The sequence below is a fragment of the Huaxiibacter chinensis genome (genome assembly GCF_022171985.1).
Lineage (GTDB): Bacteria > Pseudomonadota > Gammaproteobacteria > Enterobacterales > Enterobacteriaceae > Enterobacter > Enterobacter chinensis_A.
This window is the reverse complement of the sequence record NZ_JAJVHF010000003.1, coordinates 224160-281418: the sequence shown is the minus strand read 5'-3', so window position 1 is coordinate 281418 and position 57259 is coordinate 224160. Positions and strand designations below refer to the sequence as shown.

Genomic DNA, 57259 nt, shown 5'->3' with positions numbered 1-57259 from the left:
CAAAGCGCACGTCACCCTCGTTCAGATGCGGATCGTGCTCATCAATATAGGGAGGATTACTGACAATCATTCCGAAGGACTGTCCGGCAACGCCGGTAAACCAGCTGCTCTGCAACACCTGGACGTTGTGAAGACCAAGACGTTCGACGTTACGTTTTGCCAGGGCGACAGCATCAGGCATCACATCGAGCGCGGTAACCTGACAGTCGGGCCGTTCGCTCGCCAGCGCCAGCGCGATGGCTCCGGTCCCCGTCCCGAGATCGAGAATGCGGCACGGCCCGGCGGGCAAACGCGCCAGCGCCTGCTCAACCAGGCATTCGGTATCCGGACGCGGGATCAGCGTAGCCGCCGAGACATACAGCGGTAAGGACCAGAATTCACGTTCACCCGTGAGGTGCGCCACGGGCTCGCCGCGTTTGCGCCGGGCAAGCAGCTCAGTCAACTGCGTTTCCTGCGCCGCGCTCAGCGCCGTTTCGCCAAAAGCCAGGATAAAGCTACGTGCCTTACCCGTGACATGTTCAAGCAGAATTTCGGCATCGCGCTTTGGGCTTTCGCTTTCAGCCAGTGCAGCGACGGCCATGCGCAGCCAGTGCTGAAAATCCATTAGTCCTGATCTGCCAGCGCCGCCAGCTGATCGGCCTGGAACTCCTGCACAATCGGCTCAATCAGCAAATCGAGTTTGCCTTCCATCGTTTCATCCAGACGGTAAACGGTGAGGTTGATGCGATGGTCGGTCACGCGCCCCTGCGGGAAGTTATAGGTGCGGTTACGATCGCTGCGATCGCCGCTGCCCAGCAGGTTACGCCGCGTGGACGCTTCTGCCTGCTGACGTTTTGCGACTTCAGCGGCGCGAATACGCGACCCCAGCACAGACAGCGCTTTCGCTTTGTTCTTGTGCTGCGAACGTTCGTCCTGACACTCCACCACAATACCGGTTGGCAGGTGGGTAATACGAATCGCCGAGTCGGTGGTGTTAACGTGCTGTCCCCCCGCGCCGGACGATCGGAAAGTATCAATACGCAGATCGGCGGGATTAATATCAGGCAGCTCGGCTTCAGGCAGTTCCGGCATCACCGCAACGGTGCAGGCCGAGGTGTGAATACGCCCCTGGGATTCCGTCGCCGGCACACGCTGCACGCGATGACCGCCGGATTCAAACTTGAGTCGGCCATAGACGCCTTCCCCGCTGATCTTGGCAATCACCTCTTTATAGCCACCGTGTTCACCCTCGTTGGCACTGAGAATTTCGACACGCCAGCGACGTGATTCAGCGTAACGGCTGTACATGCGGAACAGATCGCCGGCAAAAAGCGCGGCTTCATCACCACCGGTGCCTGCGCGGACTTCAACGAACGCATTGCGTTCATCGTCAGGATCTTTAGGCAGGAGCAGAACCTGGAGCTGCTGCTCCATCTGTTCGGCGCGTGCTTTGGCGTCCTGTAACTCTTCCTGCGCCATCTCGCGCATTTCAGGATCGTCCAGCATCATCTGAGCCGTTTCGATATCTTCCTGAACCTGCCGCCAGTCGGTAAAGCAACGCGAAACATCGCTTAACTGCGCATACTCGCGCGACAGCGCGCGAAAACGATCCTGATCGGCAATAGTCGCGGCATCGCCGAGCAGGGCCTGAACTTCTTCATGGCGCTCGTGCAGAGCTTCCAGTTTAGCGACGATAGAAGGCTTCATAGGCGTAAAGTGCACCTTGTCATAAAAAATGGGTATGTGGCGCTATTCCAGCCCGAGGCTGTTTCGCAGAAGAGTCAGGCGTTCGTCATCCCCGTCACGGGCGGCCTGTTGAAGTGATTTGGTTGGCGCGTGGATCAGCCGGTTGGTCAGCTTCCAGGCCAGCTCCTGCATGATCGCCTGCGGATCGCCGCCCTGTTCCAGCGCGGCCATCGCTTTGGCTGTCAGTTCATTACGCACCTGTTCAGCCTGACCACGGTATTCGCGAATGGTCTCGCTCGCGCTTTGCGCACGCAGCCAGGCCATAAATTCGCTGGATTCCTGCTCAACGATCGTTTCAGCCTGCACGGCCGCGGCTTTCCGCTGCGCCAGGTTATGCGAAATAATGCTTTGCAGATCGTCAACGCTGTACAAATAGGCGTTTGCCAGTTTGCTGACTTCCGGTTCGACATCCCGGGGGACCGCGATATCCACCAGCAACATAGGCTGATTTCGCCGCGATTTCAGGGCGCGTTCCACCATGCCTTTGCCAATAATTGGCAGCGGGCTGGCGGTAGAGCTGATAATAATATCGGCTTCCTGCAGTCGTTCGTCGATGTCGCTCAGCGCGATGACTTCAGCCCCCACTTCATCCGCCAGCGCCTGAGCGCGTTCACGGGTGCGGTTCGCGATAATCATCTTTTTAACGTTATGCTCGCGCAAATGACGAGCGACCAGTTCGATGGTTTCGCCCGCGCCGACCAGCAGCACGGTGACCGTTGAGAGGGATTCAAATATCTGACGCGCCAGCGTACAGGCGGCAAAAGCAACGGAAACCGCACTGGCACCAATGTCAGTTTCCGTTCGCACTCGCTTGGCAACAGAGAAAGATTTCTGGAACATCCGTTCCAGCTCACTCGCCTTCAGGTGCCCTTTCTGGGAATCTGCAAACGCTTTTTTAACCTGACCCAGGATCTGGGGTTCACCCAGCACGAGAGAGTCCAGGCCGCTGGCCACGCGCATAAGATGGCTTACCGCATCGTTATCCTGATGCCAGTAAAGACTCTTACGCAGCTCCTCTTCGTTCAGGTTGTGATACTCACACAGCCAGCGAATCAGGGCTTCATGCAGGTTATCCTGTTCTTCAACGCTCAGGTAGAGTTCGGTACGGTTGCACGTAGAGAGCACCACGCCGCCTTGCACCATGGGTTGGGCAAGTAAGCTATCCAGCGCCTGGTCGAGCGTATCCGGCGAAAACGTAACACGTTCTCGCAGCGAAACCGGGGCTGTTTTATGGTTAATACCGAGTGCTAAAAGGGTCATATGAGCGGGAGTAGTACCAGCGTTAATAAGGTTAGCAGGTCGCATCATACAGGATGCGCGAGATCAATAAAAGAGACTGCCCCCTTTCGGAGTAATAGGCCTTCCACGCTAATTTGATGATTTAAGACAATATGAACGTAGACGCTGCCCTCACCCGGCGCTAGCATTAAGGGTTATAACTGCAACGTATCTCAAGGATTTGTCATCATTATGACCCGAATGATTCGCCTGCTGCCTCTGGCCGCCCTGGTTCTCACCGCCTGCTCGATCACGCCACCGAAAGGACCCGGTAAAAGCCCTGACTCGCCACAATGGCGTCAACACCAGCAGGACGTGCGCAGTTTAAGCCAATATCAGACGCGCGGCGCCTTTGCTTATCTCTCTGATGACCAAAAAGTGTATGCCCGTTTCTTCTGGCAGCAAACCGGACAGGATCGCTATCGCCTGCTTCTGCTGAACCCGCTGGGAAGCACGGAGCTTGAGCTGAATGCCCAGCCGGGTCAGGCGCAGATAACCGACAATAAAGGTCAGCGTTATACCGGAACGGATGCGGAAGAGATGGTCGGCAAACTGACCGGAATGCCTATTCCGCTGAACAGTTTGCGCCAGTGGATCCTTGGTCTGCCGGGAGACGCAACGGATTATAGCCTCGACGACCAGTACCGTCTGAGGGAGATGAACTACACGCAAAACGGTAAAAGCTGGAAAGTGGTGTACGGCGGTTACGACAGCAAAACCCAGCCTGCTCTGCCCTCCAATATGGAGCTGACCCAGGGCAGCCAGCGTATCAAACTGAAAATGGATAACTGGATCGTTAAATGATGACCCTCTGGCCCTCTCCGGCAAAACTGAATCTGTTTTTGTATATCACCGGACAACGCCCCGATGGTTATCACACTCTGCAGACGCTTTTTCAGTTTGTGGATTTTGGCGATACCCTGTCAATTGAACCCCGTCAGGATGGGCAGATTCACCTGTTAACGCCGGTTGAAGGTGTTTCTCACGACGACAATCTCATCGTCCGTGCCGCACGATTACTGATGAAACGCGCGGCGGAGTCCGGGCGTCTGCCCGCCGGCAGCGGTGCCGATATTCGTATCGACAAGCGTTTACCTATGGGCGGCGGCCTGGGTGGCGGCTCGTCGAACGCGGCGACGGTGCTGGTTGTTTTAAACCACCTCTGGGGCTGCGGGTTGTCGGAGGATGAACTGGCGGAGCTCGGCTTGACGCTGGGCGCTGACGTGCCGTTGTTCGTGCGCGGCCACGCGGCCTTTGCCGAAGGGGTAGGCGAAATCCTTACCCCCGTTGATCCTGAAGAGAAATGGTATCTGGTGGCCCACCCTGGCGTGAGCATTCCGACCCCGCTTATCTTTAGCGATCCGGACCTGCCGAGAGACACGCCCGTTCGGTCAATAGAGACGTTACTAAAATGTGAATTCAGCAACGATTGCGAGGTTATCGCAAGAAAACGTTTTCGTAAGGTTGATGCGGCGCTTTCCTGGCTGTTAGAATACGCGCCGTCGCGCCTGACTGGCACCGGTGCCTGTGTCTTTGCTGAATTTGACACCGAAGCTGCCGCCCGTCAGGTGCTTGAGCAAGCCCCGGAATGGTTGCAAGGTTTTGTAGCGCGTGGGATGAACATCTCTCCCCTACAGCAAGCCATTCTGGCGCAGACTGAGTTTCGGTGACAACGTCACCCCTGTTCCAGACGTTGCATCGCGCTCTTTAATACACGCCTGGATAGTTTTCGCCTGGCCCGCACAGTTTGTGGCGAAAGTTATCCACCATTGGACGCATGCCTGAGGTTCTTCTCGTGCCTGATATGAAGCTTTTTGCTGGTAACGCCACCCCGGAACTAGCACAACGTATTGCCAACCGCCTGTACACTTCCCTCGGCGACGCCGCTGTAGGTCGCTTTAGCGACGGCGAAGTCAGCGTACAAATTAACGAAAATGTACGCGGTGGTGATATTTTCATCATCCAGTCCACCTGTGCTCCAACTAACGACAACCTGATGGAACTGGTTGTCATGGTCGATGCCCTGCGCCGTGCTTCCGCAGGCCGTATTACGGCAGTTATTCCTTACTTCGGTTATGCCCGCCAGGACCGCCGCGTCCGTTCCGCGCGTGTTCCCATCACCGCTAAAGTTGTTGCCGATTTCCTGTCAAGCGTAGGCGTAGACCGCGTTCTGACCGTTGACCTGCACGCTGAGCAGATCCAGGGCTTCTTCGACGTTCCGGTTGATAACGTATTCGGCAGCCCAATCCTGCTGGAAGATATGCTGCAACTGAATCTCGATAACCCTATCGTGGTGTCTCCGGACATCGGCGGCGTGGTTCGTGCTCGTGCGATTGCCAAACTGCTCAACGATACCGACATGGCTATCATCGACAAACGTCGCCCGCGCGCTAACGTTTCTCAGGTTATGCACATCATTGGTGACGTTGCAGGTCGTGACTGCGTGCTGGTTGATGACATGATCGATACCGGCGGCACGCTGTGCAAAGCTGCAGAAGCGCTGAAAGAGCGTGGAGCCAAACGCGTCTTCGCCTATGCCACTCACCCTATCTTCTCAGGCAACGCGGTGAATAATCTCCGCAACTCCGTTATTGATGAAGTGGTGGTTTGCGATACTATCCCGTTAAGCGAAGAGATCAAGGCGCTGCCAAACGTACGTACCTTGACGCTCTCCGGGATGTTGGCCGAAGCGATTCGTCGTATCAGCAACGAAGAATCTATCTCTGCGATGTTCGAACACTGATCGAACACGGCCCAAAAACCCGCTGCGGCGGGTTTTTTTGTTTTTAATGTTTATTGATACCCTGAATAATTCGGGTGGCAGGACGGCCGCAAAGGAATGATTCACTCAGGCGCTGAATTCACTGAGATGAGTCAACGCAGCCAGCGAGTCTGCACCGGGAATCAGGCGGGGTAATGATTAATGCCTCCTTCACCTGCCATTCATATGACAGATGATGCGCTCACGGATGAAGACAATTGTGAAAAATATAGCCTCCTCACAAATTTTGCCCTTTCGCGCCCTCATCGACGCCTGCTGGAAAGAAAAGTACACCTCAACGCGCTTTATGCGCGATCTTATTGCCGGGATCACCGTCGGGATCATTGCCATTCCGCTGGCGATGGCGCTGGCTATTGGCAGCGGCGTCGCCCCGCAGTACGGGCTTTATACCTCGGCGGTAGCGGGTATCGTTATTGCCCTGACGGGGGGTTCACGCTTTAGCGTTTCCGGCCCTACCGCGGCCTTTGTGGTGATCCTCTATCCCGTTTCGCAACAGTTTGGTCTGGCAGGACTGCTGGTCGCAACGCTGATGTCGGGGGTGTTTTTGATTCTTTTTGGTCTGGCGCGCTTTGGCAGGCTGATTGAATACATTCCTCTCTCCGTGACGCTTGGCTTTACCTCCGGGATTGGCATCACCATCGGTACCATGCAGATAAAAGATTTCCTCGGTTTGCAGCTGGCACATGTGCCTGAGCATTATCTGCAAAAAGTTGGCGCACTGGTGGCAGCCCTCCCAACGGCTAATCCGGGCGATGCCGCCATTGGTATCGTGACGCTGGGCACGCTGATTGCCTGGCCCCGCCTGGGGATACGTCTTCCGGGGCATTTGCCGGCACTGCTGCTGGGTTGCGCGGTGATGGCCGTAGTGAACTTACTGGGCGGACAGGTCGCCACGATTGGCTCGCAGTTCCATTATGTTCTGGCAGATGGCTCTCAGGGCAATGGTATTCCGCAGCTTTTACCGCAGCTGGTTATGCCGTGGAATATGCCCGGCTCGAGTTTTACCCTGAGCTGGGACGCGCTGCGCGCCCTGCTGCCGGCAGCTTTTTCCATGGCGATGCTGGGGGCCATTGAATCCCTGCTGTGCGCCGTGGTGCTTGATGGCATGACCGGCACAAAACACAAAGCCAACGGCGAGCTCATCGGCCAGGGGCTGGGAAACCTGATTGCGCCGTTCTTCGGCGGCATCACCGCTACGGCGGCGATTGCCCGCTCTGCCGCAAACGTGCGAGCCGGTGCCACCTCTCCGGTTTCTGCGGTTATCCACTCGTTGCTGGTGATCCTCGCCCTGCTGGCGCTGGCGCCGCTTCTCTCCTGGCTCCCGCTTTCCGCTATGGCTGCCCTGCTGCTGATGGTGGCGTGGAACATGAGTGAGGCGCATAAGGTTGTTCATCTTCTGCGTCGTGCGCCTAAAGACGACATAATCGTGATGCTGATCTGTATGTCACTCACGGTGCTGTTCGATATGGTCATCGCCATTAGCGTCGGCATTGTGCTGGCCTCGCTGCTCTTTATGCGTCGTATCGCTCAGATGACCCGTCTCGCCCCCGTCAACGTCGAGGTGCCTGACGATGTGCTGGTCTTACGGGTGATTGGCCCGCTATTCTTTGCCGCTGCCGAAGGATTATTCAACGATCTGGCGTCCCGTATCGACGGAAAACGGATCGTGGTGCTGAAATGGGATGCGGTACCGGTGCTGGACGCGGGCGGCCTTGATGCTTTCCAGCGGTTTGTGGATCGCCTGCCGGAAGGCTGTGAGCTGCGGGTGAGCAATCTCGAATTCCAGCCTCTGCGCACCATGGCCCGGGCGGGTATCCAGCCGGTGACCGGACGGCTGGCCTTCTACCCCAATCGCGAAGCAGCATTAGCCGACATTATCTGACCTGCAAGGCAAAAAAAACGACTCCGCAAGGAGTCGTTCAGGAAGACGTCATAGGTGTATCAACCAGGTTTATGCTGGTCACGGCGGCAGCGTTTATCATAATGACGCACCCACCAGTACCGATCGCTCACCTGTTCGTGGCCGCTGATACGCGCACCTGCCAGCCAGAGTACGGCACCCAGGAAAATGCTCAGTATTGCGCCATGCGCAAAATACTGTGGCAAATCAAGCTGAGGAAGCTGGTTTAAAACGGAGTATCCCACACCTGCTACCATCACAAACAGGCCCAATCCCATGAGTACGTTACCGAGTCTTGAAGCGTTTTTGCGTTTCATCTGTCACCTCCGGAACCTGGGTTGCAGGGAAAATGTCCCTAATCCTTGTGTGTAAAGTATAGACACCAGGTCTTTTATGAGTTGCGTGAATGATCACATTAATGGCTCTCTCTCAGACAAAAGTTTACAAATAAGCGCCTGAACTGCTTGAAATTCTAATTGTTCAGAGGGGTAATTATATGAATATCGCTTTTCGTCGCGCAGAATTTTGTCAAGCGACGCCGCAGACAGTAAACTACGCGCCAGACTTAAGCCTTCAGGAATAAAAACGTGACGATAAAACTGATTGTCGGCCTTGCTAACCCAGGGGCGGAGTATGCCGCCACACGCCATAACGCCGGTGCCTGGTATGTAGATTTGCTTGCCGAGCGGTTGCGTACGCCATTGCGTGAAGAGCCGAAGTTCTTCGGTTATACCTCGCGCATCAATCTGGCCGGGGCAGATGTGCGCCTGCTGGTCCCCACCACGTTTATGAATTTAAGCGGCAAAGCCGTTGCCGCCATGGCCACCTTTTATCGTATCAACCCTGACGAAATTCTGGTGGCGCATGATGAGCTTGACCTGCCGCCGGGCGTGGCAAAGTTCAAACTGGGCGGCGGCCACGGGGGACATAATGGCCTGAAAGACATCATCAGCAAGCTGGGCAATAACCCCAACTTTCACCGTTTACGCCTTGGAATTGGCCATCCGGGCGATAAAAACAAAGTTGTGGGCTTTGTGCTGGGCAAGCCCCCGGCCTCAGAACAAAAATTGATAGACGATGCGGTAGACGAAGCGGCGCGGTGTACGGAAGTGTGGCTGAAGGATGGCCTGACAAAAGCCACAAATCGTTTGCACGCTTTTAAAGCGCAGTAAGGACCGAATCGCCCATTTTTACCCCGCGTGACGCGGGTTACGTGTATAATAGGCGTAGTTATTTACTTTTCATCAATCGGTTAATGCTAACGGATTGAATATCAAGATATTAAGGTGATTTAAAGATGGGATTTAAATGCGGTATCGTTGGTCTGCCAAACGTTGGCAAATCCACCCTGTTCAATGCGCTGACCAAAGCGGGCATCGAGGCAGCTAACTTCCCGTTCTGTACCATTGAACCAAACACCGGCGTTGTCCCGATGCCCGATCCGCGTCTGGATCAGCTGGCTGAGATCGTGAAGCCTCAGCGTATTCTGCCAACCACCATGGAATTCGTTGATATTGCGGGCCTGGTAAAAGGCGCCTCCAAAGGTGAAGGCCTGGGTAACCAGTTCCTGACCAACATTCGCGAGACCGAAGCCATTGGTCACGTGGTGCGTTGTTTCGAAAACGACAACATCATCCACGTAAATAACAAAGTCGACCCGGCTGACGATATCGAAGTGATTAATACCGAGCTGGCGCTGTCAGATTTAGATACCTGCGAACGCGCCCTTCACCGCGTGCAGAAAAGAGCCAAAGGCGGCGACAAAGACGCCAAAGCGGAACAAGCTGCGCTGGAAAAATGCCTGCCTCAGCTTGAAAACGCGGGCATGCTGCGCGCGCTGAAAAACCTGACGGAAGAAGATAAAGCCGCCATCAAATACCTGAGTTTCCTGACCCTGAAGCCGACCATGTACATCGCAAACGTCAACGAAGACGGTTTCGAAAACAACCCTTATCTGGACAAAGTGCGTGAGATCGCTGCGGCTGAAGGTTCTGTTGTTGTCGCCGTGTGCGCCGCCGTGGAATCCGATATTGCCGAACTGGATGACGCTGACCGTGAAGAGTTTATGGCTGAGCTGGGTATTGAAGAGCCAGGCCTGAACCGCGTGATCCGCGCGGGCTACGAACTGCTGAATCTGCAAACTTACTTCACCGCCGGCGTAAAAGAAGTGCGTGCATGGACCATCCCGGTGGGTGCAACCGCACCGCAGGCGGCAGGTAAAATCCATACCGACTTCGAAAAAGGCTTTATCCGTGCGCAAACTATCGCGTTCGAAGACTTCATCACCTATAAAGGTGAGCAAGGTGCCAAAGAAGCCGGCAAGATGCGTGCGGAAGGTAAAGATTACATTGTTAAAGATGGCGACGTCATGAACTTCCTGTTCAACGTCTAACCTCATCGCCCCCCCGATGAGTCGGCTCTCTGGCTCATTCTGCCTGAAAAAACCACGCTATTGCGTGGTTTTTTTATGGCCCTGCCCCGGGATAAACGCATTTCCTGTGATGTGCGGTTTACACTGTGGATGATAATTTATTGTTATTAACTCGTTAGATTATCATTAAGTCATAGCGCGATGATGCTCGACTCAGAGCCGCACAGCAGGAGATCCCATGGCCAGCAAAAGACGTTCAGTTCCCGGAATCCGACATTATGATGGGCCGGCCGGAGGCTGGGGCGCACTGAAAGCCACGGCTATTGCCGTTCGCACGCAGATGGATACCTTTGATGCACCCGCCACGCTGCTGCGCACCAATCAGCCGGACGGCTTTGACTGCCCGGGCTGCGCATGGCCGGATAAAGAACATAAATCCACCTTCCAGTTTTGCGAAAACGGGGCCAAAGCCGTCACGTGGGAAGCCACCAGCAAACGCGTCACGCCAGAATTTTTAGCGGCAAACACCGTCACCGCTTTACGCGCTAAGAGCGATTTTGAGCTGGAAGGCTATGGTCGACTCACCCACCCGCTGGTTTATCACCGGGAAACGGACACCCTCCGTCCGGTTTCGTGGGAGCAAGCCTTTAGCCGTATCGGAGAGGTTTTACGCGATTTACCCCCGGATGCCGTGGAGTTTTACACGTCTGGCAGAGCCTCGAATGAAGCGGCGTATCTTTTCCAGCTTTTTGCCCGGGAGCTTGGGACGAATAACTTCCCGGACTGTTCCAATATGTGCCACGAAGCCACCAGTACGGGCCTGCCTCGTTCTATCGGTATCGGAAAAGGCACCGTGTCGCTGGATGATTTCGATAAAACCGAACTGGTGATTTCTATCGGGCATAATCCCGGCACCAACCACCCGCGCATGATGGGCACCCTGCATGAACTTGCTCGCCGGGGCGTGCCAATTATTGTCTTCAATCCACTGCGTGAAAGAGCGCTGGAACGGTTTGCCGATCCGCAGAGCGTGGTGGAGATGGCGACCCTGGGCTCAACGGATATCGCTTCAACCTATTTTCAGGTGAAGGCTGGCGGCGATGCGGCTGCGCTCAAAGGCATTGCAAAGCACTTGCTGGAGCGTGAAGACGCCGTCGGCAATACGCTGGATCGCGAGTTTATCGCTCAGCATACGCTGAATTTTGAGGATTTTGCTGACGATATTCGCGCCACATCCTGGACATCTATAGAGCAGGAGTCCGGATTGCCCCGCGCCAGCCTGGAACAGGTGGCGCAGGCGTACGCAAAATCCCGCGCGACGATCATCACGTACGGGATGGGGATCACGCAGCACAACAAGGGCACGGCGAACGTCCGGCTGATTGCCGATCTGTTGCTTCTGCGCGGTAATATCGGCAAGCCCGGCGCGGGTATCTGTCCGCTTCGCGGCCATTCCAACGTGCAGGGCAACCGCACGGTTGGGATCACAGAGAAACCCTCTCCGGCTTTTCTCTCGCGCCTTGAAGAGGTCTTTGGTTTTACGCCTCCGTCACGTCATGGCCACGACGCGGTGATGGCAACGCAGGCGATGATCGCCGGCGAGTCGAGGGCACTGATTTGTCTGGGCGGTAACTTTGCCGTTGCCATGCCGGACCATCAGCAGGCCTTCCCGGCGATGGAAAAGCTCGATCTGAGCGTGCACGTCGCGACCAAGCTTAACCGCACGCACCTGCTGGTGGGGAATGAGACGTACATTTTCCCCTGCCTGGGACGAACGGAACTGGATATGCAGCGCACGGGACGCCAGTCAATTACGGTTGAAGATTCCATGTCGATGGTCCATGCCTCTTCGGGTAAGTTAAAGCCCGCGTCCCCTGGCCTGCTCTCTGAGCCGGCGATTGTGGCAGGGATGGCGCTCGCCACCCTGCCCGACACGAAGATAGCCTGGGCGGATCTGGTTGATGATTACGATCGAATCCGCGATCTGATTGAAAAAACCATCCCGGGGTTTACCGATTACAACGCCAGAATACGCATTCCCGGAGGGTTCAGGATGCCTTTGCCCCCCACGGAACGCATCTGGCCGACGCCTGAAGGAAAAGCCGTATTTTCTGTTTTTCCCGGCGTGGATGAAAATATCAAAGGTGAAGGGGACGATATCCTGCGCCTGGTGACGCTGCGCAGCCACGACCAGTACAACACGACGATTTACGCCCTGGATGACCGCTATCGGGGTGTCTTTGGCCGTCGCGATATTCTTTTCATGAATGAAGATGATATGGCGCAACGAGGACTGGCGCATGGCGATCGCGTGGATATCACCACGGCCTTGCCGGAAAGCACGCTTCGTCTGGAGGATATAACCCTGGTGGCCTATAACATTGCGCCCGGCACCGTCGGCGCCTATTACCCCGAGGCAAACGTGCTGGTTCCCCTGACCTACCTGGATAAAGAGAGCGGCACGCCATCGTATAAATCGGTACCGGTACAGATTACGCTGCGGTCAACAGAAATACGGCGGTAATCCGGTCAGGCTTCTGCCGAAGCCTGACCGTTCTTTCATCAGAAGTAATACTTGAAGCGCACACGACCCCCGTAGCGATCGTCGTTGTAGGACTCACCCTCTTTTGGATTGGATTCAACCCAGGAGGCATAGGCCCCGAGATAGATATTGAAGTTTTTCATTTTCATCACGTTCGGGAAAAGGTAGGACGTGTGAATGGTGTGAATATCGTAATCACCCGGATCGGTGACCCAGCAGTCGTTATCGCAATCGGCATCAAAATTTGTGGTATTGAATTCATCGATTTCGTTATGGGTGTAGATATAACCCAGTTCGAAATTACGCCATAAGGCGTTAATACCCGTCGTAAAGTTGGTTTCATCTGTGGCGTCGAGGTAGGCGGAACTTGCATTCACCACCACGCCGTTGTCAGGGTCATTTTTCTGCCCGTTCCAGGTCATGGTCAGGCCATAACCGGTACGATCGGACTGATCGACCCATTGACCCGAGTTATCATAATAACCATAGGCATTATTGACGAGGTTCGTCTCCATCCCCACCGCGGCGGAGAAGGTATCTCCCTGCCAGGCAATAATCGGACGCACGTACGCCACGTTCTTATCGTTTTCCAGATCGACGCCATGGTATTTCTGATCGACGAACAGCTTGCTGCCGTCTTCAAGCAGGGTATTCACCTCAAAATACCAGTTATCGATGGTTTTACTCATCATGAAATTGCCGCCGTTGTCGCTACGCCCGCGCCCCTCTTTCATCATATAGATATAACCGTATCCGTCGCTGTACAGATCGTCAGCCGTATTACCGGAATACTCAATAAAGGTATCCTGATTGAGCGGGAACATATCATAGGCTTCGAAGCGACCGACCTTAATTTGCCAGTTATTTTCGTTGCCAAAGAAGAATGTCGCGTCATCGAGGAACATGGTTCCGGTCAAATCCCCTAAAGGTTGAACAGAGAACCCGGCGTAATTTCCATCTTCCATTCGGCGATAGCCATCAAAGCCTAATAAAATACGCCCGTTAAGATCCCAGCGTTCATGTCCACCTGATGCCCAGTCATCATTTGCCGTCGTTTTTATCGACGTTAATGCGCCCGTTTTACTGGCCGCATCCATATTAATTTCGACATCCCCATAAAATTTAATATCACCATAACCTGACAGCGACAGTTTCGGCACTGCCGGGGGGGTGACCGGCTCAATGGACTCCACCGCCACGGTAGGTGCGCTTTGCGCCTGCGTGGTTTGCTGATGCTGTATCGCCTGTATCTGCGCTTCGGCATTCGCGGCGCGGCTTTCGGCACTTTCCAGACGCGCTTCCAGCTGTGCAAGTTTTTCTTCAAGGCTCACCGTACTTTTTGCCGCCATCACCCCAGTGGCAAAAAAAGAACTCATAAGCAGAGCAAGGTATTTTACTCTCATAGATTCCATCCTGATGAATAATGTTATAAAGCTCAAGGTCAAGCCTGGCTATTTCGCCTAAACCCACTCTGAGGGTCTATTATGTTTTTTTATTTAAGTATTACGTTTTTTAACTAATGTGATCGGGATAAATCGTTTTGCGCAAGACAAGTTTTAATTAGCCCATTAAGATCACAGTATTTATTAGACGAGGTCGGAATAACGCACTTACTTAATAAGTAATTTGGATGAATATAATTCTAAATATTTATCGGAAAATTAAAACTATAGACGTGAATAATAAATGCCCCTCTCCTCAGCGCGTTCACTCCGCCGGTAAATTGTCTGGTTCTGCGCAAAATGGGCTATTCGCCACGCGAAATGGTCAATATTCGGCTAAGGTTTTCAGGTGATTGACGACAGCGGTCACGCTGCTAAGCAAACAAAGGAGAACAACGATGATAAGACCTCAACTGCGCCGCCCTACGCTGTTACACCTTGCGCTGGGAGGGGCATTGCTCGGCATGACTGCGTTTAGCTACGCGGAAACCCCTGCCGCGCAACCGCAGGCCTCGCCGGATATCTTACTTGGCCCCCTTTTCAACGATGTCCAGAGCGCAAAACTGTTTCCCGATCAAAAAACCTTCGCCGACGCGGTGCCTAAAAGCGATCCGTTGATGATCCTCGCTGATTACCGGATGCAGCACAGCCAGTCTGGTTTTGATCTGCGCCACTTTGTCGAAATGAACTTCACCCTGCCCGCTAAGGCGGAAAAATATGTTCCCCCGTCAGGGCAAAGCCTGCGCGAGCATATCGACGGTCTCTGGCCCGTATTGACGCGTACCACCGATACCGCCGGGAAATGGGACTCCCTGCTGCCACTGCCTAAACCCTACGTTGTGCCGGGCGGGCGTTTTCGCGAGGTCTACTACTGGGATAGCTACTTCACCATGTTAGGGCTGGCTGAGAGTGGTCACTGGGATAAAATCAGCGATATGGTTGCCAACTTCGCCTATGAGATTGATGCCTGGGGCCATATTCCCAACGGGAACCGTACCTACTACCTGAGCCGCTCACAGCCACCGTTCTTCTCACTGATGGTAGAACTGCTGGCAACGCACGACAGCGACGCGCTGAAAAAATACCGTCCACAAATGGAAAAAGAGTACGCCTACTGGATGGAAGGCGTGGATGCCTTGCAGCCAGGGCAGGCTAATCAGCGTGTGGTAAAACTGGACGATGGTTCCATACTCAACCGCTACTGGGATGACAAGGATACGCCGCGCCCGGAATCCTGGCTGGATGATGTGACCACGGCAAAAAATACCCCCGATCGTCCGGCGACAGAGATCTACCGTGATCTGCGCTCTGCGGCGGCCTCCGGCTGGGACTTTAGCTCCCGCTGGATGGACGATCCGCAAAAGCTTGGGACGATCCGCACCACCAGCATTGTCCCTGTCGATTTGAACGCCCTGATGTTTAAGATGGAAAAACTGCTGGCCAAAGCCAGCCAGGAAAGTGGCGACACAGCCAGCGCCAGTCGGTATGAAGCGCTTGCCAGCGCCCGCCAGAAAGCGATGGAAAGCCATCTGTGGAATGATAAAGAGGGCTGGTACGCCGATTACGATTTGAAGAGCAAGAAAGTGCGCAATCAGCTGACTGCCGCCGCGCTCTATCCGCTGTTCGTCAATGCGGCATCGAAAGATCGTGCCCAAAAGGTGGCAGCAGCCACCGCGTCACGTCTGCTTAAGCCGGGTGGTGTCACTACCACGACCATTAATAGCGGTCAGCAATGGGATGCCCCGAATGGCTGGGCCCCGCTGCAGTGGGTGGCGGCTGAAGGGTTGCAGAACTACGGGCATAAAAAGGTGGCGATGGACGTCACCTGGCGCTTCCTGACTAACGTTCAACATACTTACGATCGGGAGCAAAAACTGGTCGAGAAATATGACGTCTCCACAACGGGGACCGGCGGCGGCGGCGGTGAGTATCCGTTACAGGATGGCTTCGGCTGGACCAACGGCGTGACGCTCAAAATGCTGGACTCGGTTTGTCCGAAAGAGAAGCCGTGCGACAGTCTGCCAACGACTCAGCCCGCAGCCAATGATGACCCGGCGACCAACGCCAGTGCGGCACACTAATCCGGTATGCTTCTGCCTTTCTCTTTAAAGAGGGGTGGATGACTGGCAAAAAAAACGGCCCGCTTAGCGGGCCGTTTTACGTTGTTCAGGTTCGTCTGAGCAAGCGGAAAACCAGCAGGACGACAATGGCGCCCACCACGGCAACCAGGAAACTTTGCATATTGAAGCCGGTAACGTCGCCCCCCATGCCAAACATGGTGGCTAACCAACCGCCGACGACCGCACCCACAACCCCAAGGATACAGGTCAGAATAAAGCCGCCTCCGTCACGTCCAGGCATGAGGAATTTAGCGATAACCCCGGCGATAAGACCAAAAACAATCCAGGCGAGAATACCCATAGCGATGCCCTCTTGCAGATGAATAGCAGCGCGAAATACCTTTCGCACAAGTGAGTTAAGTATAGGTCACCCTTCAGAAATCAGCGTCTTCTCGTCCGGTTTATTCTGCGCAAGGGTAAAAAAAATTCGCCGATTTATATTAAGTTCTGCTCACCGTTGCCGATACTTCAGGGATGATCTGTCAGACTATCGAGGAGCCTTTCGGCGTGAGTAATTACAGTGAGCAGTTCCTGAAGCAAAATCCGCTGGCTGTATTAGGGGTATTACGAGACCTGCAAAAGGGCGATGTACCGGTTCGTGTCAGTTGGTCCTCCCATCAGTTCATCAGCAAGATCCTGGATGCCAGCCCTGAACGCCTGATCATCGATCTTGGCAGCCAGGACTATGAGAATCGCGCGGTGCTTCGCGGGGAGAATATCTCGGTTCTGGCAGAGACCATGGGCGCGAAAGTGGAGTTCGTGGTGCCGAAGGTAGAGCAGATTACCTACCAGAACCTGCCCGCATTTAAAATGCCGTTGCCTGACAGCCTGTGGTTTATCCAGCGCCGCGAGTATTTTCGCATTAGCGCCCCGCTCCACCCGGCCTATTTTTGCAAAGCTAAAATGCCGGATAAGCGAGAGTTTCGTTTTCGCCTGTTCGATCTTTCACTCGGCGGCATGGGCGCCCTGATGGACACGGCAAGACCAGAAGGTCTGGTTGAAGGAATGCGTTTTTCTCAGATTGAGCTGGATATGGGCGGATGGGGACGCTTCTACTTTGATGCGCAGCTGATTGCCATCAGTGAACGCAAGGTGGTGGACAGCAAAAATGAAACCATTTCCACACCGCGCCTGAGCTTCCGATTCCTCAACGTGGGGCCCGGGGCCGAACGCGAACTTCAGCGAATTATTTTCTCACTGGAAAGAGAAGCGCGGGAAAGAGCGAATAAAGTGCTGTGAAAGAAGCCGGACAGCCTGCCGCTGCCCGGCATGAAGACTACATGGCGTCCATCGCTTTCTGGACTTTCCAGATATAGCGTGGCGCCTGTGGCGCAGGGTGGTTTTTCGCCACATGCTCCACGAACTCATCTTTGTTCATGTCGTTAATCTCTTCAATGGCCTCTTTACGATCCGATGAGAAGGTCCGTAACAACGCCCCGGCACCGTTCACATAAGAGACCACCAGCGCGTATTGCATGACCTCGGGATCTTCAATGCCTTTCAGGATGCCATGCTCCAGAATGCTCAGATACGCCGTGCCCATGGAGATATTGCGCTCAGGATTTTTCAGCTCGCTGGTTGAGGGTTGACCGCGCCAGCCCATATAGCGATAGACCTCTTTACCCGCCGTCGACGCCTTTAACTGCATCAGACCCACGGCATTCGATTTACTGACCAGCGTCGGGTTTCCGCCTGACTCCACCGCAATGATAGCCGTTATCAGTCGAGGGCTGACGCCCCAGGCTTTACCGGCTTTTTCGCTGATGGGCATCCACTGCATTGCCCGTTTTACCGGAACTTCCGGGTTCCATGGTGGGTTCTGGTAGTCTTTTTTACTACTACAGCCCGCCAGCAACACCACTAAAAAAGCAAACCATCTCAATTTCACGTCATCTATCCTTATAGCCGGTCATCGCGGTGACGCAGCCCCCTTGAGGAGGCCGTGTATACGCGGCATGATATAGACATTTAGTTTCTCATTCAGCAAGGATTTGCCATGTCTCAGATTCATCTTATCGCTCCGTCCGGTTACTGCATTAACCAGGACGCCGCACAGCGCGGCGTTCAACGTCTGGAGGATCTCGGTCATGCGGTATCCCGTCAGGCGGTGATTCCCCGTCGGCTTGAGCGATTTGCCGGTACTGAGGCGCAGAGACTGAAAGATATCAACAGTCTGGTTAATTTGCAGGGTGAGGATAATATCGTGCTGGCCGTCCGCGGCGGGTACGGTGCCAGCCGGTTGCTGGAAAGCATTGACTGGGCGGGTCTGGCAAAACGTCAACAGCAGCAGCCGTTGCTGATATGCGGGCACAGCGATTTTACGGTCATTCAGCTGGGCTTATTGGCGTTGCATAATGTGATTACCTTCAGCGGCCCGATGCTGGCGGGCAATTTTGGCGCACCCGAGCTGGACGCATTTACTCAGGAACATTTCTGGCGTGCCTTACGCAATCCGGTTCTGAACATTGAGTGGCAAGGACAGGGGCCAGACTGGTCATGCGAAGGCCAGTTGTGGGGCGGCAACCTGGCGATGCTGACGTCCCTTATCGGCACGCCGTGGTTACCGGAAATTGAGAACGGCATTCTGGTCCTTGAAGATATCAACGAGCACCCGTTCCGCGTGGAGCGGATGCTGTTGCAGCTTTACCATGCGGGCATTCTGGCGCGTCAGTCTGCCATCGTGCTGGGCAGCTTTAGCGGTGCGCTGCCAAATGATTACGATGCAGGATATACCCTGGAGACCATGATCGATTTCATCCGTTCGCGGCTGGATATTCCGGTGATTACCGGGCTGGCATTCGGTCATGAGCAGCAAACGGTGACACTGCCGCTGGGGGCGCAAGCCAGCTTATCGCACGATCGCAGCGGCACCCGCTTAACCATACAGGGTCATCCTGTCTTAAAGGCATAAAAAAGCCGTTAAACCACCTCAATAAAACATTGCTACTGTTGTTATTATGTTAGGGTTTTAGTAACAGTGACAACATTGAGGTGGGAGTAAGAAAACTTTGGATGCCGCGGCAATAATTAGTTTGTTCATTTTGGGTTCAGTCCTTGTAACCTTTAGTATCGTATTAAGTTCATTTTCATCGCGCCTCGGTATACCTATTCTGGTGATATTCCTGGCCATCGGTATGCTTGCTGGCATCGATGGTATCGGCGGTATTCCCTTCGACAATTATCCTTTCGCTTACATGGTGAGTAACCTGGCGCTGGCGGTGATCCTGCTCGACGGCGGGATGCGTACGCAGGCCAGCTCCTTCCGCGTGGCGCTTGGCCCGGCGCTGTCGCTGGCTACCGTGGGCGTGCTGATCACGTCCGGCTTGACCGGGATGATGGCGGCGTGGCTGTTCCATCTCGATCTAATGGAAGGATTGCTTATCGGCGCGATTGTCGGCTCCACCGATGCGGCAGCGGTATTTTCGCTGCTTGGCGGTAAAGGACTGAACGAACGCGTGGGCTCCACGCTTGAGATAGAGTCCGGCAGTAACGATCCGATGGCGGTTTTCCTGACCATCACACTCATCGAGATGATCCAGCAGCATGAAACCGGCTTAAGCTGGATGTTTGCCTGGCATATTCTGCAGCAGTTTGGCCTGGGGATTATTATCGGCCTGGCCGGTGGCTACCTTCTGCAACAGATGATCAACCGAATCTCTCTTCCGTCAGGGCTTTACCCGTTGCTGGCCCTGAGCGGGGGAATTATGATTTTTGCCGTTACCACAGCGCTGGACGGCAGCGGGATCCTGGCGGTCTATCTGTGCGGGTTCCTGCTGGGCAATCGCCCGATTCGCAACCGCCATGCCATTTTGCAAAACTTCGACGGCCTGGCGTGGCTGGCGCAAATCGGCATGTTCCTGGTACTCGGTCTGCTGGTGACGCCTTCCGATCTGCTGCCTATCGCCGTTCCGGCGCTGCTGCTGTCGGCCTGGATGATTTTCTTTGCCCGTCCGCTGTCGGTGTTTGCCGGTTTGCTGCCGTTTCGCGGTTTTAACCTGCGCGAGCGCGTCTTTATCAGCTGGGTGGGGCTGCGCGGCGCGGTGCCTATCATCCTCGCCGTCTTCCCGATGATGGCCGGGCTGGATAACGCTCGTCTGTTCTTCAACGTCGCTTTCTTCGTGGTGCTGGTCTCGCTGCTTTTCCAGGGCACGTCGCTCGGCTGGGCGGCGAAAAAAGCCAAAGTCGTGGTGCCGCCGGTCGGCCTGCCCGTCTCTCGCGTCGGTCTGGACATTCATCCGGAAAATCCGTGGGAGCAGTTTGTCTATCAGCTGAGCGCGGATAAATGGTGCGTTGGCGCCTCCCTGCGCGATTTGCATATGCCCAGCGAAACGCGTATTGCCGCGCTCTTCCGTGATAATGCGCTGCTTCACCCGACGGGCAGTACCCGGCTGCGCGAAGGCGATATCCTGTGCGTCATCGGCCGTGAAACCGATCTTCCCGCACTGGGCAAGCTGTTCAGCCAGTCGCCGCCGGTCGCTCTGGACCAGCGCTTCTTTGGTGATTTTATCCTGGAAGCCAGCGCCAAATTTGCCGACGTGGCGCTGATATACGGTCTGGAAGAGGGAATGGAATACCGCGAAAAACAGCAAACGCTGGGGGAAATTATCCAGCAGCTGCTCGGTGCCGCCCCGGTCGTGGGCGATCAGGTTGAATTTGCAGGGATGATCTGGACGGTGGCCGAAAAAGAGGATAACGCGGTGCGCAAGGTGGGCGTGCGCCCTATGGAAGACGAGGAGGAGTAATCCTTCCGGGGGCGCCCTTCTGGAAATAAAAGCCGGGTCACAGGACCCGGCAGCGTCTTGTCACACCGTAACTACCGGCACGCGCGGTGCCAGGGCGCACATCAGTTCATAGCCCACGGTGCCGGCCGCGGCAGCCACATCATCAATTTTGACCTCGTTGCCCCACAGCTCCACCGGCGAACCAATCCCCGCCTGCGGACAAGGGGTTAAATCAACGGCCATCATATCCATGGAAACAGTGCCTACGGTGCCCGTGCGCACGCCGTCGATCCACACCGGCGTACCGGTCGGCGCTATGCGTGGATACCCGTCGGCATAACCGCCTGCCACTATTCCGATACGCTGCTCGCCCGAGGCACGATAACGGCTGCCATAGCCCACCGTACTCCCGGCTTTCAGCGTCTGAATCGCGATAATTTCACTGCGCAGGGTCATCACCGGCCTGAGGCCGCTATTCGCCACATCCTGCCAGAGGCCGGACGGCGATGCGCCGTAGAGAATGATACCGGGACGCACCCAGTCAAAGTGCGCTTCCGGATGCCAGAGCGTGGCAGCTGAATTCGACAGCGAACGTGGGCCGTCCAGCCCTTCCGCCGCCTGTTCCACGCGTACCATCGCCTCGTCGATACCCTCTGGTTTTTCGGCGTCGGCAAAGTGTGCCATCAGGGTGATTTCCCCGACGTTCTGCGCTGCTCGTAGCTGCTGCCAGACCGTGTGCACCCGGTCTGGCTGAAAGCCCAGTCGGTTCATGCCGCTATTGACCTTCAGATAGATATCCAGCGGGGCGTGCAACTTTGCGTTCTGCAATGCCTTGATCTGCCAGTTACTGTGCACGCTGGTGGTCAGGCGATATTTGTCGAGCAGGGGGAGTTCATCGGCATGAAAGAACCCCTCCAGCAGCAAAATGGGGCCTTTCCAGCCGCGATCGCGCAGCAGAATGGCTTCTTCCAGGTTCAGTAAGGCGAAACCATCGGTGCCGCTCAGCGCACTCCAGATACGGTCAATACCATGACCGTAAGCGTTGGCCTTGACCACAGACCAGACGCGGGAACCTGGCGCAGCACGGCGGACTACCTGCAGGTTCGCTTTCAGCGCCTGCAAATCCAGCTGGGCCAGAATAGGACGGGACATGACGACTCCTTGTTAGTTATGCGCGCCATGCAGATGTTGCGCCCGGGAGGGGGTAAACCCGGCCTGGTAGCGTGCCACGCTTAAATCATCAAATGGAATCGCAGGCGATCGTCCTGACAGCAAATCGCTCAACAACTGCCCCGAACCGCAGGCCATTGTCCAGCCCAGCGTGCCGTGACCGGTATTGGTCCACAAATTCTTATACGGCGTACGCCCGACAATCGGGGTGCCGTCTGGTGTCATAGGGCGAAGCCCGGTCCAGAAGGTCGCCTGTTCAACGACGCCTCCACGCGGGAAGAGATCGCGTACGACCATTTCCAGCGTTTCACGACGCGGTTGCAGCAATTCCGTATTAAACCCAACAATTTCGGCCATCCCGCCAACACGAATTCGGTTGTCAAAGCGGGTAATCGCAATTTTGTAGGTTTCATCAAGGATAGTGGAAACAGGCGCGCCGTTGTCTTCTTTTACCGGAATCGTGAGCGAGTAGCCTTTCAGCGGATAGACCGGAATATCGAGTATCCCTTTCAGCATGGCGGTGGAATACGATCCGAAGGCCATCACGTAGGCGTCGGCTTTGATCACCTCTTCCCCGCACTTCACGCCGTAGATCTTTTCCCCTTCTGACAGCAATTTGTCCACCGGCGTATTGAAGCGGAACGTCACGCCCGCCTGCTCGCACATTTGCGCCAGACGCTGGGTAAAGAGCTGACAGTCGCCGGTTTCGTCATTAGGCAACCGCAGTCCGCCCGTCAGTTTATGCGCCACTTCCGCCAGCGCCGGTTCAACCTGCGCCAGCTGGCTGGCCTCAAGCAGCTGGTAAGGTACGCCCGCCTCTTCAAGAACCGTGATATCGCGGGTTGCATTTTCATACTGCTGCGCGGTACGGAAAAGCTGTAGCGTGCCCCCCTGACGGCCTTCATACTGGATGCCGGTCGACGCACGCAGCGCTTTCAGGCAGTCACGGCTGTATTCCGCAAGCCGCACCATGCGGCCTTTGTTTTCCATGTAGTGGCGGGTGTCGCAGTTACGCAGCATTTGCCACATCCACTTAAGCTGAGTCGGCGACCCGTCCAGGCTTATCGCCAGCGGCGCGTGGCGCTGAAACATCCATTTGATTGCCTTGAGCGGAACGCCAGGCGCGGCCCAGGGAGCAGCATAGCCGGGAGAGATTTGCCCGGCGTTGGCCGCGCTGGTCTCAAGCGCAGGTCCTGACTCACGATCGATGACGGTAACGTCATGTCCAGCCTGACTTAAATACCAGGCGCTGGTGACACCCACTACGCCACTTCCCAGTATGACAACACGCATAGCCGCTCCATTATGTGCAAAAGAACAATCTTCTAATTACAGATTGATAACCTAGTTGAAAATATTATTCAACATACGACTTTTTTATGGTGACTTATCTCACATCTCGCCCCGTATGCAGGGATAGCAGTTATTTGGGATCTCATGCTACGGGTTATTTTTAGCCAGTATAAAATCCTGTGCGACCGCCCTTTTCTGCCGTTTCAAAAACGGGAAATCGTAAAGAAAAAATTTCTGCGCCAGCACGCTTTTGAATGCGGTGATCTATGCTTGAAAGGAGGCTCTCCAGACAGAGAGAGCACCGACAATGAGGACGCGCTAATGGCTACCATTGATTCCATGAATAAGGACAGCACACGACTGAGCGACGGACCCGACTGGACGTTTGAGCTGCTGGATGTGTACCTGGCAGAAATTGACCGTGTCGCAAAGCTCTACCGCCTTGATACCTATCCTCACCAGATTGAAGTCATCACTTCCGAGCAGATGATGGATGCCTACTCCAGCGTCGGGATGCCGATTAACTATCCTCACTGGTCGTTTGGTAAAAAATTCATTGAAACCGAACGGCTGTATAAGCATGGTCAGCAAGGTCTGGCCTATGAAATCGTCATTAACTCCAACCCCTGTATCGCTTATCTGATGGAAGAAAACACCATCACCATGCAGGCGCTGGTGATGGCGCACGCCTGCTACGGGCATAACTCCTTCTTTAAAAATAACTATCTTTTCCGCAGCTGGACCGATGCCAGTTCCATTGTCGATTACCTGATTTTTGCCCGGAAATACATTACCGACTGCGAAGAGCGTTACGGCGTGGATGAGGTCGAAAAGCTGCTCGATTCCTGCCATGCCCTGATGAATTACGGGGTGGATCGCTATAAACGTCCGCAGAAAATTTCGCTGCAGGAGGAGAAGGCCCGGCAGAAAAGCCGGGAAGAGTATCTGCAAAGCCAGGTGAATATGCTCTGGCGTACGCTGCCAAAACGCGAAGAAGAGAAAGCCATCGCCGAGGTGCGTCGATACCCTTCTGAACCGCAGGAAAACCTGCTCTATTTTATGGAAAAAAACGCGCCCCTGCTGGAACCCTGGCAGCGTGAGATCCTGCGTATCGTGCGTAAAGTCAGCCAGTATTTTTATCCGCAAAAACAGACTCAGGTGATGAATGAAGGCTGGGCTACGTTCTGGCATTACACCATCCTCAATCATCTGTATGACGAAGGGAAAGTGACCGAGCGGTTTATGCTGGAGTTCCTGCACAGCCACACTAATGTGGTGTTCCAGCCACCGTACAACAGCCAGTGGTACAGCGGTATCAACCCTTATGCACTGGGATTTGCCATGTTCCAGGACATTAAGCGCATCTGCCAGACGCCAACGGAAGAGGACCGCTACTGGTTCCCGGATATTGCCGGTTCGGACTGGCTGGAAACCCTGCACTTCGCGATGCGCGACTTTAAGGACGAGAGCTTTATCAGCCAGTTTATGTCGCCGAAAATCATGCGTGATTTCCGCTTCTTTACGGTGCTTGATGATGACCGCAACAATTATCTTGAGATCTCTGCCATCCACAACGAAGAGGGATATCGCGAAATCCGCTCCCGTCTCTCGTCGCAGTACAACTTGAGCAATCTGGAACCCAATATTCAGGTCTGGAATGTGGATTTACGCGGGGACCGCTCATTGACCCTGCGCTATATTCCCCATAATCGTGCACCGCTGGATAAAGGGCGTAAAGAGGTGCTCAAGCATGTTCATCGCCTGTGGGGCTTTGATGTTCTGATGGAGCAGCAAAACGAAGACGGTAGCGTGGAGTTGCTCGAGCGTTGCCCGGCGCGTTCGAATATTCTTTAACGCCGACCTCGGGCTCTACCCGCAGGCGAAAAAAAACCTCTCAGGCGAGAGGTTTTTTCTTATTTCAGGCTCAGTGTCCGTGAATCGCCAGATCGCCCGGCAGGGTCTTCTGCATGCGATGCCAGATCTCACCTGAATCGTGCCCGTAACGACGTACCGTTTCATAGACCTGATCGTGGGCACCTTCGGTACAGAGTTCAGCCAGCTTGTGGTAGAAGCCCAGTGCAAGACTGCGCGCTTCAGGGTTGGCGAAATAGTGACGGCCAATGCGCGTGTACAATCCCTTCATCCCATTAATAATGAGACCGTAAATAGGGTTGCCCGAGGCAAAGGCAAGACCCCGGAAGATATTGTAGTCCAGGCTGGCAAAGGCATCAGCGTGATCTTCAACGGCATTCGCCGTGGCGAGCACTTCCAGCGCTTTATCCGGATGCTGGCGGAACGCCGTACGGATAAAGATGGTTGAGATATTCGTACGCACCGAAAGCAGGTTATCGATGAGCTGCGGTACGCTTTCGTGATCGAGGCGGGCCAGCGTTTCGAGAATATTCAGGCCCGAGGTTTCCCAGAAGTTGTTCACTTTGGTCGGTTTACCGTGCTGAATCGTCAGCCAGCCATCGCGCGCCAGACGCTGCAGTACTTCGCGTAAGGTGGTACGAGTGACGCCAATCAGTTCGGAGAGTTCGCGTTCAGCCGGAAGAATCGTTCCTGGAGCGAAACGGTTATTCCAGATGCTTTCAATGATGTACTCTTCAGCGAAACCCGCCGGGCTTTGCGCCTTAATGACCATAGTGAGATTTCCATTACACAGCTTTTGCTAATGGACTCATCATACCAGACGCATCCAGTGGCAGGTAGCACGCTGGTGAGAGAAAAAAGGGATCGCTGTTTCATTTTTATCAAATATCCGCCCCTAATCCGGGGACGTTATTCATGCATAATAAGCGTATAATAATGTTTTACTTACTTTTGGCGAGGAGAGATGTCGGCTGTGGAAATGACTTTTGGGCGCGCCCTGTGGCGCAATTTTTTAGGCCAGTCGCCAGACTGGTACAAACTGACACTGCTCGCTTTTCTGATTATTAATCCGTTGGTGTTCCTTTTTAACCCCTTTATCGCAGGCTGGCTGCTGGTTGCTGAGTTTATTTTTGCTCTGGCAATGGCACTGAAATGCTATCCCCTGCTGCCGGGCGGTCTGTTGGCCATCGAAGCCGTTCTGGTGGGGATGACCAGCGCAGAGCATGTCAAAGAAGAGCTGGCTAACAATCTGGAAGTCCTTCTGTTGCTGATGTTTATGGTGGCAGGGATCTACTTTATGAAGCAGCTGCTGCTATTTATCTTTACCCGCCTGCTGCTCAGCATTCGCTCAAAAACGGTGCTATCACTGTCGTTCTGCCTCGCGGCGGCTTTTCTGTCGGCCTTCCTTGATGCGCTGACGGTGGTCGCTGTGGTCATCAGCGTGGCGGTGGGTTTCTACAGCATTTACCATCGCGTGGCGTCTGCCAGACCCGAAGAGAACCTTCAGGATGATAACGCCCTGGATATCCATCAGCGCGACGTGCTGGAGCAGTTCCGCGCCTTCTTGCGCAGCCTGATGATGCATGCGGGCGTCGGGACCGCGCTGGGCGGCGTAATGACCATGGTGGGCGAACCGCAAAACCTGATTATCGCCAAAGCTGCCGGCTGGAACTTCATTGAATTCTTCCTGCGGGTGGCCCCGGTCAGCGTGCCGGTCCTGATCTGCGGCCTGCTGACCTGTATTCTGGTCGAGAAATTCAGGCTCTTCGGCTACGGTGCAGAGCTGCCAGGCCCGGTGCGTGAGGTCTTGCAGGAATACGATAATAAAAGTCGCCGCCAGCGCACCCGTCAGGAGAAGCTGGCCCTGATCGCGCAAGGCTTGATTGGCGTCTGGCTGATTATCGCCCTCGCGTTCCATTTAGCCGAAGTGGGATTAATCGGCTTATCCGTCATCATTCTCGCCACGTCGTTTACCGGGGTGACGGACGAACACGCCATTGGTAAAGCCTTCACCGAGGCGCTGCCGTTCACCGCCCTGCTTACGGTGTTTTTCGCCATTGTCGCGGTAATTATCGATCAACAGCTTTTCACGCCTGTTGTTGAGTTCGTGCTTCAGGCGTCACCTGATTCCCAGCTGTCGCTGTTCTATTTGTTTAACGGCCTGCTGTCATCCATTTCCGATAATGTGTTTGTGGGTTCGGTCTATATCAACGAAGCGAAAGCGGCGCTGGAACATGGCGCGATTGATATTAACCAGTTTGAACTGTTGGCAGTGGCGATAAATACCGGTACCAATCTGCCGTCGGTGGCGACACCGAATGGTCAGGCCGCGTTCCTCTTTTTACTAACCTCTGCGCTCGCTCCACTCATTCGTCTTTCGTATGGAAGGATGGTATGGATGGCGTTGCCGTATACGGTAGTATTAACGCTTATCGGTTTGTTGTGCGTCAAATTTACCCTCATTCCTTATACGCACTGGATGGCGCAAATAGGTATACTGGCCGCGCATTAAGTGCCTGAAACCGGGCGGTTCGCTGCCCGGTTTGACTTTCTGCATTATAAATATCCAATTACGTTTTATTTTGCCAAGACCGGGTGGCGCGTTAAACGAATTCGTTTACACTGCGCTTTCTAAGCATGTTCCAGGGAAATGATTATGTTGCGATTTTTAAACCAATGCTCTCGCGGTCGCGGAGCGTGGTTGTTGATGGCCCTGACCGCCTTTGCGCTGGAGATGGTTGCGCTTTGGTTCCAGCATGGAATGGGGCTGAAGCCCTGTGTGCTGTGTATTTATGAACGTTGCGCGCTTTTCGGCATCATGGGTGCGGGTCTGGTAGGCGCAATTGCGCCAAAAACCCCACTGCGCTATGCCGGAATAGCTATCTGGTTGTACAGCGCCTGGAAAGGTCTGTCGCTGGCGTGGGAACACACCATGATTCAGCTGCATCCCTCGCCGTTTATGACGTGTGATTTTGCTGCCCGCTTCCCGGGCTGGTTACCGCTGGATAAATGGCTGCCGCAGGTGTTCGTGGCATCCGGTGACTGCTCCGTACGTCAGTGGGAATTTCTCTCACTTGAGATGCCGCAATGGCTGGTGGGTGTGTTCGCCGCCTACCTAATCGTGGCGCTGCTGGTGTTGATTGCTCAGCCGTTAAAACCGAAAAGACGCGATCTGTTCGGACGCTAAAAGCAAAACGGCAACCTCGGTTGCCGTTTTCATATGTGCTTTCTCACGCCCGTATAGGCAGAACCCCAACAAAAAACCGCCGAAGCGGTTTTTTTATTTTCAGCGATTAGGATGATTCATAATATGGTCTTCCCAGTCCTGAACGTCAGACTCTTTTACCGCGATATGGCGCACCGAGATACGTTCGCCATGCATTGCCGCTTTTGACCCGGTCAGCAGCGGATGCCAGTCCGGCAGCGCGTTGCCTTCAGCCAGCAAACGATACGCGCAGGTATGCGGCAACCACTCAAACGTCGGCAGATTATCGCGGGTTAATTTGATGCAGTCCGGCTCATACTCAAAACGGCGCTCGTAGTTGCGGCACTGACAGGTTTTGATGTTCAGCTGCTTGCAGGCGACGTTCGTAAAATAGATTTCGTCCGAGTCTTCGTCCATCAGCTTGTGCAGGCAGCACTGCCCGCAACCATCGCACAGCGATTCCCACTCGGCGTCGGTCATTTGGTCGAGAGTTTTACGTTGCCAGAAAGGGATTTCGCTCATCAGGATGTCCACACGTCAAAAAACAAAGCGCACCTTATAACCAGTCTGGCACGGGGATGCAAGTTTTGCCGCCGTAATTCAGCGGCAAGTGTATTTTACAGCACCCGGGTTTTTACCGACTGACCGTTAAAACCGAGCGCCAGTTCATCGCCGCTGTTCAGCGGTCCCACCCCTTCTGGCGTGCCCGTCAGGATCACATCGCCAGGTTTCAGGGTAAAGAAACGGCTCATATAGGCAATCAGCGGCACGATTTTGTGGATCATGTCCGCGGTGGTGCCCTGCTGACGGATTTCACCGTTAACGCTCAGGCTCAGGGGGGTATTTTGCGGGTCGGCGGTGAAATCGGCGACCGGGATAAAACCAGAGACTGGACAGGAATTATCAAAACCTTTGGCCTTCTCCCAGGGCTGACCGGCTTTTTTCATTTTGCCCTGCAAATCGCGCAAGGTTAAATCCAGGGCGATGCCATAGCCGGCAATGGCTTTTTGCACATGCTCTTCAGAGGCCTGACGCAAGGTCGCGCCAATCAGCACCGCCAGTTCGACTTCGTGATGCACCGAGCCAAACCCCTGCGGCAAAGCCAGGGGCTGTTTCAGATCGCAAAGTGCCGTCTCCGGCTTAATGAACAACACCGGCTCTTCGGGTACAGCGCTGCCCATTTCCTGAATATGTTTTGCATAGTTGCTGCCGACGCAAACCACTTTGCTGACGGGATAATCCAGTAATGCACCTTGCCAGTCATGATGTTGATACATGCTCGTCCCCTACACGGTTGTTGGATGACCCACGGTTTACACCGGGATTATTTCTGCCCGTCACCTTCGAGATGCTGTTTTAATAAATTCTCGGGCGGTGGCGGAAGCTGTAAATAAAAGCCCTGCTCTTTCAATGCGGTTTTAACTTTTTCCAGATCGGCGTTCACCAGCTTTTTACGTCCGTCCAGCGGCAGCAGCATCGCCAGCTGCGGTGCGCCGAAACCTTTCATTAGCTCAGGCGGAACGCGTGAGAAATCGTCTTTCTTTTCGACATAGAGGTAGGTCTGGTCGCGTTTGGTACTTCGATAGATCACACAAAACATGTTTTTACTCTGAATTAACGGGTGGTTGCTTGCCTCAATATAGTAGTGACTATAACATGCCTGATACTCTTCGGAATATCGTGGCGAATGTGCCGTGATTAACAGCAAATTGAGTAAGGCCAGGATGTCAAACACGCCCATCGAGCTTAAAGGCAGTAGCTTCACCTTATCAGTGGTTCATTTGCATGATGCAAAACCCGAGGTTATTCGTCAGGCGTTAGAAGACAAAATCGCTCAGGCACCCACTTTTTTAAAACATGCCCCCGTCGTGGTGAATGTCAGCGATCTGGTCGCCCCAGTGAACTGGCAGCATCTTCAACAGGCGGTGTCGTCTACCGGACTGCGTATTGTCGGTATCAGCGGCTGCAAAGATGCAGCGCTGAAAGCAGAAATTGACCGCGCCGGTCTGCCTATTCTCATGGAAGGCAAAGATAAACCAGCGCGTTCTGTGCCTAAAGAGGCGCCCGCGCCGCAGCCGCCCGTGCAAAACGCTGCACCTGTCACAAAAACGCGATTGATTGATGTGCCGGTTCGTTCCGGTCAGCGCATTTATGCACCAAACTGTGATCTGATTGTTACAAGCCACGTGAGTGCAGGCGCCGAATTGATTGCCGATGGCAATATTCATGTTTACGGCATGATGCGCGGACGCGCACTGGCCGGCGCAAGCGGCGACCGGGATGCACAAATATTTTGTACCCACCTGACGGCGGAACTGGTGTCCATCGCAGGTGAATATTGGCTGAGCGATAAAATCCCAGCTGAATTTTATGGCAAAGCGGCCCGTCTGCGTTTAGCAGAGAGCGCTTTGACTGTTCAACCGTTGAATTGATCCCTTTTTAACAAGGAATTTCTATGGCACGCATTATTGTTGTGACTTCGGGTAAAGGAGGCGTTGGCAAGACCACCTCCAGCGCGGCCATCGCTACTGGTTTGGCCCAGAAGGGAAAAAAGACGGTCGTTATCGATTTTGATATCGGCCTGCGTAACCTGGACCTGATTATGGGTTGTGAGCGACGCGTCGTGTATGACTTTGTGAACGTCATTCAGGGCGATGCCACGTTAAACCAGGCAATGATTAAAGATAAGCGCACAGAGAACCTTTACATCCTTCCCGCCTCCCAGACGCGTGACAAAGACGCGCTGACGCGTGAAGGCGTTGAAAAGGTGCTGGACGAGCTGAAGAAGATGGAATTCGACTTTGTCGTCTGCGACTCCCCTGCCGGTATCGAAACCGGTGCGCTGATGGCGCTCTATTTCGCCGACGAAGCCATCATCACCACGAACCCTGAAGTCTCTTCTGTCCGTGACTCCGACCGTATTCTGGGTATCCTGGCCTCTAAATCGCGTCGCGCCGAAAATGGTCAGGAGCCAATTAAAGAGCACCTGCTGCTCACGCGTTACAACCCGGGCCGCGTGAACAAAGGTGACATGCTCAGCATGGAAGACGTGCTGGAGATCCTGCGCATCAAACTGGTTGGCGTGATTCCGGAAGATCAGTCCGTGTTACGCGCCTCTAACCAGGGCGAGCCTGTGATTCTGGATAGTACGGCAGACGCCGGTAAAGCGTATGCGGATACCGTTGACCGTCTGCTGGGAGAAGAACGTCCTTTCCGCTTCATTGAAGAAGAGAAGAAAGGTTTCCTCAAACGCCTGTTCGGAGGATAAGTTATGGCATTACTGGACTTTTTTCTCTCGCGGAAAAAAAGCACCGCCAACATCGCTAAAGAGCGACTGCAAATTATTGTCGCGGAACGTCGTCGTAGCGATGCTGAACCGCACTACTTGCCGCAGCTGCGCAAAGACATCCTGGAAGTGATTTGTAAGTATGTGCAGATCGATCCGGAAATGGTCACCGTGCAGCTGGAGCAAAAAGACGGGGATATTTCGATTCTGGAGCTCAACGTGACGCTTCCGGAAGCCGAAGAGTCGCGCCCCTAAGCGGGCTGAGCGTTGACAGTACGGGCACGTGATACGTCGCCCGTCATCTCCCCCGGTAGCGTCTGCTTACCGGGGTTTTACTGTTTTAACGCGGATAAGCGTTCAGCAGCGTATTCAGGCGATCGGCCATCAATTCCCCGCGCCAGCCCGCCATCAGTTCCGGTAGCCCGGTGTCTTTAATCTTCCAGTGCCAGTTTAAGAGCTGGTTGATTTGACGACGTGATGCAAGCAGCTCCGGGCTGAGTTTGCTCTCAACCGCGACCTCCTGCACCAGCGCTTTGATCTCTTTGAACGCTTTACGGTAGCCGGGCATGTCCATCAGGTTAACCAGCGGTTCGGGCAGGTTCTCTTCGGGGATTTCCTGCGCTTTGGCCACCAGCGCGAGCAGCGTTTTACCGTGGTAACGGATCTCACTTCCCGACAGACCAATGCTGTCCAGCTCGCCCAGACTACCCGGCATGTAGCGCGCGACCGCCCACAGGTGCTCCTCTCTGACGACAAAGTTGACCGCCAGATCGCGTTCACGCGCCTTGCGCAGACGCCAGTCGGCAAGCAGCTGCAGGCAGGCAAGCTGTCGCGTGCGAAGTTGCCAGGCATTGGTGATTTCACGCCAGGCGTCGGCAGGGTCGAGCACTTCCTGACGGCGCTGCTGAGTCATCTGACACTCATTGAGCGCCGCGTCCAGTCGGCCCGCCTCTTGCGCTTCTTTCATCAGCTGCCCGGCAATCGGCAGAAGGTAAAATACGTCTGCTGCCGCATAGTCGAGCTGGCGTTCCGTTAACGGGCGCGCCAGCCAGTCGGTACGGGATTCACTCTTATCCAGCGCCAGACCGGTGTACTCTTCCACCATCGCAGCAAAACCCCAGGATAGCGGGCGACCGCTGAACGCGGCAAGAATCTGGGTATCAATCAGCGGCTGCGGCATGATGCCAAAGGTGTTGAGAAACACTTCCAGATCTTCACTACCTGCATGAAGATACTTCGTCACGGCAGTATCCAGCAGTAGCGCACGCATCGGTGCCCAGTCGGTAATGCCGAGAGGATCGATCAGCGATACTTTTTTGCCATCATACATCTGGATCAATCCCAGCTGCGGATAGTAGGTGCGCGTGCGGACAAACTCGGTGTCCAGGGCAATGGCAGGAAAGTCCCGCGTGACATCGCAAAGCGTTGCCAGCTCGTCGTTGGTCGTGATCATCTGGTAATTCAAAACGGTTTCTCTTTGGTTTGCGCCCATAAAAAACGCCGGCTAAACCGGCGTCTTCTGGCGACTCACTCGAAGCTTAGGCTTTATTGTCCACTTTGCCACGGGCTTCGTCACGTAATTCTCGTCGTAATATCTTCCCGACATTCGATTTCGGTAGTTCATCGCGGAATTCCACCAGCTTAGGCACTTTATAGCCTGTCAGCTGGCGACGGCAAAACGTTATCAACTCATCTTCGGTTAACGAGGCCTCTTTTTTGACCACGAAGATTTTCACGGCTTCGCCGCTGCTGCCGGAAGGAACGCCGACGGCAGCCACCTCCAGCACGCCGTTGTGCTGCATCACGATATCTTCGATTTCGTTCGGATAGACGTTAAATCCGGAAACCAGAATCATGTCTTTTTTGCGATCAACGATGCGCAGGAACCCCTGCTCATCCATTACCGCGATGTCGCCGGTATGGAGCCAGCCGTCCTTGATGATTTCGTCCGTGGCATCAGGACGCTGCCAGTATCCCAGCATAACCTGTGGACCTTTGACGCACAGCTCGCCTGGCTCACCGGGTGCCACTTCATTGTCCTCGTCATCCACCAGCTTCGCTTCTGTGGAAGGCACAGGCAGGCCGATGCTGCCGCTGTGGTAGTCAATGTCGTGCGGATTGACGCTCACCAGCGGCGCGCACTCCGTCAGGCCATAGCCCTCAAGCAGATACTGGCCGGTCAGTTTAACCCAACGCTCGGCCACCGCCTGTTGAACAGGCATCCCGCCACCGGCAGAAAGATTCAGCGTAGAGAAATCAAGCTGCTGAAACTCTTTGTTATTCAAAAGCGCGTTGAAGAGCGTATTGACGCCGGTCATTGCGGTGAACGGGTATTTCGCCAGCTCCTTCACCAGCCCCGGGATATCGCGCGGGTTGGTAATCAACACGTTTTGACCACCCAGCTCGATAAACAGCAGACAGTTCATGGTCAGGGCAAAGATGTGATAGAGCGGCAGCGCGGTAATCACCAGTTCCTTGCCAGGATGCAGCAGTGGACCGTAGGTCGCGTTAACCTGTTCGAGGTTCGCCAGCATATTGCGATGGGTCAGCATGGCCCCTTTCGCAACGCCCGTCGTGCCTCCCGTGTATTGCAGGAAGGCCAGATCCCCGGGCACCACTTCTGGCTTAACGTACTGCATACGATAACCGTTGTGCAGCGCACTGCGGAAGGAAATCGCGTCCGGCAGATGGTATTTCGGCACCAGGCGCTTAACGTATTTGACGACAAAGTTAACCAATGTCCCTTTCGCCGTGGAGAGTTGATCCCCCATACGCGTGAGGATCACATGGCGGACCTGAGTTTTGGCGACCACTTTTTCCAGCGTATGGGCAAAGTTCGACACAATCACAATGGCCGACGCGCCGCTGTCGTTCAGCTGATGTTCCAGCTCGCGTGGCGTATAGAGCGGATTGACGTTCACCACAATCATACCCGCACGCAGGATGCCGAACAGCGCCACCGGATACTGCAGAAGATTGGGCATCATCAGCGCAACGCGATCGCCCTTTTGCAGCCCCAGCCCTTCCTGTAAATAGGCGGCAAAGGCCCGGCTACGCTCTTCCAGTTTCCGGAAGGTCATCACCTCGCCCATATTCACAAACGCAGGCTGATCCGCGTAACGTCTTACCGAGTGCTCAAATAATTCAACCAGGGATTGATAACGGTCAGGATTGATCTCCGCGGGCACGTCTGCGGGATAACGGTTTAGCCAAACCTTCTTCAATGCATCACCTCTGAAATGAGTGTTCGTCGTCATCACAACCCCGATAATAAACAGTTCGTTAACATTATATTAACTCAGCGTACCAGTTTATTAATTGTTCACATTTAAGGTTGCGAAGCGCGTCACTCTTTTTTTATGTTATAGCCATATAAAAACAGAGACAGCGGCTGAGCCGCTGTCTCTTTCCTAATGATAACAGTGAGTTACTCTGTTACTATCGTCTGTACTTGTGCAGGGCCTGGGTTGTACCAGCCCCATCCGCCGTAGCCGTACCGGTAGGGATGTGGACCCCACATCCACGGGTCGATGGGCTGAGGCGGCATCACCACCTGCTGCACCAGACGCCAGCGTTTATACCCGTTCACCTGCATGGTCATAAATTTATACGGCGTGTTGCCAATTTTACCCTGCACCGTGCCGGTAATCGGCCCCACGACGGTCACCAGCTGTCCGCGAAAATCAACCGGATCGAGGAAGCCGCTCACGTCCGCGTATATGCGGCCGCGAGACGCGTTGCCAGGCTCAGGTCTTGCCCCGCTGTCCAGCGTCACGGTAGCAATCTCAAGACGGGTTTTGCCTTCCTGATTAATGACGTCAACCACCTTACCGCCAAATCGCGCTTCCTGACCGACGTAAAGTTCCGGCGCATTCATCACCCGCACAAGATCCTGCTGCGGTGTTGGACTGCTTCCTTTAATTGCGTCTGGAACGGTCACGCAGCCACTCAACGCCACGGCAACAACGCCTGCCATGAAAAGGCGTACAACTTTAGTCTGAACCGCCATGATGCGACTCCTTTTTCTCAGTACTTGTTACTGAGAGTCACTCCCGGCCCGGAAGTTTCTTCCAGGCGACTTCGTTACGCAAATAAACCGGCTCGGCATGTTCAACCGTCACGGTTTGACCTGCGGCCAGCAACTGACAGGCAATCGGCAGCATATCTTCTGCGGCCGGCAGCAGCGTGTTGCCGTCCACCAGCGTCAGACCGCTTTCGTTTGCCATATCAGGCCAGGCTTTCCAGCCTGTTCCCACGGTAGCCCATTCGCCGGAGAGCTGTTTCAACCGTTCACCAACGGCTTGCGGTTTCAGCACTTTTTCGCTCTCTTCGCCGTGCCAGACACCCTGTTCATCACGGGTGTATTCAGCCCAGTAGACTTCGCCCATTCGCGCGTCGATCGCCGCCAGCACGCGGGTTCCCCCTGTTTGACGCCATGCCCCTTGCGCCATGGTGGCAAGCGTGGAGACGCCAATCATCGGCAGATTTGCCCCCAGCGCCAGGCCCTGAGCAATGCCAATGCCAATGCGCACGCCGGTAAAGCTGCCTGGCCCACGGCCAAACGCCAGCGCGTCGAGTTCAGTCAAGGTGGTGTTGCCCTGGTCTAACATCTGTTTTACCAGGGGGAGAATACGTTGGGTATGTTCCCGGGGACACTCTTCAAAATGCGCAAAGAGATTGCCGTTATCCCAGAGGGCGGCAGAACAGGCTTCTGTCGCGGTATCAATAGCCAGAATTCGCATGCGTCTCGCGCTCTCGCAATGGTCAGTCACAAAATGGCGCGCATCTTAGCACACTCCCGGGCAAATTACTTCGCCGTTGGGTTTGCCAGGAAGCGGACGGCGCGTTTGATATCCCGCGTGCGCGGCGCAGGCGGCAGACTCGCCAGGAAAGTCGCCCCGTAGGGACGCATGACCAGGCGGTTATCGCAAATAACCAGCACGCCGCGATCGTCAATATCACGAATCAGTCGCCCGACCCCCTGCTTGAGGGTAATCACCGCGTCCGGCAGCTGCACATCGTCGAACGGATCGCCGCCGCGCAGACGACAGTCTTCCATACGCGCTTTCAGCAGCGGATCGTCGGGTGAGGTAAAGGGCAGTTTATCGATGATCACCAGCGACAACGCATCGCCCCGCACGTCCACGCCTTCCCAGAAACTGCTCGTTGCCACCAGCAGGGCATTCCCCGCCTTCACAAATTGATCGAGCAGTTGCCCTTTACTGGTCTCGCCCTGCAACAGCACGGGCAAGGTCATGGTGGCACGGAACTGCTCCGCCAGATCGCGCATCATGGCGTGCGAAGTGCAAAGCATAAAGCAGCGTCCGTTGTTAGCCTCAATCATCGGCTTCAGCATGGCGGCAAGATGACGCGCCGCCCCAGGCTGGTTTGGCAACGGAAGATTACGCGGGACGCACAACAGGGCCTGTTTTTCGTAGTCAAAGGGGCTCGGCAACAACAGCGATTCCGCCTGCTCAATGCCCAGACGTTCGGTGAAATGGTGCAGATCGTCATTCACTGAAAGCGTGGCCGAGGTGAAAATCCAGCTTCCGGGTTTTTGCGCCATGACCTCTTTGAATTTATCCGCCACGGTAAGCGGCGTTAAGGCCAGGGTGAAATGGCGGGAGTTGCACTCATACCAGTAGCTAAAGCCGGGCTGGTTGATCTCTTTCAGCCGTTTCAGCCGCGCACGATACAGGGTCGCCCGCTCAAACGCGGCATCCAGTAAGGCGCTGCGCCCAAGCGACAGTTTGGCGACGTCGTAACACAGCTCCAGCGCGTCATCGAGAAGCAATAACGCCCGCTGGATATGGCTGTCGGCAAGGAGTTCACGCAGATTCCCGCGAAAGCCCGGTTCCCCCAGCTGCAGGCGAAAATCCTGGGTACTTTGCGCCAGGCGGTCGGCGCATTTCTGCAGCTGCTGGGTATCTTTGAGCTCGGTTCGATAGGCAATGGTAAAATCTTTTGCCAGATCCTGAAGCTGGCGGCTGGAGAGCGACTGACCAAAATACTGGCTGGCAATGTCCGGCAACTGATGGGCTTCATCGAAAATCATCACGTCAGCTTCCGGGATCAGTTCACCGAATCCGCTGTCTTTCACCACCATATCCGCGAGGAACAGGTGATGGTTCACGACGACGATATCGGAATCCATTGCCTTTTTACGCGCTTTCACCACGAAGCACTCTTCATAGAGCGGGCAGTCGCTGCCAAGGCAGTTATCGTTGGTGCTGGTGACCAGCGGCCAGGCCTGGGAATCCTCCGCGACGCTGGCACAGGTGCTGATGTCACCGTCGGTCGTTTGATTGGCCCATGCGCGCAAAATGATGACATCGCTCAGCGTCTGCACCGGTAAATCCCCGCCCGCAAGGGCCTGGGCTTCGAGACGTTCCAGACAGAGATAGTTTGAACGCCCTTTCAGCAAGGCGAGACGGCCTTTGTAGTTCAGCGCTTTTGCCACCGTAGGCAGGTCGCGACTGTAGAGCTGATCCTGCAGCGCCTTAGAGCCGGTCGAAATAATGACTTTCTTTTTTGCCCGCAGCGCCGGGGCCAGATAGGCATAGGTTTTGCCCGTGCCCGTACCGGCCTCAACGACCAGAGGCTGGGTATCCTTAATGGCACGGGTGACGGCCTCCGCCATGTGGCGTTGAGGCTCACGGGGTTTAAACCCGGTAATGGCCTGTGCTAACTGACCGTCTGCTGCAAAATCGTCTGCCACGTTTCTCTCTCACTGTATTTTTGCACAGGGGATTATGTCAGCCCGCCCTCTCCTGTGCCACCCCAAATAGTGACGAATCAGGAACAATATGGCAGTCTTGCCGCCTGACGCTATTTAAGAGGAAACGTTTATGACAATCGTGCGCATTGATGCCGAAGCCCGCTGGTCTGATGTCGTCATTCATAACCAGACGCTGTATTACACCGGCGTACCGGAAAACCTGGACGCAGACGCGTTTGAACAAACCGCCAACACGCTGGCGCAAATTGATGCGGTTCTGGTAAAACAAGGTAGCGACAAGTCACGCATTCTGGATGCCACTATTTTTCTGGCTAACAAAGAAGATTTTGCGGCGATGAATAAAGCCTGGGATGCGTGGGTGGTGGCGGGTCATGCGCCTGTACGCTGTACCGTACAGGCCACGTTGATGAAACCGCAGTACAAAGTGGAGATTAAAATTATCGCGGCGGTTTAAGCCCGATTACTCCTCTTCATCATCCTCATCTTCAAAACGCGCCACAATCCGCTCGCCGGTATGCGTGGCGCGAATTTCCTGCGCGACAACGGTAATGGCTTCACCACTGCTCATGCCCTGGGCCATCAGTTCGTGAATTCGCTCTACCGCATTTTGTTGTTGCTCGTGGCTAAGAGAAGGTAAACCTGCAAACATCGTCAACTCCTGCTAAATTATCCGCGCTCATTATTTCACGCAGCCCGGTAGTATGCCACAGATGAAGACGTTACCCCCCACACTCATTTCCTTACCCTGGCGAGAAGATGCCGCCGAATACTGGTTTGCTCGCCTGAGCGTGCAGCCCTGGGCGATGTTGTTGCACTCTGGTCACGCGGACCACCCTTACAGTCGCTTCGATATTATCGTCGCCGACCCCGTGAGCACCCTGGTCACCCAGGGTGAAGTCACCGACGTGAGCCTGCCCGGCGCTGAAACGCGGCGTTCTGCGGAGGACCCGTTAACGCTGCTGTCGCAGGCGATGGACGCGCTGGGGCTACAGGCGTCATCCCATCCGGATCTGCCCTTCCAGGGCGGGGCGCTGGGGCTGTTCGGCTATGATTTGGGCCGCCGTTTCGAAACGCTGCCGGACATTGCGCAAGACGATATTGCTCTGCCGGATATGGCGGTGGGGCTGTATGACTGGGCACTGATTGTCGATAATCAGCGCCGGAAGGTGACGCTACTTAGCCATGCGGATCCCCATGCCCGACTGGCCTGGCTCGAGGCACAGCTTACCCAGGCGACCCCGCCATTTTCCCTGACCTCGGCCTGGCAGTCGAACATGACCGAGCGGTGCTATACGGAAAAATTCGACCAGATTCAGGCGTATCTGCAAAGCGGGGATTGCTATCAGGTAAATCTTGCCCAGCGCTTTCAGGCCGCGTATGTCGGTGACGAATGGCACGCCTTTGTGCGACTGAACGCCAGTAACCGGGCGCCCTTCAGCGCTTTTTTGCGACTGGAGCACGGGGCGGTGCTGAGCGTTTCGCCCGAGCGATTTATTCACCTGGCCGACGGGGCGATCCAGACGCGGCCGATAAAGGGCACCCTTCCCCGCCTTGCCGATCCTGACGCCGACCGACAGCAGGCAGAAAAGCTGGCCGCCTCCCCGAAAGATCGCGCTGAGAATCTGATGATTGTCGATCTGATGCGTAATGACATTGGGCGAGTCGCGGTCCCTGGCAGCGTTCGCGTGCCGGAGCTGTTTGTTGTGGAGCCTTTCCCGGCGGTTCATCATCTGGTGAGTACCATTACCGCACGGCTGCCGGCTGACCGAACAGCCTGCGATTTGCTGCGCGCCGCGTTCCCTGGCGGCTCGATAACCGGCGCGCCAAAAGTGCGGGCGATGGAAATTATCGACGAGCTGGAACCGCATCGCCGCAATGCCTGGTGTGGCAGCATTGGCTATCTGAGCCTGTGCGGTACGATGGACACCAGCATTACTATCCGCACGCTGACCGCAAGCGACGGGCAGCTATACTGCTCCGCAGGCGGGGGAATCGTCGCGGATAGCCAGGCGGCGTCTGAATATCAGGAAACCTTTGATAAAGTGACTCGCATCCTGCAACAACTGGAGAGCTAACTGGTGGATACCCACAATCTGACCCTGGATGATTTTCTGTCGCGTTTTCAACTATTGCGACCACAGGTCAACAGCGCCACGTTGAACAGCCGTCAGGCGGCGGTGCTGATCCCGGTGGTGCGGCGCGAACAACCCGGCCTGTTGCTGACGAAGCGCTCTTCGCATCTGCGCAAGCATGCCGGGCAGGTTGCCTTTCCCGGGGGCGCGGTCGATGCGACAGATGCCTCGCTGATAGCCGCCGCACTGCGAGAAGCCCAGGAAGAGGTGGCTATCCCCCCCGACGCGGTAGACATCATCGGTGTGCTTCCGCCGGTGGATAGCGTGACCGGTTTTCAGGTCACGCCGGTGGTCGGCATTATTCCGCCCGACCTCCAGTATCACGCCAGCGTCGACGAAGTTGCCGCCGTGTTCGAAATGCCGCTGGCCGAAGCATTGCGGTTAGGGCGTTATCATCCTCTGGATATTCAGCGTCGTGGACATGAACATCGGGTCTGGCTCTCCTGGTATCAGCATTATTTTGTCTGGGGCATGACGGCGGGCATTATCCGTGAGCTGGCTCTGCAAATCGGCCTGAAACCTTGACTATACTTTACATTCCGACTTTTTCTGCGCCTTTGCGAGAGCGCTCGCAGCATTAGTAAAACAGGGGTTATGCATTAGTTTAATTCATGTGAATAGTTAAGCCGATGCCGGGGTTCCCTCTTACACTATGCGCAGTTATAACATCGTTACCGGAACCCCCGGTAACCCTGTCAGGAGTAAGAAAGTGATTAGTCTATTCGACATGTTCAAAGTGGGGATCGGTCCATCCTCTTCCCACACTGTAGGGCCGATGAAGGCCGGTAAACAGTTCGTCGATGACCTGGTCGAAAAAGGATTACTGGAGAACGTTACCCGCGTAGCTGTAGATGTTTACGGCTCACTGTCGTTGACGGGTAAAGGTCACCACACCGATATCGCCATTATTATGGGTCTGGCGGGCAATATGCCGGACACCGTTGATATTGACGCCATTCCGGCGTTTATCCGCGACGTAGAAACGCGCGGTCGTCTGCTGCTGGCGAATGGCCGGCACGAGGTGGATTTCCCTAAAGATGACGGCATGCGTTTTCGTAGCGATAACCTGTCGTTGCACGAAAACGGGATGCAGATCCATGCGTTTAGCGGCGAAAAAGTTGTTTACAGCAAAACGTACTACTCTATCGGCGGCGGTTTCATCGTCGATGAAGAACATTTTGGCAAAGACAACGCGGGCGACGTGAATGTGCCTTACCCATTCAAATCGGCGCAAGAAATGCTGTGCTATTGCCACCAGACCGGTCTTTCCCTGTCCGGGATGGTGATGCAGAACGAACTCGCGCTGCACAGCAAGCAAGAGATTGAAGACTATTTTGGCAACGTGTGGAAAACCATGCAGGCCTGTATCGACCGCGGTATCAACACCGAAGGTGTGTTGCCGGGGCCGCTGCGTGTGCCTCGCCGTGCTTCCGCGCTGCGTCGTATGCTGGTCACCACCGACAAATACTCTAACGATCCGATGAATGTGATCGACTGGGTAAACATGTTCGCGCTGGCCGTCAACGAAGAGAATGCCGCCGGCGGACGCGTTGTCACCGCACCCACCAACGGTGCCTGTGGCATCGTGCCGGCGGTGCTGGCCTATTACGATCACTTTATCGAACCTGTGACCCCGGATATTTACATCCGTTATTTCCTGGCTTCAGGCGCGGTGGGTGCGCTTTACAAAATGAACGCGTCCATTTCCGGTGCGGAAGTGGGTTGCCAGGGCGAAGTGGGCGTTGCCTGCTCAATGGCAGCGGCCGGTCTGGCAGAGCTGCTGGGCGCCAGCCCGGAGCAGGTTTGCGTAGCGGCGGAAATCGGCATGGAGCACAACCTGGGCTTAACCTGCGATCCGGTTGCGGGTCAGGTACAGGTTCCTTGTATCGAGCGTAACGCCATTGCCTCAGTGAAAGCGATCAACGCCTCACGTATGGCCATGCGCCGTACCAGTGAGCCTCGCGTGTCGCTGGATAAGGTTATCGAGACCATGTACGAAACCGGCAAAGACATGAACGCCAAATACCGTGAAACCTCACGTGGCGGTCTGGCTATCAAGGTACAGTGCGACTGATTTCGTTAGCATAAGTCTTCTCGCCCATCTGCTACAGGTGGGCGAAATATCCCCGCCTTTCTCGTCGTCTGACCTAATTCCCACTACACTTGCTGTGTTGCCCCAGGCTATGTGCTAAAGGCGTCTCTGGCGGGTAGTCATGCAAACTGCGCAGCGGATCATTCAACAATATCGCCGTAAACGCGTCCTCGTCTGCGTGATGGTCGCGCTTTTTACCCTGATTCTGACCCTGGGTATTCGCTTTATTTCACAGCGCAACTTAAATGAGCAGCGCACCATGGCCTTTACCGCTCGTTCCGTCAATGCGCTGGACAGAGTGCTCATGCCGCTTCAGGCCGGACAACAGGATCTGCAAAAACTCGTTGGTCTCCCCTGCTCTGCGGCTCAGCTGTTGCTGCGTAAAATGGCCGCCAGCCTGCAAACGGTACGATCCATCGTACTGGTCAAAGACGGGGTGCTCTACTGCTCCAGCATATTTGGCAGCAGACAGGTTCCTCTTCGTCTTGTACAGCCTTCGCTTCCCGCTATCGACGACAAACTGGTGCTTTCGACAGATAATTCGCTGCTCAAGGGCAGCCCCGTGCTGATTTTGTGGAATCCGGTTTCCGACGACGGCGAAAGCGGCGTAATGCAAATCGTCAATATCGACCTGATTACCCGGATGATGCTTGAACCCGAGCGTCCCCTCATTACCGACGTCAGTTTAACCGTGGGCGATAAATATCTGCGCTATGGGCGCAACGTCAGCGATACGCTCACGACGGGCAAAGACGCCGCTATTCTTCGCCAGACCTCGCAGCATTTTCCGTTTACCGTCACGGTTAGCGGCCCGGGGGCGAGCGATCAGGCGCTCATTTATCTTCCGACCCAGCTTCCTCTGGCCCTGATGCTGAGCCTGCTGCTGGGCTACGTTGCGTGGCTCGCCACCGCCAGCCGGATGAGCTTCACCTGGGAGATTAACCTGGGTATGGCTGCCCGTGAATTTGAGCTCTTCTGCCAGCCCTTACTCCATGCCCGTACGCAGCAATGTGTGGGCGTGGAGATTTTGCTGCGCTGGAACAATCCGCGCCAGGGCTGGATTTCCCCCGACGTGTTTATCCCGCTGGCTGAGGAGCACAATTTGATTGTTCCCCTTACCCGCTACGTGATTAACGAAACCGTCAAACAAATCGGTTATTTTCCTAAGACGCCGGATTTTCATATCGGTATCAACGTTGCGGCAAGCCACTTTCGCCAGAGTGCGCTGATTCATGACCTGAATCGTTACTGGTTCAGTCAGCATCCGGCACAGCAGCTCATCGTTGAACTGACGGAAAGAGATGCCCTGCTGGACGTTGATTGTCACATCGTGCGGGAGTTACACCGTCAGGGCGTGAAGCTGGCGATCGATGATTTTGGAACGGGTAACAGTGCCCTGTCCTGGCTGGAAAAACTGCGTCCGGACGTGCTGAAAATTGATAAGTCATTTACGTCCGCCATCGGCACCGATGCGGTGAACTCTACCGTAACAGACATGATTATCGCGCTCGGTCAGCAGCTGAATATTGAACTGGTCGCGGAAGGGGTTGAGACACAGCAGCAGGCGCGCTATTTGCGTCATCATGGCGTGTCGATCCTGCAGGGGTACTTGTATGCGCAGCCGATGCCGCTGAGGGATTTTCCGACGTGGCTGGCGGAGAGTGCTTCTCCGCCAGCGCAGCGTAACGGGCATGTCTTACCAATAATGCCGTGACGTTAAGCCCGATTACTCGTCTTCGTCGTGCTCTGGCTGCTCTTTAACAATACGCACCATATCAATGCGGTAATCATTAGCCTCAACGATGGTGATCGTCAGCGGCGGCAGTTCAAGGACGTCGCCCGTGCGCGGGATTTGACCATTAATGGCAATCACCAGCCCCGCGACGGTGGCAATATCCTCTTCGTCGTTAATGATATTGTCCAGACCCAGCGTGTGCTGCAGCGCGTGCAGGTCAGTGGTCCCCTTAACCAGCCAGCCGTCATTGTCCGCGACAATTTCCGGGGTCTCATCTTCATCCGGGAATTCACCCGCAATGGCTTCCAGCACGTCCAGCGGCGTGACCAGCCCCTGCACCACGCCAAACTCATTGGTGACGATGACGAAGCTACCGCGAGCCCGGCGCAGCACGCTCAGAAGGTTGATCGGGTCCAGGGTTTCCGGCACTACAATCGCAGGCGTTGCGGCAGCGATAGATTCCACATTTGCCCCCTCCTCCAGCGCGACCAGCATCTCTTTCGCGCGAACCACGCCGATGATCTCATCGAGTTCACCCCGACACACCGGGAACAGGCTGTGCGGTGACGATAAGAGCTGCTGACGAATTTCGTCCACGCTCAGATTCGCATCGACCCAGCTGATTTCACCGCGTGGCGTCATAATGCCGCGCAAAGAGCGTGAGGCCAGAGACAGCACGCCGTTAATCATATAGCGCTCTTGCTCAACGAAAGCGCCTTCCGGGACCGGCACAGGATTCGTGTTCGCTATCTCAGGTTGGGCCGTCTGACGACGCCCCCCCATCAGGCGCAGAATGGCATCAGCCGTACGGGCACGCAGGGGTTGTACCGACTGCTGCTTGATAAAGTTACGACGCGCAATCTGGTTAAACAGTTCGATAATGATCGAGAAACCTATCGCGGCGTAGAGATAGCCTTTCGGGATATGGAAACCAAAACCTTCTGCCACCAGGCTTAGGCCGATCATCAGCAAGAAGCTCAGACAGAGCACCACCACCGTAGGATGTTCGTTCACGAACCGCGTCAACGGTTTGGAGGCCAGAAGCATTACGGCCATTGCAATCACGACCGCCGCCATCATCACCGGCAGATGGTTCACCATCCCGACAGCGGTAATCACCGCGTCCAGCGAGAAGACAGCATCCAGGACAACGATCTGCAGTACCACGACCCAGAAGCTCGCATAGCCTTTACCGTGGCCGTCATCATGTTGCCGGTTCTCCAGCCGCTCATGCAGTTCCGTGGTCGCTTTGAACAACAGGAAAAGCCCCCCCACCAGCATGATCAGATCGCGCCCTGAGAAGGTGAAATCGAATACGGTAAACAACGGTTTGGTCAGCGTGACCATCCACGAAATAACGGACAGGAGGCCAAGACGCATGAAGAGCGCCAGCGAAAGACCGATTAAACGGGCTTTGTCGCGTTGTTTAGGCGGCAATTTATCCGCAAGGATGGCGATAAACACCAGGTTGTCGATACCTAAGACGATTTCAAGCACAACCAGCGTCAGTAAACCCACCCAGATTGACGGGTCCATTAAGAATTCCATGACAAGCTCCTGCTAAAGGAATGACTAAACGGCGCCCCGAAAGTGTTGGGCGAAACGGCGGTATGCGTGAGTAATGGGTGGCGAGAGTCGCCGGCAAGCGAGGCGCGAAATGGCCTGTAAGATGATTGGCGTCGGTGACGGTCCATACAGTGGGCTGATGCCCTATACTCCTGATCGATTAAACGGAGGCTAAACATATCAGAGAGACGTTATTTTTGGCAAAGATTTACTTTCCTTTGCAAACATCTGTTACATACGCGTTTTACATTACAGAACTTTCTGCAATGCATCGCTAAATTACGGATCTTCATCACATAAATTATTTTTTCACTATCTAAAATAAATCGCGGAAGTCTTCGTTAATTGAACTCTAACCCTTATCTGAATCGATTCGGTTCGCCGACGACGATTCTCAATACGCCTGCCAGACAGACGTATCAATGATAATAAAAGGAGGTAGCAAGTGACCATTGCTATTGTGATAGGCACACATGGTTGGGCTGCAGAGCAGTTGCTCAAAACAGCAGAAATGCTATTGGGCGAGCAGGAAAACGTCGGCTGGATCGATTTCGTTCCCGGTGAAAACGCCGAAACGCTGATTGAAAAGTACACTGCTCAGCTGGAAAAGCTAGATACGAGTGCAGGCGTGCTATTTCTCGTCGATACATGGGGAGGCAGTCCGTTTAATGCTGCCAGCCGCATTGTCGTCGATAAAGAGCATTACGAAGTCATCGCGGGCGTCAATATTCCGATGCTGGTCGAAACCTTCATGGCACGCGATGATAACCCGAGTTTCGACGAACTGGTCGCTCTGGCAGTTGAAACAGGCCGGGAAGGCGTGAAAGCGCTGAAAGCCCAGCCTGTGGAGAAACCCGCTCCGGTCGCCGCGGCGGCAAAAACCGCAGCGCCTGCGGCGCCTGCCAAACCTATGGGGCCGAACGATTACATGGTGATCGGGCTTGCCCGTATCGATGACCGTTTGATCCACGGCCAGGTTGCCACCCGCTGGACCAAAGAAACGAACGTCAAACGCATCATCGTCGTCAGTGACGAAGTGGCTGCGGATACCGTGCGTAAAACCCTTCTGACCCAGGTTGCTCCTCCGGGCGTTACCGCCCACGTGGTGGATGTCGCCAAAATGATCCGCGTTTACAACAACCCGAAATATGCGGGCGAGCGCGTCATGCTGCTGTTTACCAATCCAACCGATGTCGAACGTGTTGTAGAGGGCGGCGTTAAGATTACTTCTGTGAATATCGGCGGTATGGCGTTCCGTCAGGGCAAAACACAGGTGAACAATGCGATTTCAGTCGATGAAAAAGATATTGAAGCATTCAAAAAACTGAATGCCCGCAATATCGAGCTGGAGGCCCGTAAGGTGTCCACCGACCAGAAACTGAAAATGATGGATTTGATCGGCAAAGTGGGAAAATAACCCCGCGCTGATTCTTCACATAAAGCTTATGTTATAGGAGAAGTACAATGGAGATTACCACTCTTCAGATTGTGCTGGTGTTCATCGTTGCGTGTATTGCCGGTATGGAATCCGTACTTGATGAATTTCAGTTTCACCGCCCACTGGTGGCCTGTACGTTAATCGGCGCCGTTCTTGGCGATATGAAAACCGGCATCATCATCGGTGGTACGCTGGAAATGATCGCCCTGGGATGGATGAACATCGGTGCGGCCGTTGCGCCTGATGCGGCTCTGGCCTCTATCATCTCGACCGTTCTGGTTATTGCCGGACACCAAAACATCGGTGCGGGTATCGCCCTGGCGATCCCTCTGGCAGCGGCAGGTCAGGTCCTGACCATTATCGTTCGTACTATTACCGTGGCATTCCAGCATGCGGCAGATAAGGCGGCCGATAGCGGAAACCTGACGGCCCTCTCGTGGCTTCACGTCTCCTCTCTCTTCCTGCAGGCGATGCGTATCGCTATCCCGGCCGTTATCGTGGCGATTTCTGTAGGGACCAGCGAAGTTCAGGGTCTGTTGAATGCGATTCCGGAAGTGGTCACCAGCGGCTTGAATATCGCAGGCGGCATGATCGTGGTCGTCGGTTATGCGATGGTCATCAACATGATGCGCGCAGGCTACCTGATGCCGTTCTTCTACCTCGGCTTCGTGACCGCGGCATTCACCAACTTCAACCTGGTCGCTCTGGGTGTGATTGGTGCGGTGATGGCTATTCTGTATATCCAGCTTAGCCCGAAATATAACCGCGTCGCAGGTGCTCCAGCTCAGGCTGCGGGTAACAACGATCTCGATAACGAACTGGACTAGCAGGTGAGCGAAATGGTTGATATGACAAAAACTACCCCTGAGAAGAAACTCACCCCAAGCGACATTCGCGGCGTGTTCCTGCGTTCAAATCTGTTCCAGGGTTCATGGAACTTCGAACGTATGCAGGCGCTGGGCTTCTGCTTCTCTATGGTTCCGGCGATCAAACGCCTGTATCCGGAAAATAACGAAGCGCGCCGCCAGGCGATTAAGCGTCACCTGGAGTTCTTCAACACCCATCCTTACGTTGCCGCACCGGTTCTGGGCGTCACGCTGGCGATGGAAGAGCAGCGTGCGAACGGCGCAGAGATCGACGATGGTGCCATCAACGGTATTAAAGTCGGTCTGATGGGCCCGCTGGCAGGCGTCGGTGACCCGATCTTCTGGGGTACCGTGCGTCCGGTCTTTGCAGCCCTTGGTGCAGGTATCGCCATGAGCGGCAGCCTGCTGGGACCCCTGCTGTTCTTTATCCTGTTCAATGCCGTACGTTTGCTCACGCGTTATTACGGTGTGGCATACGGTTACAGCAAAGGCGTCGACATCGTTAAAGATATGGGCGGCGGTTTCCTGCAGAAATTGACAGAGGGGGCATCTATTCTTGGCCTGTTTGTCATGGGGGCCCTGGTTAACAAGTGGACGCATGTGAACATCCCGCTGGTCGTGTCGCGTATTACTGACCAGACCGGGAAAGAGAATGTCACCACTGTGCAGACCATCCTCGATCAGCTGATGCCAGGCCTGGTGCCGCTGCTGCTGACCTTTGCCTGTATGTGGCTGCTGCGTAAAAAAGTAAACGCCCTGTGGATCATCGTTGGCTTCTTCGTCATCGGTATCGTGGGTTACGCCATCGGCCTGCTGGGTCTGTAAGCGTTGTACTTTCAGCCGGGGGCTTGCCCCCGGTTTTTTATTATCTGGAGGACGAATGACGGTTACGGATATCGTGCTGGTTGTCTTTATTGTTGCTCTTCTGGCGTATGCCATTTACGACGAATTGATCATGCCCCGCCGCCACGGCGAAACGCTGCTCACCATCCCTCTTCTGCGTCGTGGTCGTATCGATGCCTTCATCTTCGCCGGTTTGCTGGCCATCCTGATTTACAATAACGTGATGAGCCACGGTGCATTAATCACCACATGGTTATTATGTGCACTGGCATTAATGGCGATCTATCTCTTCTGGATCCGCGCCCCTAAGCTTATTTTTAAAAATCACGGTTTTTTCTTCGCCAACATATGGATAGAATATAACCGTATTAAAGAGATGAATTTATCGGAAGATGGTGTGCTGGTGATGCAACTGGAACAACGCCGTCTTCTTATCCGCGTGAAAGATATTGACGACCTGGAAAAAATATACAAAGTTATCATTAAAACTCAATGAGTTATGTTTATAGCAAAGGCTATATTGTGCTGTGATTTTGACCGGACGCTATATAGCCTTAGCTATATTTCATTTTCTGAATAACTTATATTATTTAACCGTTGCTTCACCAATCACACTTAATGAAAATCGTTATCAATAAGCCAATCTAATAATGGCCTTTGATTCTTGTTTTATATTCTCAAAATATGTTAAGGTTGCGCCCGTCGTTGGGGAGTAGCCGATTTCCTGTTTGCGGGAAATGTACGTGTCAACATACTCGTTGCAAAACGTGGTGCGTACGGATGACTTACTGCACTGTAACCGGTGCGTAAACAATCAGGCGAGACCATAGACGCATCAACTGCTGTTTACTGGGGGCAGTGATGTGTCATATGGATATTCCCGGTCTGGACGCACGAATGAATCTCTCCGCTACGATCCTTCTCGCTTTTGGTATGTCCATGGACGCTTTTGCCGTCTCCATCGGAAAAGGCGCCACGCTGCACAAACCCAAATTTTCCGAAGCGCTTCGCACAGGTCTGATTTTTGGCGCGATTGAAACTCTCACCCCGCTTATCGGCTGGGCGCTCGGTATGCTCGCCAGCCAGTTTGTGCTGGAGTGGAACCACTGGATTGCCTTTATTCTTCTGGTCTTTTTGGGCGGGAGAATGATGATTGAAGGGCTTCGTGGACATCACGACGAAGACGAGACACCACTGCATCGTCACGGTTTCTGGCTGTTAGTCACCACCGCGATCGCGACCAGTCTGGATGCGATGGCTGTGGGGGTCGGCCTTGCCTTTATGCAGGTGAATATTATCGCTACGGCTCTGGCTATCGGCTGCGCGACGCTGGTGATGTCCACGCTGGGTATGATGATTGGACGCTTTATCGGCCCGCTGTTAGGCAAGCGAGCCGAGATTCTGGGCGGTGTGGTATTAATCGGAATCGGTGTGCAACTTCTCTGGGCCCACTTCGCCGGATAATATCGTCTCACGCTGCCAGCAGTGGATGCTGAAATCCGTCTGGCAGTTAAACTCCTCTTTCTGCGCCAGTGCATCCCAGACCTCCGGCTTTGCCCGCCAGGCAAACGGGGTCATTTGCAACAGGGCCACGGCTTCTCCCCCGCTGAGCGTCATCTGATAGGCCAGCGACTGCTCCTGTTCCAGGGAAAAACCAACAAGCTGTTCAGAATGAGGGGCATGAAGATGCACTTCATCGTAGATCAATCCCTTCAGCTCCATCAGATGCCGGGGGCCCGGCGTGACCGTAATGACCCAGCCGCCAGGCTTCACGACGCGCGCCAGCTCTTCACCTTTGCAGGGAGCATAAATGCGGATAATGGCATCCTGACTGGCATCAGCAAACGGCAGGCGATGGCTTGAGGCCACGCAAAACATCACCTCAGGATAACGTTTTGCCGCCGCCCGTATGGCCGATTTAGAGACGTCCAGACCAAAGGTTTCTGCGCCTTTCGTGGCGGCAATCGCCGCAAAAGCAGCCGTGTAATACCCTTCCCCGCAGCCAATATCCAGAATCGACTGTGGATGTTCTCCGGGCAGCGTGCTGAGACGCTGCGCCACCGCATCCCGGAGCGGTTGATAATGTCCGGCATCAAGGAAGGCCCTGCGCGCCTGCATCATCTCCGCACTGTCACCCGGATCGCGTGAGCGCTTGTGCTGTACAGGCAGTAAATTGACATACCCTTCTTTGGCCTTATCAAACCGATGCCCCTGCGGACAGGCATAACTGTTTTCTGCATACGCCAGCGGCGCGTGGCATAAAGGACAACTGAAAGACATGGTAACTCCGGGGTGATCGCAAAGGGCGAAAGTGTACCGCTATTCGCCCCTGTAGAAAACGTCCGGGTTAACGCATCACGATAAGATGGCTCGAATCTGCGGGTAATCCGTCAGGCTCCACGTTCTCTAAACGCAGCACATCCCCCATAATCTGACTGAAAACCGGGGCTGACACCGCCCCACCGTAATAGCTGCCGTTTTGCGGATCGTTGATCACGACCGCCAGCGCAAATCGGGGATGGCTGGCTGGCGCTACGCCTGCGGTATACGCAATATACTTATCGACATATTTCCCGTCGTCGCCGATTTTTTTCGCCGTCCCCGTTTTGACCGCTACCCGATAGTCGCGTACCGCCGCTTTGATGCCGCCCCCGCCGGGCAAGGCTACGCTTTCCATCATATGTTCAACCTCGTGGACGATGTTTTCCGGCATCACCTGATGCCCCATAACGGGCGGATCGATACGCGTGATCGACAGCGGGCGCTCCTGGCCAAAACTCCCCACGGTGGCGTAGACATGCGCCAGCTGCAACGGCGTTACCATCAGGCCATAACCAAAGGCAAAGGTTGCCCGGTCAAGCTGACTCCAGAATTTACGCTGGGGCAACAGCCCGCTGCTCTCCCCGGTTAATCCCAGGCCCGTCGTGGTACCAAAGCCGAACCCTTTGTAAGTATCCAGCAGATGCTGGATGGGCATTGCCAGCGATAAACGCGATACGCCCGTGTCACTCGACTTTTGCAAAATACCGGTCAGCGTCAGCTCGGGGTAATACCCCACGTCGCGGATACGATGGCCGTCCAGTGTATAAGGATGGGTATCAATCACGCTGTCAGGCTGTACCAGTCCCTGCTGTAATGCCGTCATTAACACCAGAGGCTTCACCGTTGAGCCAGGCTCAAAAGTGTCGCTGATGGCGCGATTACGAAAATCATCGATCGTGGCGCCTTCGCGATTATTGGGATTGAAATCCGGGTAACTCGCCATGGAGAGAATTTCACCCGTATTCACATCAATAAGCACAGCGGCACCTGACTCGGCTTTATTCCAGACCACCGCGTTATCTAATGCATCTTCGGTAAGCGTCTGCAGTCGCTCATCGATACTTAGCTGAATATTGTGCGCAGGCACCGGCGCCACTTCGGTCAGGTTTTCGATGACATGCCCATAGCGATCTTCACGAACGCGCCGGATACCGGGTTTACCGGTGAGCTGGGCATTAAAGCTTTTTTCAACGCCTTCAATTCCCTGCCCGTCAATATTGGTAAAGCCAATCAGATTAGCGGCGATGTGGCCTGCCGGATAAAAACGGCGTGACTCATCGCGCAAATTAATGCCCGGTAGATTGAGTTTATCGATCCACTGCGCCTGGGACGGGTCCACCTGGCGGGCCAGATAAATGAAGCGTCCCTGCGGATTACTGGTAATACGCGCAGCCAGCGATGACAGCGAAATATGCAGCGCGCTGGCCAGCGCCTGCCATCGCGCGTCAAACCCCACCCCCCCTTTGGCCAGCACCGTTTTCGGATCGGCCCACACCGCACGGACCGGCACGCTCACCGCCAGCGGCCTGCCTTCGCGATCGGTAATCATGCCACGCGGCGACTGAATCGCCACCTCGCGCAGGGAGCGCATATCCTCTTGTTCAACGAGCTTGTCGGGTTTGATAATTTGCAGCCAGGCGACACGCCCGAGAAGGAAAGCCAGGCTGAGCAATATGGCCAGACAAAGTAGCGAAAAGCGGGCCGGGGTGAAATTTCCGGTGATGGTTGGGGCTTTCTTTTTCACCTGTACTCCAGGTCTGTAAATCAACGCTCTGATTTAACGAGAAAAAGAGTGTTAAGGGAGTGAAAACAGTGCTTCTAATGTCGCAGCTTTGCAACAAACTAAGACCAGACGGCAAAAGCGTCACATTTTGAAAGAGATAGGATGAAAAAAGCCCCGCATAATGCGAGGCTTGATGTCTGAGTGCGAAACGCGAGGCGCTTCTGAATCAGCAGTGGTTCGATCAGATAGCAGTTACGTTAACTGCAGCTGGGCCTTTCTGGCCGTCCTGAATTTCGAACTCAACGTTCTGGCCTTCAGCCAGAGTTTTGAAGCCGTTACCCTGGATTGCAGAGAAGTGTACGAACACGTCTTTGCTGCCGTCAGCAGGAGTAATGAAACCAAAACCTTTAGACTCGTTGAACCACTTCACTTGACCTTTAATCTTTGCCATTTGCAAAATTCCTTAGAGTATTTTCTTTGCCCGTAGGCATTAACATAGATAAAACTGAGACATGACTGCTTGAGGCACTAATATAAGGTTCGGCAGAGAAGCGGTATTCAACGTCAACGTGTTTACTCAGGACTTCTTTACTGAAAATGCCACACATAAACAGAACTGTACCTCGTTTGACCCAAAACGTGTTATCACATACAACGTTAATTATGGCAAGCCATTTTTAAACGTGTCTCGATCCGCCGCACAAATTCCGGCTAAGCCTCACAACTTTCGACACACGTATGCGCTCGCGACAGACGTGACTTCACCGCGCTTACGCCGGGCCCGGTCACGCATAACCCCTGTAATCTAACACTTTTTTACCATAGTGCATCCTTTCGGATACGTCCAGAGCACGGCGTAAAAATAGTCTTTGCAATGACTAAGTTAGAACAAATTGTGAAAACTTATGCTGAAAACAGCGTAACGGATTGAAAGACAAACACGATATTCGCGTTGTTTAAAGGCGGATACGTAAATCGGGGAAAGCGGAAAGGAATAATGAACGTTCTGCACCAAAATAATGAAATTTTTATGACTCTGCATCAAAAAAAGGCAAGAAAAACGTTTCGATGATTATTAATTTGGGCCGGGGTTAACCATTAAGAATATATCTGAACGCTACGGCAACACTTAAAGGGATAAATATTGACCAATTTTAATGATCCTGAACTTGTCATTCGCCGGGTCATTACCCTCAAGCGCCAACCTGAGCTCATTAACAGGCTCATCCAGTGATTCGTCGACCAGTTCAAACACGCCCCAGTGAATGGGAAAAGCCAATGGCCTGCCCAGCTGTTGCCAGAGCGCGACTGAAGACTGAGGATCCATATGGTGCGCGGACATGAACCAGCGCGGCGCATATGCCCCGGCGGGTAACGCTGCGGCATCAATTTTGCCCAGCCGTTCGGGGATGGTGAGCAGCTCCGGGGTGTAACCTGTATCCCCGCTGAACCAGAAGCGATGGTTCAGACCTTCTATCACCCAGCCGCACCACAGAGACTGGTTACGGTTCCAGGGTGTGCGCATGCTCCAGTGTTGAGCCGGCACGGCAGTAAAGGTCATTCCCTGGTAAACCACCGCCTGCCACCAGTCGAGTTCAAAAACCTTTTTTGCGCCGCGACGACGAAACCACTGCGCAAGGCCCAGGGGAACGAAAATCGTCAGATCGGGGAAACGTTGCAGCAAACGTCGAATCGTTTGCACATCAAGGTGATCGTAATGGTTATGTGAGATGACCAGGGCATCAATCGCAGGAAGATTTTCAACCGTCAGGGGTGGCGGCGTTTTACGCGCTGGCCCCATAAATGGCACTGGCGAAGCGCGTTTGGAAAAGACGGGATCGGTTAAGACGTAACGCCCGTCCAGGCGAAGCAGAACGCTTGCGTGGCCCAGCCACCATACGCCATCTTCTGCCGCGTCGTTAAGCTCGGCAGGCTGCCACCACTGGCGTTGAAAGTCGTCATACCCGAGCGCGGGCGGTTGAGGCAAACCAGCGGCCTTTCGCGCCTTTCGCCAGCGCTTAACATCGCCCGGCTGATGCCCGACGGATAGCGTGTTACGAAAGCCAGTCGGCGTATGATGAGAAAGGGAGGCGTTAAACCAGGGATTACGCCAGACCATTACCACCTCCCCTTTAGCGCTGCTTAGCGCTCAGCAACCAGACGAATAAAGTCATCATCATCGTCTTTGGCTTGTGCAACAGAAGCTTCCGGCGTTTCTGTCACGTCCGGCTCGTTGGCCTCGCACAGACGGCGCAACAATGCATTCTGACGTTTCTGTTGATCGAGCAGTGCTTCAAGTAACTCGATCTGCTCGTTTGTGCGAGAGCTGGCGCGGTTCACAAAGAACCACAAAATCAGCCCAATCACCATCACGATCGCAGAAACAGCCAGTGAGGCGACACTCAGTAGCCCCGTACTTACTAACTCACCCATTTCACCACCTCAAATAAAACGCCTATGTTACCACTCGCGCTGAGGAAGGAAATGACCTGCATAAAAAATGGCTGCTACCACGGGATAAATTTATTGATTGCGCAAATGCCACTAAAGAACTGTACATCCTGATCGCACATCACGTTGATTGTCTGCGTCCACAAAAAGGCGCATGCCACCAGCACGATAATCAGAATTACCCAGCGTATTTTTTTCACTCCACACTCCGTCTCTTCACCTGATATCTCCAGGTTATCACGGTTACCCTAAACAGCGGCTAACTGTACCTGCATCCAGGCTTTTTCGGAATAACTCACTTGTTTCATAGAGTAAACCGATTAACCTTATAGCATTATTCGCAAAAAAATGAGGCAACGATGCGCTTAATTATTCGTGGTGTAATGGCCTTTGCCATCCTGTGGATTGGTTTGCTGTTAACGGGCTACGGCGTGCTTGTGGGAAGCACCGAAAATGCGGCGGGTCTGGGTATTCAGTGTCGTTATCTGACGGCGCAAGGCACCAGCACAGCGCAGTACATTCACTCTGACAGTGGAATTTTTGGTATCAGTAACTGCCCGGTTCTGCGGAAAAGCCAGATGGTTGTCGATAACGGATAGTCGTACTGAAGATAAAAAAACGCCGCACGGTATGCGGCGTTTTTGCGTTCAGGACATCAGAACGGATAGTCGTTATACCCCATCTGCTCTGAAATCTTACGTGCGGCGGTGTGCAGCATCTCAACGTATTCGTGCAGACGTTCTTCAGAGAAACGCAGCGTCGGGAAAGAAATACTCAACCCGGCAATGACCACGCCAAAGCGGTCGAAAACAGGCACGCCGATGCAGCGCAAACCCTCTTCCTGCTCTTCGTTATCTTCGCCATAACCCTGCTCACGAACCGTATCCAGCACTTTCAGCAGTTCATCGGTGCTGGTAATGGTACGGTCGGTGCTGCGTTTATACTCCACGCCATCCAGGATTTCCTGCACTTCTGCGCGGTCACGCCATGCCAGAAGCACTTTACCAATCGCGGTGCTGTACAGAGGGTTACGACGACCAATGCGCGAGTACATGCGCAGGTTATACATAGAATCGATTTTATGGATGTAGACAATACTGTCTTCATCCAGCGCCCCAAGGTGAACGGTCTCTTTGGTCAGACGGGACAACTCACGCATCTGGATATCAGCGCTGCGAATAAGATCGACGTTCTGCAAGGCGCGTGCGCCTAATTCAAATAACTTCAGGGTCAGGGAATACTTTTCCGACTCGCCTTCCTGCGCAACATAGCCAAGCGACTTCATGGTTTGTAAAAAGCGATAAACGGTGCTTTTTGACATCATCACACGCTGCGATAACTCTGTAATACCAATTTCTCGCTCTTCCCCGAGCGCCTGTAAGATGCCGAACACCTTAAGCACGGAAGAAACAGAATCTGGCTGTTTATCCAAATCTGCGATTGCCATTTATCACCTCATAGCGAGTGTTTTATAAAAATCAGAACCGGTTTTTATTATAAATTCGCGAGGTGATTGCTGCAATCGTTCTGCGTTTGGTTCGTTACAATTCTGCGACATAAAACCGAAATAACGGTGCTAAAATAGTGACACAACAACTATTTACTCCGGGCTTTTCATTCCAGATGGAAAAAAACCTCTCAGATG

Annotated in this window: 56 protein-coding genes and 3 pseudogenes (2 of these 59 only partly in view); 29 read left to right on the top strand and 30 right to left on the bottom strand. The window is 54.4% G+C overall.

Going from position 1 to position 57259, the window contains the following annotated elements; translation table 11 throughout:
• The 3 genes in view from prmC to hemA are tightly spaced (at most 42 nt apart) and all read right to left on the bottom strand, a layout consistent with a single transcriptional unit that may run on beyond the window.
• A protein-coding gene (gene prmC, locus LZP96_RS10225) for a peptide chain release factor N(5)-glutamine methyltransferase (protein WP_064326380.1) crosses the window boundary here: on the bottom strand, positions 1–604 show its 5' portion. 227 nt of this gene lie to the left of the window's left edge; 604 of the gene's 831 nt are visible here — the first part of the coding sequence; the start codon lies at positions 602–604; the stop codon falls past the left edge of the window.
• Positions 604–1686 (bottom strand): peptide chain release factor 1, encoded by a 1083-nt coding sequence (gene prfA, locus LZP96_RS10220; RefSeq protein WP_064326381.1) that lies wholly within the window; start codon positions 1684–1686, stop codon positions 604–606. The genes prmC and prfA overlap by 1 nt, the downstream gene beginning before the upstream one ends.
• 42 nt (positions 1687–1728) lie before the next feature.
• On the bottom strand, positions 1729–2985 hold the full coding sequence (gene hemA / locus LZP96_RS10215) for a glutamyl-tRNA reductase (protein WP_064326382.1): 1257 nt from the start codon (positions 2983–2985) through the stop codon (positions 1729–1731).
• Between the two features lie 210 nt (positions 2986–3195).
• Here hemA and lolB point away from each other — a divergent pair, with 210 nt between their 5' ends.
• The 4 genes from lolB to dauA all read left to right on the top strand — a co-directional run bounded on the left by lolB (position 3196) and on the right by dauA (position 7667).
• Positions 3196–3807 carry a lipoprotein insertase outer membrane protein LolB gene (gene lolB / locus LZP96_RS10210; protein WP_064326383.1) on the top strand — a complete coding sequence of 204 codons (612 nt, stop codon included), beginning with the start codon at positions 3196–3198 and terminating at the stop codon, positions 3805–3807.
• Positions 3804–4673: a 4-(cytidine 5'-diphospho)-2-C-methyl-D-erythritol kinase gene (gene ispE / locus LZP96_RS10205; RefSeq protein ID WP_064326384.1), complete on the top strand. Its 870-nt coding sequence runs from the start codon at positions 3804–3806 to the stop codon at positions 4671–4673. The genes lolB and ispE overlap by 4 nt, the downstream gene beginning before the upstream one ends.
• A gap of 125 nt (positions 4674–4798) precedes the next feature.
• On the top strand, positions 4799–5746 hold the full coding sequence (gene prs, locus LZP96_RS10200) for a ribose-phosphate diphosphokinase (protein WP_012017724.1): 948 nt from the start codon (positions 4799–4801) through the stop codon (positions 5744–5746).
• Positions 5747–5984: 238 nt separating this feature from the next.
• Positions 5985–7667, top strand: coding sequence for a C4-dicarboxylic acid transporter DauA (dauA, locus tag LZP96_RS10195; RefSeq protein ID WP_087892689.1), 1683 nt, complete (start codon positions 5985–5987; stop codon positions 7665–7667).
• 59 nt (positions 7668–7726) lie between these two features.
• Here dauA and ychH read toward each other — a convergent pair whose 3' ends face one another.
• Positions 7727–8002 (bottom strand): stress-induced protein YchH, encoded by a 276-nt coding sequence (gene ychH, locus LZP96_RS10190; RefSeq protein WP_064326386.1) that lies wholly within the window; start codon positions 8000–8002, stop codon positions 7727–7729.
• A 270-nt stretch (positions 8003–8272) separates the two neighbouring features.
• Between ychH and pth the strand changes: the two genes are divergently transcribed.
• The 3 genes from pth to LZP96_RS10175 all read left to right on the top strand — a co-directional run bounded on the left by pth (position 8273) and on the right by LZP96_RS10175 (position 12580).
• Entirely contained in the window at positions 8273–8857 is a 585-nt protein-coding gene (pth, locus tag LZP96_RS10185; RefSeq protein WP_064326387.1) for an aminoacyl-tRNA hydrolase, read from the top strand.
• 125 nt (positions 8858–8982) lie between these two features.
• A complete protein-coding gene (gene ychF / locus LZP96_RS10180) occupies positions 8983–10077 on the top strand; it encodes a redox-regulated ATPase YchF (protein WP_064326388.1) in 1095 nt (364 codons plus the stop codon).
• A gap of 217 nt (positions 10078–10294) precedes the next feature.
• On the top strand, positions 10295–12580 hold the full coding sequence (locus tag LZP96_RS10175; RefSeq protein ID WP_064326389.1) for an FdhF/YdeP family oxidoreductase: 2286 nt from the start codon (positions 10295–10297) through the stop codon (positions 12578–12580).
• 38 nt (positions 12581–12618) lie between these two features.
• On the opposite strand, the gene LZP96_RS10170 is transcribed toward LZP96_RS10175, so the two are convergent.
• Positions 12619–14001 carry a carbohydrate porin gene (locus LZP96_RS10170; protein ID WP_064326390.1) on the bottom strand — a complete coding sequence of 461 codons (1383 nt, stop codon included), beginning with the start codon at positions 13999–14001 and terminating at the stop codon, positions 12619–12621.
• A gap of 437 nt (positions 14002–14438) precedes the next feature.
• Here LZP96_RS10170 and LZP96_RS10165 point away from each other — a divergent pair, with 437 nt between their 5' ends.
• The gene (locus tag LZP96_RS10165; RefSeq protein WP_064326391.1) at positions 14439–16121 is read left to right on the top strand and encodes an alpha,alpha-trehalase; all 1683 of its coding nucleotides are present in this window, start codon (positions 14439–14441) and stop codon (positions 16119–16121) included.
• Positions 16122–16206: 85 nt separating this feature from the next.
• Here LZP96_RS10165 and LZP96_RS10160 read toward each other — a convergent pair whose 3' ends face one another.
• Complete coding sequence (locus LZP96_RS10160; RefSeq protein WP_064326392.1) at positions 16207–16461, bottom strand: GlsB/YeaQ/YmgE family stress response membrane protein; 255 nt, start codon at positions 16459–16461, stop codon at positions 16207–16209.
• Between the two features lie 206 nt (positions 16462–16667).
• On the opposite strand from LZP96_RS10160, the gene ycgR reads away from it, so the two are divergent.
• Positions 16668–17399 (top strand): flagellar brake protein YcgR, encoded by a 732-nt coding sequence (gene ycgR / locus LZP96_RS10155; RefSeq protein WP_064326393.1) that lies wholly within the window; start codon positions 16668–16670, stop codon positions 17397–17399.
• Between the two features lie 37 nt (positions 17400–17436).
• Here the strand turns inward: ycgR and emtA are convergent, their stop codons facing one another.
• Complete coding sequence (emtA, locus tag LZP96_RS10150; RefSeq protein WP_064326394.1) at positions 17437–18048, bottom strand: membrane-bound lytic murein transglycosylase EmtA; 612 nt, start codon at positions 18046–18048, stop codon at positions 17437–17439.
• Between the two features lie 108 nt (positions 18049–18156).
• Here emtA and ldcA point away from each other — a divergent pair, with 108 nt between their 5' ends.
• Positions 18157–19071 carry a muramoyltetrapeptide carboxypeptidase gene (gene ldcA, locus LZP96_RS10145; protein ID WP_064326395.1) on the top strand — a complete coding sequence of 305 codons (915 nt, stop codon included), beginning with the start codon at positions 18157–18159 and terminating at the stop codon, positions 19069–19071.
• A gap of 97 nt (positions 19072–19168) precedes the next feature.
• A pseudogene (locus tag LZP96_RS10140) lies at positions 19169–20884 on the top strand (potassium/proton antiporter); the annotation flags it as partial.
• Here LZP96_RS10140 and LZP96_RS24325 read toward each other — a convergent pair.
• From LZP96_RS24325 to LZP96_RS10130, 3 genes and pseudogenes are all read right to left on the bottom strand, one after another.
• Positions 20843–20929: pseudogene (locus LZP96_RS24325) on the bottom strand (hypothetical protein); the annotation flags it as partial. The pseudogenes LZP96_RS10140 and LZP96_RS24325 sit on opposite strands and share 42 nt — an antisense overlap.
• Before the next feature lie 33 nt (positions 20930–20962).
• Complete coding sequence (gene dadX / locus LZP96_RS10135) at positions 20963–22033, bottom strand: catabolic alanine racemase DadX (protein WP_064326397.1); 1071 nt, start codon at positions 22031–22033, stop codon at positions 20963–20965.
• Positions 22034–22045: 12 nt separating this feature from the next.
• Entirely contained in the window at positions 22046–23344 is a 1299-nt protein-coding gene (locus LZP96_RS10130) for a D-amino acid dehydrogenase (RefSeq protein ID WP_064326398.1), read from the bottom strand.
• 321 nt (positions 23345–23665) lie between these two features.
• On the opposite strand from LZP96_RS10130, the gene LZP96_RS10125 reads away from it, so the two are divergent.
• The gene (locus tag LZP96_RS10125; RefSeq protein WP_064326399.1) at positions 23666–25198 is read left to right on the top strand and encodes a SpoVR family protein; all 1533 of its coding nucleotides are present in this window, start codon (positions 23666–23668) and stop codon (positions 25196–25198) included.
• A gap of 70 nt (positions 25199–25268) precedes the next feature.
• Here the strand turns inward: LZP96_RS10125 and fadR are convergent, their stop codons facing one another.
• Complete coding sequence (gene fadR / locus LZP96_RS10120; protein WP_064326400.1) at positions 25269–25988, bottom strand: fatty acid metabolism transcriptional regulator FadR; 720 nt, start codon at positions 25986–25988, stop codon at positions 25269–25271.
• A 201-nt stretch (positions 25989–26189) separates the two neighbouring features.
• On the opposite strand from fadR, the gene nhaB reads away from it, so the two are divergent.
• Together nhaB and dsbB are read left to right on the top strand one after the other, a co-directional pair.
• The gene (gene nhaB / locus LZP96_RS10115; RefSeq protein ID WP_064328144.1) at positions 26190–27728 is read left to right on the top strand and encodes a sodium/proton antiporter NhaB; all 1539 of its coding nucleotides are present in this window, start codon (positions 26190–26192) and stop codon (positions 27726–27728) included.
• A 144-nt stretch (positions 27729–27872) separates the two neighbouring features.
• Positions 27873–28403: a disulfide bond formation protein DsbB gene (gene dsbB, locus LZP96_RS10110; RefSeq protein ID WP_064326401.1), complete on the top strand. Its 531-nt coding sequence runs from the start codon at positions 27873–27875 to the stop codon at positions 28401–28403.
• 99 nt (positions 28404–28502) lie between these two features.
• Here the strand turns inward: dsbB and ycgN are convergent, their stop codons facing one another.
• The 3 genes from ycgN to LZP96_RS10095 form a co-directional block, all read right to left on the bottom strand.
• Entirely contained in the window at positions 28503–28943 is a 441-nt protein-coding gene (gene ycgN / locus LZP96_RS10105) for a cysteine cluster protein YcgN (RefSeq protein ID WP_064326402.1), read from the bottom strand.
• Between the two features lie 95 nt (positions 28944–29038).
• On the bottom strand, positions 29039–29698 hold the full coding sequence (locus LZP96_RS10100; RefSeq protein WP_064326403.1) for a fumarylacetoacetate hydrolase family protein: 660 nt from the start codon (positions 29696–29698) through the stop codon (positions 29039–29041).
• Positions 29699–29745: 47 nt separating this feature from the next.
• Positions 29746–30021 carry a YcgL domain-containing protein gene (locus LZP96_RS10095; RefSeq protein WP_064328145.1) on the bottom strand — a complete coding sequence of 92 codons (276 nt, stop codon included), beginning with the start codon at positions 30019–30021 and terminating at the stop codon, positions 29746–29748.
• A 124-nt stretch (positions 30022–30145) separates the two neighbouring features.
• Between LZP96_RS10095 and minC the strand changes: the two genes are divergently transcribed.
• From minC to minE, 3 genes are read left to right on the top strand one after another with little or no spacing between them, the layout of a single operon-like run.
• Positions 30146–30853, top strand: a complete 708-nt coding sequence (gene minC / locus LZP96_RS10090) for a septum site-determining protein MinC (RefSeq protein WP_064326404.1) — start codon at positions 30146–30148, stop codon at positions 30851–30853.
• Between the two features lie 23 nt (positions 30854–30876).
• A complete protein-coding gene (gene minD, locus LZP96_RS10085; protein WP_064326405.1) occupies positions 30877–31689 on the top strand; it encodes a septum site-determining protein MinD in 813 nt (270 codons plus the stop codon).
• Between the two features lie 3 nt (positions 31690–31692).
• Positions 31693–31962, top strand: coding sequence for a cell division topological specificity factor MinE (minE, locus tag LZP96_RS10080; RefSeq protein ID WP_010432714.1), 270 nt, complete (start codon positions 31693–31695; stop codon positions 31960–31962).
• An 85-nt stretch (positions 31963–32047) separates the two neighbouring features.
• Here minE and rnd read toward each other — a convergent pair whose 3' ends face one another.
• The 5 genes from rnd to yoaA all read right to left on the bottom strand — a co-directional run bounded on the left by rnd (position 32048) and on the right by yoaA (position 38425).
• On the bottom strand, positions 32048–33160 hold the full coding sequence (gene rnd / locus LZP96_RS10075) for a ribonuclease D (protein ID WP_198324770.1): 1113 nt from the start codon (positions 33158–33160) through the stop codon (positions 32048–32050).
• A gap of 85 nt (positions 33161–33245) precedes the next feature.
• A complete protein-coding gene (gene fadD / locus LZP96_RS10070) occupies positions 33246–34931 on the bottom strand; it encodes a long-chain-fatty-acid--CoA ligase FadD (RefSeq protein WP_157685357.1) in 1686 nt (561 codons plus the stop codon).
• Between the two features lie 203 nt (positions 34932–35134).
• On the bottom strand, positions 35135–35716 hold the full coding sequence (locus tag LZP96_RS10065; protein ID WP_064326408.1) for a Slp family lipoprotein: 582 nt from the start codon (positions 35714–35716) through the stop codon (positions 35135–35137).
• A gap of 37 nt (positions 35717–35753) precedes the next feature.
• Positions 35754–36449, bottom strand: a complete 696-nt coding sequence (tsaB, locus tag LZP96_RS10060; protein ID WP_064326409.1) for a tRNA (adenosine(37)-N6)-threonylcarbamoyltransferase complex dimerization subunit type 1 TsaB — start codon at positions 36447–36449, stop codon at positions 35754–35756.
• A gap of 65 nt (positions 36450–36514) precedes the next feature.
• Positions 36515–38425, bottom strand: coding sequence for a DNA repair helicase YoaA (gene yoaA / locus LZP96_RS10055; RefSeq protein ID WP_064326410.1), 1911 nt, complete (start codon positions 38423–38425; stop codon positions 36515–36517).
• Positions 38426–38555: 130 nt separating this feature from the next.
• On the opposite strand from yoaA, the gene LZP96_RS10050 reads away from it, so the two are divergent.
• Entirely contained in the window at positions 38556–38900 is a 345-nt protein-coding gene (locus LZP96_RS10050; RefSeq protein ID WP_064326411.1) for a RidA family protein, read from the top strand.
• A gap of 6 nt (positions 38901–38906) precedes the next feature.
• On the opposite strand, the gene LZP96_RS10045 is transcribed toward LZP96_RS10050, so the two are convergent.
• A complete protein-coding gene (locus tag LZP96_RS10045; RefSeq protein WP_064326412.1) occupies positions 38907–39095 on the bottom strand; it encodes a YoaH family protein in 189 nt (62 codons plus the stop codon).
• 52 nt (positions 39096–39147) lie between these two features.
• Here LZP96_RS10045 and pabB point away from each other — a divergent pair, with 52 nt between their 5' ends.
• The 4 genes from pabB (at position 39148) to pdeD (ending at position 44384) form a co-directional block, all read left to right on the top strand.
• On the top strand, positions 39148–40521 hold the full coding sequence (gene pabB, locus LZP96_RS10040; protein ID WP_087892610.1) for an aminodeoxychorismate synthase component 1: 1374 nt from the start codon (positions 39148–39150) through the stop codon (positions 40519–40521).
• 3 nt (positions 40522–40524) lie between these two features.
• A complete protein-coding gene (locus tag LZP96_RS10035) occupies positions 40525–41103 on the top strand; it encodes a CoA pyrophosphatase (protein ID WP_064326414.1) in 579 nt (192 codons plus the stop codon).
• A gap of 184 nt (positions 41104–41287) precedes the next feature.
• Positions 41288–42652, top strand: coding sequence for an L-serine ammonia-lyase (gene sdaA / locus LZP96_RS10030; protein WP_064326415.1), 1365 nt, complete (start codon positions 41288–41290; stop codon positions 42650–42652).
• A gap of 139 nt (positions 42653–42791) precedes the next feature.
• Positions 42792–44384 (top strand): cyclic di-3',5'-guanosine monophosphate phosphodiesterase PdeD, encoded by a 1593-nt coding sequence (pdeD, locus tag LZP96_RS10025; protein WP_064326416.1) that lies wholly within the window; start codon positions 42792–42794, stop codon positions 44382–44384.
• A 12-nt stretch (positions 44385–44396) separates the two neighbouring features.
• On the opposite strand, the gene yoaE is transcribed toward pdeD, so the two are convergent.
• Positions 44397–45953 (bottom strand): CNNM family cation transport protein YoaE, encoded by a 1557-nt coding sequence (gene yoaE / locus LZP96_RS10020; RefSeq protein ID WP_064326417.1) that lies wholly within the window; start codon positions 45951–45953, stop codon positions 44397–44399.
• On the bottom strand, positions 45941–46099 hold the full coding sequence (locus LZP96_RS24210) for a protein YoaL (RefSeq protein WP_374230101.1): 159 nt from the start codon (positions 46097–46099) through the stop codon (positions 45941–45943). The genes yoaE and LZP96_RS24210 overlap by 13 nt, the downstream gene beginning before the upstream one ends.
• Positions 46100–46416: 317 nt before the next feature.
• Here LZP96_RS24210 and manX point away from each other — a divergent pair, with 317 nt between their 5' ends.
• The 5 genes from manX to mntP all read left to right on the top strand — a co-directional run bounded on the left by manX (position 46417) and on the right by mntP (position 50582).
• Positions 46417–47388, top strand: coding sequence for a PTS mannose transporter subunit IIAB (manX, locus tag LZP96_RS10015; protein WP_064326418.1), 972 nt, complete (start codon positions 46417–46419; stop codon positions 47386–47388).
• A gap of 47 nt (positions 47389–47435) precedes the next feature.
• Positions 47436–48236: a PTS mannose/fructose/sorbose transporter subunit IIC gene (locus LZP96_RS10010; protein WP_064326419.1), complete on the top strand. Its 801-nt coding sequence runs from the start codon at positions 47436–47438 to the stop codon at positions 48234–48236.
• Positions 48237–48248: 12 nt separating this feature from the next.
• Positions 48249–49100, top strand: coding sequence for a PTS mannose transporter subunit IID (locus LZP96_RS10005; protein ID WP_064326420.1), 852 nt, complete (start codon positions 48249–48251; stop codon positions 49098–49100).
• Positions 49101–49155: 55 nt separating this feature from the next.
• Entirely contained in the window at positions 49156–49614 is a 459-nt protein-coding gene (locus LZP96_RS10000; protein ID WP_064326421.1) for a DUF986 family protein, read from the top strand.
• A gap of 401 nt (positions 49615–50015) precedes the next feature.
• Positions 50016–50582, top strand: a complete 567-nt coding sequence (mntP, locus tag LZP96_RS09995; protein ID WP_064328146.1) for a manganese efflux pump MntP — start codon at positions 50016–50018, stop codon at positions 50580–50582.
• On the opposite strand, the gene rlmA is transcribed toward mntP, so the two are convergent.
• The 7 genes and pseudogenes from rlmA to mgrB form a co-directional block, all read right to left on the bottom strand.
• Complete coding sequence (gene rlmA / locus LZP96_RS09990; RefSeq protein WP_064326422.1) at positions 50535–51398, bottom strand: 23S rRNA (guanine(745)-N(1))-methyltransferase; 864 nt, start codon at positions 51396–51398, stop codon at positions 50535–50537. The two genes, mntP and rlmA, sit on opposite strands and share 48 nt — an antisense overlap.
• A gap of 67 nt (positions 51399–51465) precedes the next feature.
• Positions 51466–53184, bottom strand: a complete 1719-nt coding sequence (ftsI2, locus tag LZP96_RS09985) for a peptidoglycan DD-transpeptidase FtsI2/PBP3(PARA) (RefSeq protein WP_064326423.1) — start codon at positions 53182–53184, stop codon at positions 51466–51468.
• A gap of 220 nt (positions 53185–53404) precedes the next feature.
• Positions 53405–53614 carry a transcription antiterminator/RNA stability regulator CspE gene (gene cspE / locus LZP96_RS09980; protein ID WP_001062678.1) on the bottom strand — a complete coding sequence of 70 codons (210 nt, stop codon included), beginning with the start codon at positions 53612–53614 and terminating at the stop codon, positions 53405–53407.
• Between the two features lie 12 nt (positions 53615–53626).
• Positions 53627–53771: pseudogene (locus LZP96_RS09975) on the bottom strand (DUF2627 domain-containing protein).
• Positions 53772–54292: 521 nt separating this feature from the next.
• Entirely contained in the window at positions 54293–55282 is a 990-nt protein-coding gene (locus tag LZP96_RS09970; protein ID WP_258925923.1) for an MBL fold metallo-hydrolase, read from the bottom strand.
• 23 nt (positions 55283–55305) lie between these two features.
• Positions 55306–55596, bottom strand: a complete 291-nt coding sequence (locus LZP96_RS09965) for a YebO family protein (RefSeq protein WP_064326426.1) — start codon at positions 55594–55596, stop codon at positions 55306–55308.
• Between the two features lie 74 nt (positions 55597–55670).
• Complete coding sequence (gene mgrB / locus LZP96_RS09960; protein WP_064326427.1) at positions 55671–55814, bottom strand: PhoP/PhoQ regulatory lipoprotein MgrB; 144 nt, start codon at positions 55812–55814, stop codon at positions 55671–55673.
• Between the two features lie 159 nt (positions 55815–55973).
• Between mgrB and LZP96_RS09955 the strand changes: the two genes are divergently transcribed.
• Positions 55974–56213, top strand: coding sequence for a YobH family protein (locus LZP96_RS09955; RefSeq protein WP_064326428.1), 240 nt, complete (start codon positions 55974–55976; stop codon positions 56211–56213).
• A 56-nt stretch (positions 56214–56269) separates the two neighbouring features.
• Here the strand turns inward: LZP96_RS09955 and kdgR are convergent, their stop codons facing one another.
• Entirely contained in the window at positions 56270–57061 is a 792-nt protein-coding gene (gene kdgR, locus LZP96_RS09950) for a DNA-binding transcriptional regulator KdgR (RefSeq protein WP_064326429.1), read from the bottom strand.
• A gap of 176 nt (positions 57062–57237) precedes the next feature.
• Between kdgR and LZP96_RS09945 the strand changes: the two genes are divergently transcribed.
• Positions 57238–57259, top strand: the beginning of a protein-coding gene (locus LZP96_RS09945) for an MFS transporter (protein WP_064326430.1). 1352 nt of this gene lie beyond the right edge of the window; only the first 22 of its 1374 coding nucleotides appear in the window; it begins with the start codon at positions 57238–57240; its stop codon lies beyond the right edge, outside the window.

Coding starts and splice junctions, on each gene's coding strand:
- tsaB (WP_064326409.1), bottom strand. CDS start 36,449: ATGCGAATTCTGGCTATTGATACCGCGACAGAAGCCTGTTCTGCCGCC.
- dsbB (WP_064326401.1), top strand. CDS start 27,873: ATGTTGCGATTTTTAAACCAATGCTCTCGCGGTCGCGGAGCGTGGTTG.
- LZP96_RS10065 (WP_064326408.1), bottom strand. CDS start 35,716: ATGGCGGTTCAGACTAAAGTTGTACGCCTTTTCATGGCAGGCGTTGTT.
- fadR (WP_064326400.1), bottom strand. CDS start 25,988: ATGGTCATTAAGGCGCAAAGCCCGGCGGGTTTCGCTGAAGAGTACATC.
- ispE (WP_064326384.1), top strand. CDS start 3,804: ATGATGACCCTCTGGCCCTCTCCGGCAAAACTGAATCTGTTTTTGTAT.
- LZP96_RS09970 (WP_258925923.1), bottom strand. CDS start 55,282: ATGGTCTGGCGTAATCCCTGGTTTAACGCCTCCCTTTCTCATCATACG.
- minE (WP_010432714.1), top strand. CDS start 31,693: ATGGCATTACTGGACTTTTTTCTCTCGCGGAAAAAAAGCACCGCCAAC.
- LZP96_RS10095 (WP_064328145.1), bottom strand. CDS start 30,021: ATGTTTTGTGTGATCTATCGAAGTACCAAACGCGACCAGACCTACCTC.
- ycgN (WP_064326402.1), bottom strand. CDS start 28,943: ATGAGCGAAATCCCTTTCTGGCAACGTAAAACTCTCGACCAAATGACC.
- hemA (WP_064326382.1), bottom strand. CDS start 2,985: ATGACCCTTTTAGCACTCGGTATTAACCATAAAACAGCCCCGGTTTCG.
- LZP96_RS10170 (WP_064326390.1), bottom strand. CDS start 14,001: ATGAGAGTAAAATACCTTGCTCTGCTTATGAGTTCTTTTTTTGCCACT.
- LZP96_RS10050 (WP_064326411.1), top strand. CDS start 38,556: ATGACAATCGTGCGCATTGATGCCGAAGCCCGCTGGTCTGATGTCGTC.
- mntP (WP_064328146.1), top strand. CDS start 50,016: ATGAATCTCTCCGCTACGATCCTTCTCGCTTTTGGTATGTCCATGGAC.
- minD (WP_064326405.1), top strand. CDS start 30,877: ATGGCACGCATTATTGTTGTGACTTCGGGTAAAGGAGGCGTTGGCAAG.
- dadX (WP_064326397.1), bottom strand. CDS start 22,033: ATGTCCCGTCCTATTCTGGCCCAGCTGGATTTGCAGGCGCTGAAAGCG.
- ldcA (WP_064326395.1), top strand. CDS start 18,157: ATGTCTCAGATTCATCTTATCGCTCCGTCCGGTTACTGCATTAACCAG.
- pabB (WP_087892610.1), top strand. CDS start 39,148: ATGCCACAGATGAAGACGTTACCCCCCACACTCATTTCCTTACCCTGG.
- LZP96_RS10000 (WP_064326421.1), top strand. CDS start 49,156: ATGACGGTTACGGATATCGTGCTGGTTGTCTTTATTGTTGCTCTTCTG.
- prfA (WP_064326381.1), bottom strand. CDS start 1,686: ATGAAGCCTTCTATCGTCGCTAAACTGGAAGCTCTGCACGAGCGCCAT.
- LZP96_RS10045 (WP_064326412.1), bottom strand. CDS start 39,095: ATGTTTGCAGGTTTACCTTCTCTTAGCCACGAGCAACAACAAAATGCG.
- LZP96_RS10165 (WP_064326391.1), top strand. CDS start 14,439: ATGATAAGACCTCAACTGCGCCGCCCTACGCTGTTACACCTTGCGCTG.
- kdgR (WP_064326429.1), bottom strand. CDS start 57,061: ATGGCAATCGCAGATTTGGATAAACAGCCAGATTCTGTTTCTTCCGTG.
- LZP96_RS10130 (WP_064326398.1), bottom strand. CDS start 23,344: ATGCGTGTTGTCATACTGGGAAGTGGCGTAGTGGGTGTCACCAGCGCC.
- LZP96_RS10005 (WP_064326420.1), top strand. CDS start 48,249: ATGGTTGATATGACAAAAACTACCCCTGAGAAGAAACTCACCCCAAGC.
- ychF (WP_064326388.1), top strand. CDS start 8,983: ATGGGATTTAAATGCGGTATCGTTGGTCTGCCAAACGTTGGCAAATCC.
- yoaE (WP_064326417.1), bottom strand. CDS start 45,953: ATGGAATTCTTAATGGACCCGTCAATCTGGGTGGGTTTACTGACGCTG.
- LZP96_RS10125 (WP_064326399.1), top strand. CDS start 23,666: ATGGCTACCATTGATTCCATGAATAAGGACAGCACACGACTGAGCGAC.
- rnd (WP_198324770.1), bottom strand. CDS start 33,160: ATGATCACGACCAACGACGAGCTGGCAACGCTTTGCGATGTCACGCGG.
- LZP96_RS10010 (WP_064326419.1), top strand. CDS start 47,436: ATGGAGATTACCACTCTTCAGATTGTGCTGGTGTTCATCGTTGCGTGT.
- LZP96_RS09965 (WP_064326426.1), bottom strand. CDS start 55,596: ATGGGTGAGTTAGTAAGTACGGGGCTACTGAGTGTCGCCTCACTGGCT.
- minC (WP_064326404.1), top strand. CDS start 30,146: ATGTCAAACACGCCCATCGAGCTTAAAGGCAGTAGCTTCACCTTATCA.
- rlmA (WP_064326422.1), bottom strand. CDS start 51,398: ATGTCTTTCAGTTGTCCTTTATGCCACGCGCCGCTGGCGTATGCAGAA.
- lolB (WP_064326383.1), top strand. CDS start 3,196: ATGACCCGAATGATTCGCCTGCTGCCTCTGGCCGCCCTGGTTCTCACC.
- LZP96_RS10160 (WP_064326392.1), bottom strand. CDS start 16,461: ATGGGTATTCTCGCCTGGATTGTTTTTGGTCTTATCGCCGGGGTTATC.
- LZP96_RS10175 (WP_064326389.1), top strand. CDS start 10,295: ATGGCCAGCAAAAGACGTTCAGTTCCCGGAATCCGACATTATGATGGG.
- LZP96_RS24210 (WP_374230101.1), bottom strand. CDS start 46,099: ATGGACCGTCACCGACGCCAATCATCTTACAGGCCATTTCGCGCCTCG.
- pdeD (WP_064326416.1), top strand. CDS start 42,792: ATGCAAACTGCGCAGCGGATCATTCAACAATATCGCCGTAAACGCGTC.
- ychH (WP_064326386.1), bottom strand. CDS start 8,002: ATGAAACGCAAAAACGCTTCAAGACTCGGTAACGTACTCATGGGATTG.
- LZP96_RS09955 (WP_064326428.1), top strand. CDS start 55,974: ATGCGCTTAATTATTCGTGGTGTAATGGCCTTTGCCATCCTGTGGATT.
- LZP96_RS10100 (WP_064326403.1), bottom strand. CDS start 29,698: ATGTATCAACATCATGACTGGCAAGGTGCATTACTGGATTATCCCGTC.
- cspE (WP_001062678.1), bottom strand. CDS start 53,614: ATGGCAAAGATTAAAGGTCAAGTGAAGTGGTTCAACGAGTCTAAAGGT.